General features: G+C 71.0%; 54 protein-coding genes and 1 pseudogene (1 of these 55 cut by a window edge). 31 read left to right on the plus strand and 24 right to left on the minus strand.

Features of this window, described 5'->3' with window-relative positions; all coding sequences use genetic code 11:
- Positions 1-55 precede the first annotated feature (55 nt).
- Positions 56-337: an HPr family phosphocarrier protein gene (locus ACFVQ0_RS27840; protein WP_311302819.1), complete on the minus strand. Its 282-nt coding sequence runs from the start codon at positions 335-337 to the stop codon at positions 56-58.
- A 172-nt stretch (positions 338-509) separates the two neighbouring features.
- On the opposite strand from ACFVQ0_RS27840, the gene ACFVQ0_RS27845 reads away from it, so the two are divergent.
- The 5 genes from ACFVQ0_RS27845 (at position 510) to ACFVQ0_RS27865 (ending at position 7574) form a co-directional block, all read left to right on the plus strand.
- Positions 510-3383 carry a GNAT family N-acetyltransferase gene (locus tag ACFVQ0_RS27845; protein ID WP_390091942.1) on the plus strand — a complete coding sequence of 958 codons (2874 nt, stop codon included), beginning with the start codon at positions 510-512 and terminating at the stop codon, positions 3381-3383.
- 82 nt (positions 3384-3465) lie between these two features.
- The gene (locus tag ACFVQ0_RS27850) at positions 3466-4062 is read left to right on the plus strand and encodes a DUF5998 family protein (protein WP_123526975.1); all 597 of its coding nucleotides are present in this window, start codon (positions 3466-3468) and stop codon (positions 4060-4062) included.
- Positions 4062-5249: an alkaline phosphatase family protein gene (locus ACFVQ0_RS27855; protein WP_390091943.1), complete on the plus strand. Its 1188-nt coding sequence runs from the start codon at positions 4062-4064 to the stop codon at positions 5247-5249. The genes ACFVQ0_RS27850 and ACFVQ0_RS27855 overlap by 1 nt, the downstream gene beginning before the upstream one ends.
- A gap of 51 nt (positions 5250-5300) precedes the next feature.
- Positions 5301-5951: a thymidine kinase gene (locus ACFVQ0_RS27860; protein ID WP_390091944.1), complete on the plus strand. Its 651-nt coding sequence runs from the start codon at positions 5301-5303 to the stop codon at positions 5949-5951.
- A 177-nt stretch (positions 5952-6128) separates the two neighbouring features.
- Complete coding sequence (locus ACFVQ0_RS27865; protein ID WP_390091945.1) at positions 6129-7574, plus strand: LamG-like jellyroll fold domain-containing protein; 1446 nt, start codon at positions 6129-6131, stop codon at positions 7572-7574.
- Positions 7575-7619: 45 nt separating this feature from the next.
- Here ACFVQ0_RS27865 and ACFVQ0_RS27870 read toward each other — a convergent pair whose 3' ends face one another.
- The 13 genes from ACFVQ0_RS27870 to ACFVQ0_RS27930 are packed head-to-tail and all read right to left on the minus strand — an operon-like array spanning position 7620 to position 20729.
- Positions 7620-8336, minus strand: coding sequence for a DUF6390 family protein (locus tag ACFVQ0_RS27870; RefSeq protein WP_390091946.1), 717 nt, complete (start codon positions 8334-8336; stop codon positions 7620-7622).
- Between the two features lie 29 nt (positions 8337-8365).
- A complete protein-coding gene (gene hypE, locus ACFVQ0_RS27875) occupies positions 8366-9475 on the minus strand; it encodes a hydrogenase expression/formation protein HypE (protein WP_390091947.1) in 1110 nt (369 codons plus the stop codon).
- The gene (hypD, locus tag ACFVQ0_RS27880) at positions 9472-10575 is read right to left on the minus strand and encodes a hydrogenase formation protein HypD (RefSeq protein WP_390091948.1); all 1104 of its coding nucleotides are present in this window, start codon (positions 10573-10575) and stop codon (positions 9472-9474) included. Before hypD ends, hypE begins: the two co-directional genes overlap by 4 nt.
- Entirely contained in the window at positions 10572-10868 is a 297-nt protein-coding gene (locus tag ACFVQ0_RS27885; RefSeq protein ID WP_327339380.1) for a HypC/HybG/HupF family hydrogenase formation chaperone, read from the minus strand. Before ACFVQ0_RS27885 ends, hypD begins: the two co-directional genes overlap by 4 nt.
- A gap of 48 nt (positions 10869-10916) precedes the next feature.
- The gene (gene hypF / locus ACFVQ0_RS27890; RefSeq protein WP_390091949.1) at positions 10917-13478 is read right to left on the minus strand and encodes a carbamoyltransferase HypF; all 2562 of its coding nucleotides are present in this window, start codon (positions 13476-13478) and stop codon (positions 10917-10919) included.
- Between the two features lie 2 nt (positions 13479-13480).
- The gene (locus ACFVQ0_RS27895; protein ID WP_390091950.1) at positions 13481-14026 is read right to left on the minus strand and encodes a hydrogenase maturation protease; all 546 of its coding nucleotides are present in this window, start codon (positions 14024-14026) and stop codon (positions 13481-13483) included.
- Positions 14027-14039: 13 nt separating this feature from the next.
- A complete protein-coding gene (locus tag ACFVQ0_RS27900) occupies positions 14040-14159 on the minus strand; it encodes a DUF6893 family small protein (RefSeq protein WP_371630768.1) in 120 nt (39 codons plus the stop codon).
- Entirely contained in the window at positions 14156-15559 is a 1404-nt protein-coding gene (locus ACFVQ0_RS27905; RefSeq protein WP_390091951.1) for a hypothetical protein, read from the minus strand. Before ACFVQ0_RS27905 ends, ACFVQ0_RS27900 begins: the two co-directional genes overlap by 4 nt.
- The gene (locus ACFVQ0_RS27910) at positions 15556-16245 is read right to left on the minus strand and encodes a DUF6084 family protein (protein ID WP_390091952.1); all 690 of its coding nucleotides are present in this window, start codon (positions 16243-16245) and stop codon (positions 15556-15558) included. Before ACFVQ0_RS27910 ends, ACFVQ0_RS27905 begins: the two co-directional genes overlap by 4 nt.
- Positions 16242-16895, minus strand: a complete 654-nt coding sequence (locus tag ACFVQ0_RS27915) for a DUF5947 family protein (protein WP_390091953.1) — start codon at positions 16893-16895, stop codon at positions 16242-16244. The genes ACFVQ0_RS27910 and ACFVQ0_RS27915 overlap by 4 nt, the downstream gene beginning before the upstream one ends.
- Positions 16892-17833 (minus strand): NifU family protein, encoded by a 942-nt coding sequence (locus ACFVQ0_RS27920; RefSeq protein ID WP_390091954.1) that lies wholly within the window; start codon positions 17831-17833, stop codon positions 16892-16894. The genes ACFVQ0_RS27915 and ACFVQ0_RS27920 overlap by 4 nt, the downstream gene beginning before the upstream one ends.
- Positions 17833-19626: a nickel-dependent hydrogenase large subunit gene (locus ACFVQ0_RS27925; RefSeq protein ID WP_390091955.1), complete on the minus strand. Its 1794-nt coding sequence runs from the start codon at positions 19624-19626 to the stop codon at positions 17833-17835. Before ACFVQ0_RS27925 ends, ACFVQ0_RS27920 begins: the two co-directional genes overlap by 1 nt.
- 47 nt (positions 19627-19673) lie before the next feature.
- Positions 19674-20729 carry a hydrogenase expression protein HypE gene (locus ACFVQ0_RS27930; RefSeq protein WP_390091956.1) on the minus strand — a complete coding sequence of 352 codons (1056 nt, stop codon included), beginning with the start codon at positions 20727-20729 and terminating at the stop codon, positions 19674-19676.
- Between the two features lie 258 nt (positions 20730-20987).
- Here ACFVQ0_RS27930 and ACFVQ0_RS27935 point away from each other — a divergent pair, with 258 nt between their 5' ends.
- Both ACFVQ0_RS27935 and hypB read left to right on the plus strand, forming a co-directional pair.
- Positions 20988-21317, plus strand: a complete 330-nt coding sequence (locus ACFVQ0_RS27935; protein WP_390091957.1) for a hydrogenase maturation nickel metallochaperone HypA — start codon at positions 20988-20990, stop codon at positions 21315-21317.
- A gap of 3 nt (positions 21318-21320) precedes the next feature.
- Positions 21321-22112 carry a hydrogenase nickel incorporation protein HypB gene (gene hypB, locus ACFVQ0_RS27940; RefSeq protein WP_390091958.1) on the plus strand — a complete coding sequence of 264 codons (792 nt, stop codon included), beginning with the start codon at positions 21321-21323 and terminating at the stop codon, positions 22110-22112.
- 58 nt (positions 22113-22170) lie between these two features.
- On the opposite strand, the gene ACFVQ0_RS27945 is transcribed toward hypB, so the two are convergent.
- Entirely contained in the window at positions 22171-22947 is a 777-nt protein-coding gene (locus tag ACFVQ0_RS27945) for a VOC family protein (protein ID WP_390091959.1), read from the minus strand.
- Between the two features lie 233 nt (positions 22948-23180).
- On the opposite strand from ACFVQ0_RS27945, the gene ACFVQ0_RS27950 reads away from it, so the two are divergent.
- On the plus strand, positions 23181-24011 hold the full coding sequence (locus tag ACFVQ0_RS27950) for a sulfurtransferase (RefSeq protein ID WP_390091960.1): 831 nt from the start codon (positions 23181-23183) through the stop codon (positions 24009-24011).
- Between the two features lie 103 nt (positions 24012-24114).
- Here ACFVQ0_RS27950 and sepH read toward each other — a convergent pair whose 3' ends face one another.
- A complete protein-coding gene (sepH, locus tag ACFVQ0_RS27955) occupies positions 24115-25173 on the minus strand; it encodes a septation protein SepH (RefSeq protein ID WP_311302804.1) in 1059 nt (352 codons plus the stop codon).
- Between the two features lie 496 nt (positions 25174-25669).
- Here sepH and ACFVQ0_RS27960 point away from each other — a divergent pair, with 496 nt between their 5' ends.
- Positions 25670-26767 (plus strand): hypothetical protein, encoded by a 1098-nt coding sequence (locus ACFVQ0_RS27960; protein ID WP_390091961.1) that lies wholly within the window; start codon positions 25670-25672, stop codon positions 26765-26767.
- 192 nt (positions 26768-26959) lie between these two features.
- On the opposite strand, the gene ACFVQ0_RS27965 is transcribed toward ACFVQ0_RS27960, so the two are convergent.
- Positions 26960-28282, minus strand: coding sequence for a D-arabinono-1,4-lactone oxidase (locus tag ACFVQ0_RS27965; protein WP_390091962.1), 1323 nt, complete (start codon positions 28280-28282; stop codon positions 26960-26962).
- The gene (locus ACFVQ0_RS27970; RefSeq protein ID WP_390091963.1) at positions 28239-29486 is read right to left on the minus strand and encodes an MFS transporter; all 1248 of its coding nucleotides are present in this window, start codon (positions 29484-29486) and stop codon (positions 28239-28241) included. Before ACFVQ0_RS27970 ends, ACFVQ0_RS27965 begins: the two co-directional genes overlap by 44 nt.
- A 173-nt stretch (positions 29487-29659) precedes the next feature.
- On the opposite strand from ACFVQ0_RS27970, the gene ACFVQ0_RS27975 reads away from it, so the two are divergent.
- Positions 29660-30787, plus strand: coding sequence for a ferrochelatase (locus ACFVQ0_RS27975; RefSeq protein WP_390091964.1), 1128 nt, complete (start codon positions 29660-29662; stop codon positions 30785-30787).
- A 39-nt stretch (positions 30788-30826) separates the two neighbouring features.
- Positions 30827-31645 (plus strand): inositol monophosphatase family protein, encoded by an 819-nt coding sequence (locus ACFVQ0_RS27980; RefSeq protein WP_390091965.1) that lies wholly within the window; start codon positions 30827-30829, stop codon positions 31643-31645.
- A gap of 106 nt (positions 31646-31751) precedes the next feature.
- On the opposite strand, the gene ACFVQ0_RS27985 is transcribed toward ACFVQ0_RS27980, so the two are convergent.
- Positions 31752-31925, minus strand: coding sequence for a hypothetical protein (locus tag ACFVQ0_RS27985; RefSeq protein WP_185092415.1), 174 nt, complete (start codon positions 31923-31925; stop codon positions 31752-31754).
- Between the two features lie 394 nt (positions 31926-32319).
- Between ACFVQ0_RS27985 and ACFVQ0_RS27990 the strand changes: the two genes are divergently transcribed.
- From ACFVQ0_RS27990 to ACFVQ0_RS28005, 4 genes are all read left to right on the plus strand, one after another.
- A complete protein-coding gene (locus tag ACFVQ0_RS27990) occupies positions 32320-32973 on the plus strand; it encodes a response regulator transcription factor (protein WP_024490544.1) in 654 nt (217 codons plus the stop codon).
- A 5-nt stretch (positions 32974-32978) separates the two neighbouring features.
- Positions 32979-34214, plus strand: a complete 1236-nt coding sequence (locus ACFVQ0_RS27995; protein ID WP_390091966.1) for a sensor histidine kinase — start codon at positions 32979-32981, stop codon at positions 34212-34214.
- A gap of 404 nt (positions 34215-34618) precedes the next feature.
- Positions 34619-34915, plus strand: a complete 297-nt coding sequence (locus ACFVQ0_RS28000; protein WP_003965732.1) for a DUF4193 domain-containing protein — start codon at positions 34619-34621, stop codon at positions 34913-34915.
- A gap of 13 nt (positions 34916-34928) precedes the next feature.
- A complete protein-coding gene (locus ACFVQ0_RS28005) occupies positions 34929-35888 on the plus strand; it encodes a hypothetical protein (protein ID WP_390091967.1) in 960 nt (319 codons plus the stop codon).
- Positions 35889-35897: 9 nt separating this feature from the next.
- On the opposite strand, the gene ACFVQ0_RS28010 is transcribed toward ACFVQ0_RS28005, so the two are convergent.
- The gene (locus ACFVQ0_RS28010) at positions 35898-36356 is read right to left on the minus strand and encodes a DUF3093 domain-containing protein (protein ID WP_390091968.1); all 459 of its coding nucleotides are present in this window, start codon (positions 36354-36356) and stop codon (positions 35898-35900) included.
- A gap of 58 nt (positions 36357-36414) precedes the next feature.
- Here ACFVQ0_RS28010 and ACFVQ0_RS28015 point away from each other — a divergent pair, with 58 nt between their 5' ends.
- The 12 genes from ACFVQ0_RS28015 (at position 36415) to ACFVQ0_RS28070 (ending at position 48849) form a co-directional block, all read left to right on the plus strand.
- Complete coding sequence (locus tag ACFVQ0_RS28015; RefSeq protein ID WP_390091969.1) at positions 36415-36999, plus strand: PaaI family thioesterase; 585 nt, start codon at positions 36415-36417, stop codon at positions 36997-36999.
- Entirely contained in the window at positions 36999-37532 is a 534-nt protein-coding gene (gene dut, locus ACFVQ0_RS28020) for a dUTP diphosphatase (RefSeq protein ID WP_390091970.1), read from the plus strand. The genes ACFVQ0_RS28015 and dut overlap by 1 nt, the downstream gene beginning before the upstream one ends.
- A 1-nt stretch (position 37533) precedes the next feature.
- Positions 37534-38307 carry a DUF3710 domain-containing protein gene (locus ACFVQ0_RS28025; RefSeq protein WP_328865179.1) on the plus strand — a complete coding sequence of 258 codons (774 nt, stop codon included), beginning with the start codon at positions 37534-37536 and terminating at the stop codon, positions 38305-38307.
- Between the two features lie 340 nt (positions 38308-38647).
- The gene (kdpF, locus tag ACFVQ0_RS28030; RefSeq protein WP_037777601.1) at positions 38648-38737 is read left to right on the plus strand and encodes a K(+)-transporting ATPase subunit F; all 90 of its coding nucleotides are present in this window, start codon (positions 38648-38650) and stop codon (positions 38735-38737) included.
- Positions 38738-38744: 7 nt separating this feature from the next.
- A complete protein-coding gene (kdpA, locus tag ACFVQ0_RS28035) occupies positions 38745-40409 on the plus strand; it encodes a potassium-transporting ATPase subunit KdpA (RefSeq protein WP_390091971.1) in 1665 nt (554 codons plus the stop codon).
- A complete protein-coding gene (kdpB, locus tag ACFVQ0_RS28040; RefSeq protein ID WP_390091972.1) occupies positions 40406-42517 on the plus strand; it encodes a potassium-transporting ATPase subunit KdpB in 2112 nt (703 codons plus the stop codon). Before kdpA ends, kdpB begins: the two co-directional genes overlap by 4 nt.
- Positions 42518-42523: 6 nt before the next feature.
- Positions 42524-43201 (plus strand): potassium-transporting ATPase subunit C, encoded by a 678-nt coding sequence (locus ACFVQ0_RS28045; protein WP_390091973.1) that lies wholly within the window; start codon positions 42524-42526, stop codon positions 43199-43201.
- 172 nt (positions 43202-43373) lie between these two features.
- Entirely contained in the window at positions 43374-44111 is a 738-nt protein-coding gene (locus ACFVQ0_RS28050) for an ABC transporter ATP-binding protein (RefSeq protein ID WP_390091974.1), read from the plus strand.
- A gap of 160 nt (positions 44112-44271) precedes the next feature.
- On the plus strand, positions 44272-46815 hold the full coding sequence (locus ACFVQ0_RS28055) for an ATP-binding protein (RefSeq protein WP_390091975.1): 2544 nt from the start codon (positions 44272-44274) through the stop codon (positions 46813-46815).
- 55 nt (positions 46816-46870) lie between these two features.
- Positions 46871-47563 (plus strand): response regulator, encoded by a 693-nt coding sequence (locus ACFVQ0_RS28060; RefSeq protein ID WP_390091976.1) that lies wholly within the window; start codon positions 46871-46873, stop codon positions 47561-47563.
- Positions 47564-47649: 86 nt separating this feature from the next.
- Positions 47650-48066: an OB-fold nucleic acid binding domain-containing protein gene (locus ACFVQ0_RS28065; protein ID WP_363072544.1), complete on the plus strand. Its 417-nt coding sequence runs from the start codon at positions 47650-47652 to the stop codon at positions 48064-48066.
- 3 nt (positions 48067-48069) lie between these two features.
- Positions 48070-48849: a DUF3159 domain-containing protein gene (locus ACFVQ0_RS28070; protein WP_390091977.1), complete on the plus strand. Its 780-nt coding sequence runs from the start codon at positions 48070-48072 to the stop codon at positions 48847-48849.
- 78 nt (positions 48850-48927) lie between these two features.
- Here the strand turns inward: ACFVQ0_RS28070 and ACFVQ0_RS28075 are convergent, their stop codons facing one another.
- Both ACFVQ0_RS28075 and ACFVQ0_RS28080 read right to left on the minus strand, forming a co-directional pair.
- A complete protein-coding gene (locus ACFVQ0_RS28075; RefSeq protein ID WP_390091978.1) occupies positions 48928-49608 on the minus strand; it encodes a potassium channel family protein in 681 nt (226 codons plus the stop codon).
- Positions 49608-50276: a TrkA family potassium uptake protein gene (locus ACFVQ0_RS28080; RefSeq protein ID WP_024490560.1), complete on the minus strand. Its 669-nt coding sequence runs from the start codon at positions 50274-50276 to the stop codon at positions 49608-49610. The genes ACFVQ0_RS28075 and ACFVQ0_RS28080 overlap by 1 nt, the downstream gene beginning before the upstream one ends.
- 350 nt (positions 50277-50626) lie before the next feature.
- Between ACFVQ0_RS28080 and ACFVQ0_RS28085 the strand changes: the two genes are divergently transcribed.
- Entirely contained in the window at positions 50627-52675 is a 2049-nt protein-coding gene (locus ACFVQ0_RS28085; RefSeq protein ID WP_390091979.1) for an APC family permease, read from the plus strand.
- A gap of 110 nt (positions 52676-52785) precedes the next feature.
- Positions 52786-54144: a class I SAM-dependent RNA methyltransferase gene (locus tag ACFVQ0_RS28090; RefSeq protein ID WP_390091980.1), complete on the plus strand. Its 1359-nt coding sequence runs from the start codon at positions 52786-52788 to the stop codon at positions 54142-54144.
- 679 nt (positions 54145-54823) lie between these two features.
- Here the strand turns inward: ACFVQ0_RS28090 and ACFVQ0_RS28095 are convergent.
- Positions 54824-54988 carry a hypothetical protein gene (locus ACFVQ0_RS28095; RefSeq protein ID WP_390091981.1) on the minus strand — a complete coding sequence of 55 codons (165 nt, stop codon included), beginning with the start codon at positions 54986-54988 and terminating at the stop codon, positions 54824-54826.
- An 88-nt stretch (positions 54989-55076) separates the two neighbouring features.
- Between ACFVQ0_RS28095 and ACFVQ0_RS28100 the strand changes: the two are divergent.
- Together ACFVQ0_RS28100 and ACFVQ0_RS28105 are read left to right on the plus strand one after the other, a co-directional pair.
- Positions 55077-55934 (plus strand): annotated as a pseudogene (locus ACFVQ0_RS28100) (IS5 family transposase).
- 53 nt (positions 55935-55987) lie between these two features.
- On the plus strand, positions 55988-56512 hold the full coding sequence (locus tag ACFVQ0_RS28105) for an AAA family ATPase (protein ID WP_390091982.1): 525 nt from the start codon (positions 55988-55990) through the stop codon (positions 56510-56512).
- Between the two features lie 308 nt (positions 56513-56820).
- Here the strand turns inward: ACFVQ0_RS28105 and ACFVQ0_RS28110 are convergent, their stop codons facing one another.
- Positions 56821-56895, minus strand: partial view of a hypothetical protein gene (locus ACFVQ0_RS28110; protein WP_390091983.1) — the final stretch only. Its footprint extends 1008 nt past the window's final position; the window shows 75 of its 1083 coding nt (coding positions 1009-1083); its start codon lies off the right edge, out of view; it ends in the stop codon at positions 56821-56823.

The raw sequence follows: 56895 nt of genomic DNA on the forward strand, positions 1-56895 counted from the left end.
GGTCGGGGGTGCCGCGGCTCTTGCGCAGGAATTCCGGGCGGTCGTGACCGCTGGATCAGACGGTCTCCGGGAGCTCGTCGAGCCCCTCGGCGACCAGCTTGGACAGACGGTCCAGAGCGGCATCGGCGTTGTCGGCCTCGGACGCGAGAATGATCTCCTCGCCGCCCTGGGCGCCGAGCCCGAGCACCGCGAGCATGGACGCGGCGTTCACCGGGTTGCCGTCGGCCTTGGCGATGGTCACGGGGACGCCGGAGGCCGTGGCGGCACGGACGAAGATGGATGCGGGGCGGGCGTGCAGGCCCTCGGCCCAACCGACGTTGACGCGGCGCTCAGCCATGGTTCTGCCCTTCACGAATCAATGGTTGTCTAGACCAGTCTCTCATGCAGTGCGCGATGCTCCGGCCGACCCGCGGCCCGTCCGCGGACCGCTTCCGCCGTCGGCCGGCCACCCCCAGACTGCCCCGGCCCCGACCCCCACGCGACCGCTGGCAGAGCCGTACGCTTTGCCCATGGAGCCCTCTGTGGAGCAGAGTCCGCATCACGCCTACCCCGGCCACTGGGAGGCGGACGTGGTGCTCCGCGACGGCGGCACCGCCCGGATCAGGCCGATCACCACGGACGACGCCGAACGGCTGGTCAGCTTCTACGAGCAGGTCTCCGACGAGTCGAAGTACTACCGCTTCTTCGCCCCCTACCCCCGGCTCTCCGCCAAGGACGTCCACCGCTTCACCCATCACGACTACGTCGACCGGGTGGGACTCGCCGTCACGGTGGGCGGCGAGTTCATCGCCACCGTCCGCTACGACCGGATCGACGCCACGGGCAGGCCCGCCTCCGCCCCGGCGGACGAGGCCGAGGTCGCCTTCCTCGTCCAGGACGCGCACCAGGGCCGAGGCGTCGCCTCCACGCTGCTCGAACACATCGCGGCCGTCGCCCGCGAGCGCGGCATCCGGCGCTTCGCCGCCGAGGTGCTCCCCGCCAACAACAAGATGATCAAGGTGTTCCGGGACGCCGGATACACCCAGCAGCGCAGCTTCGAGGACGGCTCCGTCCACCTCACCCTGGACCTCGAACCGACCGCCGAGTCGCTCGCCGTCCAGCGCGCCCGTGAGCAGCGGGCGGAGGCGCGGTCCGTGCAGCGGCTGCTCGCCCCCGGCTCCGTCGCCGTCATCGGTGCGGGGCGCAACCCGGGCGGGGTCGGCCGCACCGTCCTGCGCAACCTCCTGGGCGCGGGCTTCACCGGCCGCGCCTACGCGGTGAACAGCGCCCTGGCCGCGGACCAGGACACCATCGACGGGGTGCCCGCCCACCGCTCCCTCGGCGAGATCGGTGAACCGGTCGACCTCGCCGTCGTCGCCGTCCCCGCCGAGCGGGTGCCGGAGGCCGTCGCCGACTGCGGGGAACACGGCGTCCAGGGCCTCGTCGTCCTCTCCGCCGGATACGCCGAGTGGGGCGCGGAGGGCCGCGAACGGCAGCGCGAACTGGTGCGCCAGGCCCGCGCGTACGGCATGCGCGTCATCGGCCCGAACGCCTTCGGCATCATCAACAACGCCGAAGCGGTCCGGCTGAACGCCTCTCTCGCCCCCGAACGGCCCGCCTCCGGGCGCATCGGCCTGTTCACCCAGTCCGGCGCGATCGGCATCGCCCTGCTCTCCGGGCTCTACCGGCGCGGCGCGGGGCTCTCCACCTTCATCTCGGCCGGAAACCGCGCCGACATCTCCGGCAACGACTTCCTCCAGTACTGGTACGAGGACCCGGACACCGACGTCGCCCTGCTGTACCTCGAATCGCTCGGCAACCCCCGCAAGTTCACCCGTCTCGCCCGGCGCACCGCCGCGGTGAAGCCGGTGGTCGTGGTCAAGGGCGCCCGGCACAGCGGCTCCACCCCGCCCGGCCACGCCGTTCCCATCAGCCGGATCCCGGACGCCACCGTCTCGGCGCTGATGCGGCAGGCGGGCGTGATCCGCGTCGACACGGTGACCGAGATGATCGACGCGGGCCTGCTCCTCGCGGACCAGCCGCTGCCGGCGGGCGGCCGCGTCGCGATCCTCGGCAACTCCGAATCCCTCGGGCTGCTCACGTACGACGCCTGCCTGGCCGAGGGGCTGCGCCCGCGTCCGCCGCGCGACCTCACCACCGCCGCCACCCCGCAGGACTTCCGGGACGCGCTGGCGGAGGCGCTGGCCGACGCGGGCTGCGACGCGGTGATCGTGACAGCCATTCCCTGGGTGGGGGAGGACGGCGAGGCGGAGCAGGGTGACGGCGAGGTGCTGGCCACCGCCCTGCACACGGCGGCCGCCGCGGGCCCGGCCAAGCCGGTGGCCGTCGTCCACGTGGAGATCGGCGGCCTCGCGGAGGCCCTGGCCGCGGCAACCAGCACGGTGGCCCAGCAGCGCCCGGCCCCGGCGCGGCCCTCGGGCCCGACGGCCGCCACGCCCACGCCCGCGCCCTCCGGCGGTGCGGACGCCGCGCCCGAGGCGGCCGAATCCGGCGGAGCCCGCGCCACCGGCCGGATCCCCGCCTACCCGGCCGCCGAACGCGCCGTCCGCGCGCTCTCCGAAGCCGTGAAGTACGCCCAGTGGCGGCGCCAGGCGGCGGTCCCCGGCAAGGTGCCCGAGTTCCTCGACGACACCATCGACGAGCCGGGCGCGGCGGCCCGTATCGACGCGGCTCTCGGCAAGGACCCCGATCCGCGCGGCAGGCCCCTGTCGCCCGACGAGGCCCGCGAGCTGCTGGCCTGCTACGGCATCACCGTCCGGCCGACGCTGCCGGCGCCCGACGCGGAGGCGGCCGTCGCCGCCGCCGGACGGCTCGGCTACCCGGTCGCGCTGAAGACCACCGCACCCCATCTGCGCCACCGCGCCGACCTCGGCGGTGTCCGGCTGGACCTCGCCACCGAGTCCGCGGTGCGCCGCGCCTACGGCGAACTGACGGAGCTGCTGGGCAAGCCCGCCGAGCTGCGGCCCGTGGTGCAGGCCATGGCCCCGCGCGGTGTCGACACCGTCGTACGGGCCACGATCGACCCGGCCGCGGGCGCCGTCCTCTCCTTCGGCCTGGCGGGCGCGCCCTCCGAGCTGCTCGGTGACACCGCCCACCGGCTGGTTCCGGCCACCGACCGGGACGCCGCGGAGCTGATCCGCTCGATCCGGGCCGCCCCGGTCCTCTTCGGCTGGCGCGGCTCGGCGCCCGTGGACACCGCGGCGCTGGAAGAACTGCTGCTCAGGGTCTCGCTGCTGGTCGACGACCACCCCGAGGTGGTCGCCGTGGCCCTGGAGCCCGTGGTGGTCGCCACCCAGGGGCTGACGGTCCTCGGAGCGAGCGTCCGGCTCTCGCCGCCCCCGGCCCGTACCGACCTCGGCCCCCGACGGCTCTCCAACTACTGACCGGTCGGGCCCGCGCGCGCTGTCCGGGACGGGGCGGGCAGGACGTCCCCGGCAGCCACTGGCCCCCCGTAGGATGGTCCGTATGGCTAAGACCGGTACGACGACCCAGGGGCTGCGCGCGGCGATCGAGCGCAGTGGCTACTACCCGGCCCTCGTGGCCGAGGCGGTGGAGGCCGCTGTGGGCGGTGAGCCGGTCGCTTCGTACCTGGTGCACCAGGAGACCACCTTCGACTCCAACGAGGTGCGCCGGCACGTCACCGTCCTGGTGCTGACGGACAACCGTTTCGTCGTCAGCCACACCGACGAGCAGAACGCCGACACCAGCTCCCCGACGCCCTACGCCACCACCTCCACCGAGTCGGTCAAGCTCGACCGGATCTCCTCGGTCGTGGTGAGCCGCGTGGTGGCCAACCCGGAGAAGTACGTGCCCGGCACGCTGCCCCGCGAGGTCGTCCTGACCATCGGCTGGGGCGCCGTCTCCCGGATCGACCTGGAGCCCGCCGCCTGCGGTGACCCCAACTGCGAGGCGGACCACGGCTACACCGGCAGCTCCACCGCCGACGACCTGAGCCTGCGGGTCAGCGAGGCCGGCGACGGCCCCGACACCGTGCGCCAGACCCTCGCCTTCGCCCAGGCGCTCTCCGAGGCCACCGCCGCGACCGCCTCGGCAGACCGCTGATGGCCCAGCCGGCCTGGCAGGACCCCGTACCACTGGCCATCGACACCGCCCCCGTGCCCGAGTACGGCAGCGGCTCGCTCGCCGATCTGCTGCCCACGCTCGTCGCGGGTCAGGAGGTCGCGGGTTTCACGCCCACGATCGCGGAGCTCACGCCCGCCGACCGCAACTGCGTCTTCCTGATCGACGGCCTCGGCTGGGAGCAGATCCGGTCCCATCCCGACGAGGCGCCCTTCCTGCACTCGCTGCTGCCCACCTCGCGCGGCGGCACGGGCCGCCCGATCACGGCAGGCTTCCCGGCGACCACCGCGACCTCGCTGGCCTCGGTCGGTACCGGGCTGCCCCCGGGCGAGCACGGCCTCACCGGGTACACCGTGCGCAACCCGGAGACCGGCGCGCTGATGAACCAGCTCCGCTGGCGCCCCTGGTCGGAGCCGAAGGTCTGGCAGCCGCACCCCACCGTCTTCACCCTCGCCGACGCCGCCGGAGTGCGTACCGCCCAGGTCTCCGCGCCCGCCTTCGAGCAGACCCCGCTCACCAAGGTCGCGCTCAGCGGCGGCTCCTTCCTCGGGCGGCTGACCGGCGAGGACCGGATGGACGTCGCGGCCGAACGGCTGGCCGCCGGTGACCGCTCGCTCGTCTACACCTACTACAGCGAGGTCGACGGCATGGGGCACCGCTTCGGCGTCGACTCCGACGCCTGGCGCGGCCAGCTGATGCACGTCGACGGACTGGCCAGGCGGCTGGCGGAGCAGCTCCCGCCCCGCTCGGCGCTGTACATCACCGCCGACCACGGCATGATCGACATCCCGTTCGACGAGCAGTCCAGGATCGACTTCGACGCGGACTGGGAGCTGCGCGCGGGCGTCGCGCTGCTCGGCGGCGAGGGCCGCGCCCGCCATGTGTACGCCGTCCCCGGCGCGGCCGCCGATGTGCTGGCCGTCTGGCGCGAGGTGCTCGGCGAGCAGTTCTGGGTGGCGGGCCGGGACGAGGCGGTCGCGGCGGGCTGGTTCGGCCCCCGGGTCGACGAGCGGGTCCTCGGCCGGATCGGTGACGTGGTCGCGGCGGCCCACGACGACGTGGTGATCACCGCTACGGACAACGAGCCCCACGAGTCCGCGATGGTGGGCATGCACGGCTCGATGACCCCCGTCGAGCAGCTCGTCCCGCTCCTCGAAGTACGCTCGTAACCCTGGTCCCCGTACCCCTCCCCGCCCGTCCCGAAAGGTGCTCGACCCCTCATGCCCGAGCTGGTTTTCTTCTCCGGAACCATGGACTGCGGGAAGAGCACACTCGCACTCCAGATCGGGCACAACCGTTCGGCGCGGGGCCTCCAGGGCGTGATCTTCACCCGGGACGACCGGGCGGGGGAGGGCAAACTCTCCTCCCGGCTGGGTCTGGTGACGGACGCGGTCGAGGCGGACGAGGGGATGGACCTGTACGCGTACGTGGTGGCCAGGCTCTCGAAGGGCGCCAGGGTCGACTACGCGATCGTGGACGAGGCGCAGTTCCTGGCCCCGGAGCAGATCGACCAACTGGCCCGGGTCGTGGACGACCTGGAGATGGACGTCTTCGCGTTCGGGATCACCACGGACTTCCGTACGAAGCTGTTCCCCGGTTCGCAGCGGCTGATCGAGCTGGCCGACCGGGTCGAGCAGCTCCAGGTCGAGGCCCTGTGCTGGTGCGGGGCCCGTGCGACGCACAATGCCCGGACGATAGAGGGCGAGATGGTCGTCGAGGGCGCTCAGGTCGTGGTCGGTGATGTGAACCGCCAGGCGGGCGAGGTCGGTTACGAGGTCCTCTGCCGCCGCCACCACTCGCGCCGGGTGACCGCCGCGTCCGCTCGGGCGGGTGCGCTCTCGCCCGATGTCCTGCCGGTGTCGTCCGCCTGACACCGCGTCCGCCTTCGATGGAGGCGATTGGCCGAAAACCGGCCGCTCACATCTCCCGTCACACCGAACTCCTGTTCTAGGGTCGGGGATTGTACGGGGGTGGCCGGGCCGGTGCCGGGACGGCTGAAGTGTGTCGGGGAGAGCTCTGCCCACCCTCATCACACACTGGGAGGGACCTTGCACGTCGGACTCGCGGTTCGCACCGCTCTGGTCGCCGCACTGCTGTCGGCGGCCGTCACCGCGACACCCTCGGCGTCGGCCGCCGACAACCACCTGACGCCCCGGCCATCGGCCGGCGGGCAGTCCTCGGTCGCGACGGAGACCCCGCCGGTGGCCGCCTGGAGGCTCGACGACCGCAACGGCTCCCAGCGGGCCGCCGCCTGGGCGGGATCGATCCGGGGTCTGCCCGGCCCCGGCGTCCGGTTCGGGGACCAGGGGCCCGACGGCGGTATGCCGGGCGCCGCGTACTTCGACGGTGGTGACTACAGCTACCTGAACACGGACCGCATCGTCGTGGACACGACACGTGCCTTCACCGCCGGGGTATGGGTGCGCCCGGAGGAGACCGGCCGCGACATGACGGCCATCACCCAGTCCGGCATCAGCGGCACGGCCAACTTCTCCCTCGGCACGACCACCGACGCCGCCGGAAATCCCGTCTGGAGCTTCGAGCTGCCCTCGGCCGACGGCGAGAGTCGGGCGGTCACCGGCGGCACCCCGCAGGCGGGCGAGTGGGCCTACCTCGCCGGGGTCTACGACCCGGCCACCGGCACCGCGCGGCTCTACGTGGACGGGGTCCCGGTGTCCACCGGGGAGGTGACCGTGCCCGAGGACACCGCCCTCTGGAACTTCGTGATGGGGCGGGACGGCAACGACTACTCCAAGAAGAGATGGCAAGGAGACCTGGCGGACGTCAGGCTGTGGGACTCCGTCATCGACCCGGTCGAGCTCGCCGAACTCGGCCGCCGCAAGCCGTGGCTCAGGGCCTACTGGCCGCTGGAGAGCGCCGAGGACTGGGGCGACGGGCAGCTGGGCTTCCCCGAAGTGAACCACCGCGCGGACTTCCTGGCCGGCGGCGACGCCCATGTCATCACTGATGACGCGCTGGCGGGAGGCGGCAGCGTCTCACTGGACGGCGACGGTGACTTCCTCGGAAGCGACATCCCGCCGCTCGACACCTCCAGGAGCTGGGCCGTCTCCACGAAGGTCCGGCTGCACGGCACACCCGACCGGGACATGGCCGTGCTCTCGCAGTACGGCTGGCAGGCGGACGCCTTCACCCTCCGCTACCGCGCGGCCGACCGTACCTGGCAGGCCGTCCTCGCCCACGCCGACGAGCCGGACGCCCCCACGACGCGGATCGGCGCGCCCGCCCAGGACGGCACCCAGACTCTGCTGCTGCAGTACGACGAGAGGGCAGGCAACATCCAGCTCTGGATCGACGGCACCCTCGCCGCCAGCGCGCCGTACGCGGCGGCCGACGCCTGGGAGGCCGCGAGGTACCTCCAGGCAGGCCGGGACTCGGCGGCCGACGGGGTCGGGGCCCACTACCTCGACGGCGACCTCGACGACGTACGCACCTGGGCCGGGGTGCTCTCCGAGAGGGAGATCAACTCACTCTGACTGAAGCCGAAGCCGAAGCCGAAGCCGAAGGCAGGGGGACTGGGCCTACGGAACGAGCAGGCCCAGTCCGCCCCGCGTGCGCGCCTCGAAGGACTCGATGCGCAGGGCCTGTTCATCGGTGAGCACATCGCACACCCAGTCCCAGTGCAGCGCCACCCGGTCACCGGGGCGGACGCCGTCGATCAGCGTCCGCCCGCCCGCCGCGAGGCGCACCGTCTCCACCTGCTGGTCGCCGGCCACGGTCCCGGTCCCGTCCCAGACCAGCGGACGGGACCTGACCGTCGCCACCTCCGTGCCGCCCGTGAGCACCACGCCCGTCCGGATGCGGCACCGGTCCAGGACGGACAACGCGGTCGGGTTCCCGTCCGGCCGCAGCATCCGCGCCCATGGGTACACCTCGAACACCTGGAAGCTGTGGTGGGCCAGGGCCCGCCCCGCCGCCTCCCGCCAGGTGCCGCCCAGCTGGCCGCGGAACCGGTCGGTCAGCCGCTCCACCAGAGCGGCCGGATCGGCCAGCTCCAGCAGCTCGTTGCCGATCCAGTAGGCCTCGACCACCCGCACGTCGAGCGGGTCGGCGAGTCCGGCCGTCTCCGCGAGGAACTGCAGATAGCACCAGGCCCCCTCGAACTGCCGGGCCCGCCGCTCGATACCGGCGGTCTCCTCCCGGCGCAGCAGCGCCGCCGCGTCGGCGGGGCCGCAGTAACCGAGCTCGTTGGGCGGGTAGGCGTATCGCGCGAACAACAGCGCGCCCTCAGCACTCACTCAGCAGATCCTCGCCGGTCGCCGCGCACTCAGCAGATCCTCGGCAGCTGTTCACCGATCGGCAGCCCGATCACCCGGGTCCCGCCCAGCCCCGTCCGCGCGACCACCATCCCCGCGTGATCCGGTACGCAGCTGCCGATCGCACACGCGGACCGGCCCAGCGGGTGGGCCCGCATCGCGGCCAGCACCCGGTCCGCGTCCTTGGCCGGGACGATGGCGATCAGCTTGCCCTCGTTGGCCACCTGGAGCGGGTCGAGCCCGAGCAGACTGCACGCGTCCCGCACCGTGGGCGGCACCGGCAGCAGCCGCTCGACCAGCTCGATGCCCACCTCTGAGGCGCGGGCGATCTCGTTCAGCGAAGCGGAGACGCCCCCGCGCGTCGGGTCCCGGAGCACATGGACGTCGCTGCCGGTGGCGAGCATGGCGGCGACCAGCCCGTGCAGCGAGGCGGTGTCGCTCTCGACCGTCGTACCGAACTCCAGGCCCTCGCGGCAGCTCATCACCGCCACCCCGTGCACCCCGATATCGCCGCTGACGAGCACGGCGTCGCCGGGCCTGGCCCGGCGCGGGTTGATGTCGACACCGGCCGGCACCACACCGATGCCCGAGGTGTTGAGGTAGACGCCGTCACCGCTGGCGCGCTCCACGACCTTGGTGTCACCGGTGACCAGACGTACGCCGGCCTCCTCCGCCGCCCGGCCCACGGCCTGCGCGATCCGGCCGAGGACGCTGAGCTCCGTGCCCTCCGCGAGGATGAAGGCGGTCGACAGGAACAGCGGTGTCGCACCCGACATCGCCAGGTCGTTCACCGTCCCGTTCACCGCCAGGTCACCGATCGACCCGCCGGGGAAGAACATCGGCTTCACCACGAAGGAGTCCGTCGAGAAGGCGAGCCGGGTGCCGCCGCCGACCGTCAGGACGGCCGAGTCACCGAGATCGGCGGCGGCCGCCGCTCCGTACGCGGGCAGGAACAGATGCTCGATCAGCTCGCCGGACATCGCACCGCCACCACCGTGGCCCATCACGACGTTCGGGACGTCCCGCAGCGGTACGGGGCAGGACCACCCCTCGAAGTCGAGATCGGGCACGTCGTCGGTAGGCACCGTCACTTCGCGCACCGCGTCAGTCACATCAGTCACTTCGCATCGACCAGTTCCAGGCGGCGGTGGGTGTAGTACGCGGCGCAGGCGCCCTCGGAGGACACCATGGTCGCGCCGAGCGGGTTGCGCGGCGTGCACTCCTTGCCGAACGCCTCGCACAGGTGCGGCTTGATGAGGCCCTGGAGGACCTCGCCGGAACGGCAGAGCGACGACTCGGCGGTCCGGATGCCCGTCACGTCGAACCGCTGTTCCGCGTCGAACTCGCGGTACTTCTCGGCGAGCCGCCAGCCGCTGCGGGGGATCGCCCCGATGCCGCGCCAGGTCCGGTCCGTCACCTCGAAGACGTCCGCGAGCATCTTCATGGCGGGCGCGTTACCCTCGGCGCGCACGGCCCTCGGGTAGGCGTTCTCCACCTCGTGGCGGCCCGATTCGAGCTGGAGGACGGTCCGGCGGACGCCTTCCAGGATGTCCAGGGGCTCGAAGCCGGTGACCACGATCGGCACCTTGTACTTCTGCGCCAGCGGCGGGTATTCGGACGTGCCCATCACACTGCACACATGACCGGCGGCGAGGAAGGCCTGCACCCGGCAGGTCTGGGACTCCATGATCGCGGCGATCGCGGGCGGCACCAGGACGTGGGACACCAGCAGCGAGAAGTTCCGCACCCCGAGCTGCTTGGCCTGGTACACCGTCATGGCGTTGGCGGGGGCGGTGGTCTCGAACCCGATCCCGAAGAAGACGACCTCACGGTCCGGGTTCTCGCGAGCCAGCTTCAGCGCGTCGAGGGGGGAGTACACCACGCGTACGTCGCCGCCCGCGCTCTTGACGGAGAACAGGTCCTGGCTGCTGCCGGGCACCCGCAGCATGTCGCCGAACGAGCAGAAGATGACGCCGGGGCGGGCGGCGATGGCCAGCGCGCGGTCGATGGTCTCCAGCGGGGTGACGCAGACGGGGCACCCAGGGCCGTGGATCATCTCCACGCCCTCGGGCAGGAGCTGGTCGATCCCGTGCCGGATGATCGAGTGGGTCTGGCCGCCGCAGACCTCCATCATCGCCCACTTACGGGTGGTGGCCGCGTGGATCTCGTCGACCAGCCTCTTCGCGAGATCGGGGTCGCTGAACTCTTCGAGGTACTTCACCGGCCGGCTCCTTCGGGTGATGTGCGCTGCTGCGCGGCGAGTTCGAAGCCGTCCCCGAACTCCTCGGCGAGGATGCCCAGCCGTTCGAAGTTGGCCAGGGTGTCCTGGGCGGAGGCCTCGTCGAGGCGCTGGATGGCGAATCCGACGTGCACGATGACGTATTCACCGACGGTCACATCGGGGATGTACTGGAGGCACACCTCCTTGCGCACCCCGCCGAAGTCGACCTCCGCCATCACGGTGCCGTCGACTTCCGCGGTACTGAGGACACGCCCCGGAACAGCCAGACACATGGTTCCTCTTCTCTGTGGATCCCTTGGGGTACGGGAGGTGCGGGGCGGTCAGCCCGCCGCGGCGATCATCAGCTGGCCCAGCGCGATCCCGCCGTCGTTCGGCGGCAGCAGCCTCGGCCGCAGGACGGTGAAACCCCGTTCCGTCAGGCCCTGTTGTGCCGCTTCGAGCAGTACGGCGTTCTGGAAGACACCGCCGCCCAGGGCCACCGTGCCGAGACCGGTGTGCGTACGGCAGAGCTCCGCGAGCTCGGTGATCAGCGCGGCTACCGACGCGTGGAAGCGCGCGGCGATCAGCCCGGTGGGGACGCCCGCCCGTACGTCGGACACCACGGCCCGCACGACCGGGCCCGGATCCGCGACGGCGGGCTCCTCGCCCGTCCCGGGCCGGATCGCGAACTGGTAGCCGCCCTCGGTCGCCGAGGGGAGTCCGGGTACGCGGCGCGCCGCCCCCTCCAGTTCCATGGCGGCCTCCGCCTCGTACGCCACCTCGTGCCGGAGGCCGGCCAGCGAGGCGACGGCGTCGAAGAGCCGGCCCATGCCCGACGTCGGCACACAGCCGAAGCCGGTGGCGAACTGGTGCGCCAGCACCTCGCGTTCGGCGGCCGGGCACGCGGCGACCGAGGGCAGGTCCGCGTCCCACGGCACACCGGCCGCGTGCAGGTGGGCGAGGGCCATCCGGTACGGGCGCAGCACACTCGCGTCGCCCCCGGCCAGCGGTACGTATCCCAGGTGGGCGGCCCTGCGGAAGGACGCGTAGTCCGCCACCAGGACCTCGCCGCCCCAGGCCGCTCCGTCGTCGCCGTGGCCGGTGCCGTCGAAGGCGATGCCGATCACGCGCTCGCCCGCGCCCAGACCGTGCTCGGCCATCACGGAGGCGATGTGCGCGTGGTGGTGCTGGACCGTGCGCACCGGCCGCCCGGCCGCGTGCGCGCGGGCCCATCCGGCGGAGTGGTAGCCGGGGTGACGGTCGGCCACCAGCCGGACGGGCGCCACCCCGGTGAGGTTCTCCAGGTGCTTCTCGGTCCTGGTCAGCGCCTCCACGGTGGACAGGTCGTCCATGTCGCCGATGTGCTGGCTCAGCCAGGCGTAGCGGCCCTCGCCCAGCGCGCAGGTGTTCTTGAGGTCGGCGCCCAAGGCGAGCGTCGGCTCCACGTCGAAGGGCAGCGCGAGCGGCAGCGGGGCGTATCCGCGCGACCGGCGGATCGGCAGCTCTGCACCGGCCACCCAGCGGCTGACCGAGTCGTCGCACGGCACCTGGATGCGCCGGTCGTGCCGCAGCCACCCGTCGACCAGCGGGGCCAGCGAGGTCAGCGCATCCGCGTCGTCCGTGACGATCGGCTCGCCCGACAGGTTGGCCGACGTCATCACCAGCGCGTCCGGGCCCGGCCGGTCGTCACCGATGCCGAGGAGCAGCACGTGCAGCGGGGTGTACGGAAGCAGCAGCCCGAGGTCGGGGCTCCCGGGCGCCACGGCGTCCGACACACCGGACCCGGCTCCGTCCCGGTGGGGAAGCCGGGGCAGCAGAACGATGGGCCGGCGGCCACCGGTCAGGAGCTCCTCGTCCCCGGGCGTCACGGTCACCAGCTCCCGCGCCACGTCGAGTCCGGCCACCATGACCGCGAACGGCTTGCCGCCGCGCCGCTTGCGCCGGCGCAGCTCGGTCACGGCCGCGTCGTCCCGCGCGTCGCACACCAGGTGGTAGCCGCCGAGCCCCTTGACCGCGATGATCCCGCCGTCGGCGAGCAGCTCCCGCGCGGCCCGCAGCGCGTCCTCGTCGCGGCAGCGGGACACCCCGTCGCCGCCGACCAGTTCGAGCCGGGGCCCGCAGTCGGGGCACGCGATGGGCTGGGCGTGGAAGCGCCGGTCACCCGGGTCCTCGTACTCCGCCCTGCAGGCCCCGCACATCTCGAAGTCCGCCATCGTGGTGGCTGCCCGGTCGTACGGGAGGCCGGTGACGATCGTGAACCGGGGACCGCAGTGCGTACAGGTGATGAAGGGGTGGCGGTAGCGCCTGTTCGCCGGGTCGGCCAGCTCGTCCAGGCAGTCCCGGCAGGTCGCGGTGTCCGGCGAGACGAGCGTCCGGGACCGGCCGCCGCCCCCGCCGGACTCCTCGATGGTGAACCCCGTACCGCCGCGGACCGGCCGGTCGCTGGTGCGCACGTCCACGACGACCGCGAGCGGCGGGGCATCGCTGCGGAGCCGGCGGCCGAACTCCGCCACCGCGTCCGCGTCGCCCTCGACCTCGGCGAGCACCCCGTCGCCGGTGTTCGTCACCGTGCCCGTGAGCATCAGCTCGGACGCGGTGACGTAGACGAAGGGCCGGAAGCCGACCCCCTGCACGACCCCGCACACCTCGAACCTGCGCCGGACCCGCTCCGCCCGGCCCCGGCCCATCATCTCCAGGCCCGACAGGGCCTCGCGGGCCTTCTCCCGGTCGATCAGCTCGACGGCGAAGCCCATGTGGAGAAGCACCCAGTCGTCGCAACCGGGTGCCTCGTCCAGCATGCCGATGTTGACGCGGCGCCTGGCGCCCTCCACATCGACCAGAGCCAGTTGGCCCGCATACCCGTCGACGATCTCCACGACGCGACCAGGAATGCCCAGGCACATGATCAGGATCTCCGGGGTTCGGCGCCTTTCACGGACGCGGTCGGTACGGGCGGCCGGTCCGGCACGAGCTGCCGGACCAGGGTGTGCACGCTCTGGACTGCCTCGGGCAGCGCGTTCTCGACGGCTTCGCTGAGCCCGATGCCCTCCTCGACTCCGGCGGGTGTGCAGCCGACGAGGTAGGTGAGCGGAAGAGTACCGCCCAATTGATCCAGGTTTGCAAGGACAGCGACCGGATTCATCCCATGGGCGTCGAATTCACCCGTACCGAGGTCTTCCGCGCCGATACGCAGCACGGTCAGTTCCCCGGGCGCGCCGCCACCCGGGTACGCGTCGACCAGCACCAGCGCGTCGTACCCGTCCAGCAGGTCGTACGCGAGGTGCATGCCTCGGATGCCGTAGTCCACCACCCGTACCTCCGGCGGCAGTCCGCCGTCACGGGACAGCCGGCGGACCGCCTCGGGGCCGAAGCCGTCGTCACCGAGGAACAGATTGCCGATGCCGGCCACCAGTACCCGCGTGGCCGTGCCCGGTTCGCTCGTCGTCGTCATCGGTGCCGGCGGCTCACATCGACCGGATGCGCAGATAGCGGCGGACGTCGGGGATCGACTTGATGCCGACGCCCACGGCGACCAGTGCCACGGCGGCCGCCAGGCCCGCGGTGATGATGCCCAGGGTCTTCATGCTCGGTTCTCCTCTCGGTGCCGCGCCGTCTCCTCGACGGTCAGCGGTGTCAGCTCGTCGGGTGCGAAGTAGAAGTAGCGGCCGTACCAGTCGTGCAGGTCGGCGGCCGGGTCGTCGACGAGGACCAGGGCGACGTGCGTGCCGCCGTCCACGTCGGAGAGCACCGCGGTCACCCGGGCCACCTGGCCGGCGAAGAACAGGTCCTGCGCGTCGGCCCGCCGGGACGGATGGACGCGGACCAGGCTGTCCTTGGCCACCCGGACCCCGTCGATCACCACCGCGTCGCTCCCCGGCCGTACCGAGGCGTCGGCCGCCGGATCCCACCAGGGGGCGCCGGACGTGTCGAAGGCGGAAGGCTCCACGTCCCGCCCGCCGACGGCGGGCCCGGGGTGCGCGGCGGGCCGCGGCAGGTGCGGGTCGCGCAGCAGACCGTGCAGCTCCTGGAGTCCGGCGGGCGACATGCCGTCGCACCGGTCGATGATCTCCCGGGCCCGCGGGTCGGTGGCCCGCGCCTCGGCCTTCTCCGCCTCCGTCATGGTCATCACCCGGAGGGTCAGGATCTCGTCGATCTCCGTCGAGTCGAACAGGGCGCCGGGGCTCTGCTCGGCGACCTCCGGGTAGTCGTACAGGATGATCGGCGCGCCGAGCAGGACGTCCGTCGTTCCCTTCGGCCCGGCGAGCACCGGCCAGCATCTGTTCTGCCGGCAGCGTCCCGCCACGGCCGCCGCCCCGGCGGGCGGTTCGAGCAGCGAGACGAACTCCGCGTCGTGCGCCCGCAGCAGCAGATGCGCGCCGATCAGCGAGGCCCGGATCGCGGCGTCCTTGGTGGCCGCGGCCGCCGGGTGCTCGTTGCGCACCGCCACCGAGAGGCGGGTGTACCCGTCGTCCACGACGCTGTCCGTACGGATACCCACCGTCAGCGGCAGCCGCCGCCGCACGATCCGGCCCACCACCGCGCCCGCCGCGTCGGTAAGCGGCTCGCTGTCCTCACCGCCGGGGATCTCGTGGACGGTGTCCACCGCCTCGCCCAGCGGCAGCGCGGCCAGCACGACCTCCCGCTCGACCGCCTCGTCCCAGGACAGCACCTCGGCCCCGTCGACGGTCAGCCGGTCGACGGGTCGCTCCGTCCCGTCCGCGTCCGGGGCCCACACCTCGCGGACCTGGAGCTGGAGGAAGCGCAGGTGCACGGTGACCGCGGCCGGACCGTCGTGCGGTGCCAGCAGGACCTGCGTCTCCATCCCCGGCTGCTCACCGAAGCTCGCCGCCTCCGCGTTCGGCGGGCCGAGGACCCCGAACTGCCAGCGCGAGCGGTTCTTGTTCGAGCTCGCCCGGTACGGGTAGAGCAGATATCCCTCGTACAGGACGGCGTCCGCGATCGAACGGACCTGGTCGAGACTCATCGCGGGACCACCTCGTCGAGACGTGCCGGTTCCGCGCCCACCGGACCCACCTCTTCCTCTTCGTGCCCGGCCAGCAGGGCCTGGACCGTCTCGTCCCAGCTGATCAGCCCGCGCCTGGCCCGGAAGTCCGCGAAGCGCGCCAGCACCTCGTGATCCAGCCTGATCCACCCGGTGTTGGGGAAGTGCGCCGCCACCATGCGGCGCCACACCTCGACCGGCATGGCGTACCGGGCCTCGCAGTCCCACGGCACCTGCTCGACCCCGAAGCCCTTGCTGCCCCGCGTGAAGACCGTGCCGGAGAACATCAGGGCGAGCGGGACCGAACCCTCACCGAGGGCGTGCAGATAGCGGGAACCGATCACGTCGAAGTCGTAGGTGCAGGGCAGCGCGAGATCGACCTCCGTCGCCCCGCTGAACCCCTGCACCGTGGTGTCGCAGCTCATCCACTGGAACGGCTTCAGGGTGTCCGTCCAGCGCTCCCGGCCGCCGAACAGGGCGTGCAGACCGCTCTGTTCGGCGTCGTCGTAGTGGCGCCGCTGCGGCTCGATCCGGACCTGGCAGTGCAGCGCGACGGCGTGGATGCGCCGGCCCGTGCGCTCCTCGATCCGGAGCCTCGCCGTCAGCTGCGGCGAAGCCGCGTACGGCTCGGCGAAGATGTCGAGTACGGAGAACGCGAAGTCGTTCACGGTGCCACCACCCCCTCTGCGGGACGGCTGCGGTCCGCCACCCGGGCGAAGAAGGCGTCCATCGCGGTGCGCGCCTCCGAACCGCCGTCGAAGCCGCGCCACAGCGTGCGCAACTGCCCCACCAGCTCGTAACAGGCGTCGATCGGCACCAGATGGCACGAGCCGCCGCCGCCCGCCGTACGTCTGATCAGCAGCGCCTCCACGTCGGGCCGCAGACCGGCCAGCACCGGACTCGCCGCGACGACGGCCTCCCAGGCGTCCAGCGGCAGTTCCGACTCGGTGGCCCCGGCCGGGCCCGGATAGAACGCGACCATCCGGTCCTGCACGGAGTTGCGGAACAGGAAGGCGAGCCCGACCGGGATCTGCAACTCGTCCCAGGCCCGCCCGTCCACGGTCAGCCCGGCGAAGTGCAGATAGCGCTCGGGCACCGCCCGGTAGCGCAACCGCGCCCCCTCGTCGGTGAACAGCAGGTAGCAGGCCCGGCAGCCGCACATCAGGGCGCGGCTGTCGAGGTTCACCACATGGGGATGCTCCTCCCCGATCGGCTCCGCGCACATCTCGCAGCGCTCCCCGGCGGCCGGCTGGGGCCGGTCGCGGCGCAGCCGCAGCAGCGTGGACGCCGGGGACGCGGAACGGCCGGCCGCGATCACGGCGCCACCGTCACGGGCACCGAGACGGAGACCTCGCCGCCCTCCGCGAGCAGCGGCAACGGGGCCAGATGGGCGCCGTCCTCGTCGAGGCAGACACCCGCCCGCCGTACGTCGTAGTGGGCCCGGCAGCCGGCGCAGCGCAGGATCGCGTCGCCCGAGTCACCGCCCAGCCGCCGCGCCAGCGCCGCCCCCTCGAACGGCCGCTCGCAGCGCGCGCACCGGTCCTCGAAGGCGAAGAGGTCACTGCCCACCCGGCAGGCCACCACCGGCATCCGGCCGACCTCGACCCGCGCCACGGCGCCGGACTCCAGCGCGGACAGCTCCGGGACGACCTCCCAGGACGCACCGTCCCCGGTGGCCACTGCCGCATCGGTGTGCAGCCGGGCGAACAGCGAGTCCACCGGCACCAGTGGCCCCGCAGCCTCGGACTCCTCCGTGGCGGTCTCCACCTCGATCGAGGTGATCTCCGGAGCCGCCGCCTCCACCGCGCCCTGCACGGCCAGCTTCAGCGTGACGGAGGAAGACGGGCAGCCGTCGCAACTGCCCAGCAGCCGCAGCCGGACGGCGCCTTCCTCGGTGACGGAGAGCAGTTCGACATCGCCGCCGTGCGAACCCAGATACGGCCGCACGCTCTCCAGCGCCTGCTCGACCCGGGTCTCCACGCCGTACGGGTGCAGCCCGTGCACCAGCAGGACACTGGCCACCAGATCGTCACCGGCCAGCGCGGCCAGCACATCGTCGTCCAGCCGCCCCTGCTCGTGCACCAGGTCGAGCAGCCGCTCAAGCCCCGCGCCGTAGAAGTCGGCGACCAGCCGGACCAGTTCCTCGCTGCGCTCGCGGGCGATCGCGCCGCCCGAGCCGCTGGCGGCGATGAGGGTGTCGATGCGGTCGCCGGTGGCCCGCCAGTCGGGCTCCGGCGGGAGGTCCTCCCGCGCCATCACTCGCTGCCCGCGGACTGGGTGGGGGAGTGCAGGAGTTCCAGCTTCTTGCCCTCGCCGAGATACATGTGGACGCCGCACGGCAGACAGGGGTCGAAGCTGCGCACCGTGCGCATGATGTCGATGCCCTTGAAGTTCTCCCGGTCGTTCTCCTCGAAGATCGGCTGGCCCTGCACGGCGTCCTCGTACGGGCCCGGCGTGCCGTACGTGTCGCGAGGGCTCGCGTTCCACGGGGTCGGCGGGTACGGGTGGTAGTTGGCGATCTTGCCGTCCCGGATCACCATGTGGTGGGAGAGCACGCCGCGCACCGCCTCGGTGAACCCGCAGCCCACACCCTCCTCGGGGACCTCGAACTTCTCCCAGGTCTTGGTGTTCCCCGACCTGATCTCCGCGAGTGCCTTCTCCGCGAAGTGCAGTGCGCAGGCGGCGGCGTACGCCTGGAAGTAGCTGCGTGCCCGGTTGCGCTCGATGGTGTTGCTCCACTTCGGGACGTGCCACTCCAGCTCCACCGGGCCCTTGAGCGCGGTCTTGGGGAGGTTGATCTTGACGCTGTGGCCGGTGGCCTGGATGTAGCCGATGTCGACCAGCCCGGCCAGCGCGGTCGTCCAGAGCCGCGCGAGCGGCCCGCCGCCTGTGTCGAGCGCCAGGTAGTCCTTACCGTCGAACCAGCGCGGCGACATCACCCAGCTGTACTTGTCGTCCAGATCCCGCTTCTGGGGCTGCGGGTTGGTGTGCTGGTTCCACGGGTGGCGCCGGTCGACCGGATTGCCGAGCGGGTCGTGGGAGACGAACGTCTCCTGCTCGTCCCAGTCGTTGTAGTACGAGGAACCGAGCAGGATCCGGATGCCGAGGTTGATCTTCACCAGGTCGGTGGTCACCAGCTTGCCGTCCACGACGACACCGGGGGTGACGTACATCTTCCGGCCCCAGTCGGTCATGTCCTTGTACTCGAAGTTGCAGTGCTCCGGGTCCTGGAACGAGCCCCAGCAGCCCAGCAGGATGCGCCGGTTGCCGACCTGCTCGTACCCCGGCAGGGCCTCGTAGAAGAAGTCGAAGAGGTCGTCGTGCATCGGCACGACCTTCTTCATGAACTCGACGTAGCGCTGGAGCCGGGTGATGTAGTCCGTCATCAGCTGGATGGTCGCCACCGTGCCGACGCCGCCCGGATACAGCGTGGAGGGGTGGACGTGCCGCCCCTCCATCAGGCAGAACATCTCCCTGGTCATCCGGCTGACCTGGAGCGCCTCGCGGTAGAACTCGCCGGTGAACGGGTTCAGCGACCGCATGATGTCGCCGATGGTCCGGTACCCGTGGGCCTCGGCGTGCGGCGACTCGGTGCGGTTGGCCTGCTCCAGCACCCCGGGGTTGGTCTCCGCGACCATCTTCTCGCAGTAGTCGACCCCGACCAGGTTCTCCTGGAAGATGTTGTGGTCGAACATGTACTCCGCGGCCTCGCCGAGATTCACGATCCATTCACCGAGGTGCGGCGGCTTCACCCCGTACGCCATGTTCTGCGCGTAACACGAACACGTGGCGTGGTTGTCACCGCAGATTCCGCAGATGCGACTCGTGATGAAGTGCGCGTCCCGCGGGTCCTTTCCCTTCATGAAGACCGAATAGCCGCGGAAGATGGAGCTGGTGCTGTGGCACTCGGCGACCACCTTCTGCTTGAAGTCGATCTTCGTGTAGATGCCCAGGCTGCCGACGATCCGGGTGATGGGATCCCACGCCATTTCGACCAGGTCGTTCTTTCCCTGGCCTCCCCGGGCACCCTTGGCTTGCGTCGCGGTCATGTGCGCCGCCTCATCTTTCTGTTTGTCGCGGTGATTTACGCGGTCACTTACCAGGTGCGTGTGGCGCCGGTCGTGAGTTCCCTGCCGGGCTTACGCCACTTCGGTTCGCGGTCCAGAGTGTGGGTGGTGATGTGGCGCAGCCGCCGCATCGTGGAGCCGTACAGCCCGACCGCGTTGGTCGAGAGCTTTCCGCCCGGGGGCTCGTCCATGAACGGCATGAACTTGTCCGGAAACCCCGGCATGGTGCAGCCGATGCAGATGCCTCCGACGTTGGGGCAGCCGCCGATGCCGTTCATCCAGCCGCGCTTGGGCACGTTGCACTTGACCGTGGGGCCCCAGCAGCCCAGCTTGACGATGCACTTGGGCGAGCCGTACTCCGTCGCGAAGTCGGCCTGCTCGTAGTACCCGGCCCGGTCACAGCCCTCGTGCACCGTCGAACCGAACAGCCACGTCGGCCGCAGCGCGTCGTCCAACGGGATCATCGGCGCCTGGTCCGTCGCCATGTAGAGCAGGTAGGTGAGCGTCTCCGACAGGTTGTCCGGCTGGATCGGGCACCCGGGGACGCACACGATCGGGATGCCGGCCTTGGACTTCCAGTCCCAGCCCAGGTAGTCGGGCACCCCCATCGCGCCGGTCGGGTTGCCCGCCATGGCGTGGATGCCGCCGTACGTCGCACAGGTGCCGACCGCGACGACCGCGGTCGCCTTCGGGGCCAGCCGGTCGAGCCACTCGCTGGTGGTCATCGGCTGACCGGTGGCGGGGTCGTTGCCGAATCCGCACCAATATCCCTCGTCGTGCAACTGCTCGTTCGGAATGGACCCCTCGACAACCAGGACGAACGGTTCGAGTTCCCCTCGGTCGGCCTTGAAGAACCATTCGAGGAAGTCATCGGCGCCGCCGTTGGGACCGCACTCGAAATCGATGAGCGGCCAGTGGACGGCGATCTTCGGAAGTCCGGGCAGGGCACCGAGAGCGATCTCCTCGATGCTCGGCTGAGTGGCCGCTGTCAGTGAAACGGAATCGCCGTCACAACTCAGCCCGGCATTGATCCACAGAACGTGGATCAGGGTGTCCTCCGCTTTTACCGCTTCCTCTGTCGGCATGGAAGTGCCGCCTTTCAGGATGATGGCCCATCGGGCCATCGGCCCCCACGGATGGGTACGCGCACATTGCTACCATCACGCCCCGATTCGGGTGGACCGGCAACACGGGGAATTCCCGGGCCGCCCCATTCGCGGGGCCGAATGACCGCAGGGCCGTGGACCGGTCGGGTGATCCGCCCATGGACCGGTCCGGTCGGACCCGGGCGGGGCCCGCCGCCGCCCTACGGTCGGAGCCACCCCAGGAAGGACGAGGCACCGGTGCACGAGCTGGCCATCACACAGAGCGTCGTCGACTCGGTGTGCGAGCGCGCCGAGGGGCGTCCGGTCCGCACGGTCCGCGTCCGGGTCGGTGTCCTCACCGCCGTGGTGCCGGACTCGATGCGCTTCTGCTTCGGCCTGGTCACCGAGGGAACGGCCGCGGCGGGCGCCGAGCTGGAGATCGAGCAGCCGCCCGGAGCCGGCCGCTGCCGTACCTGCGCTGCCGAATTCACCCTGACCGACCTGATTCTGCTGTGTCCCTGCGGCAGCGCGGATGTGGAAATCACATCGGGACAGGAACTGCAGATCGTTTCCATGAGAGTGGGCTGAACCATGTGTGGCACCTGCGGTTGCTCCGAGGAGTCCGGCGGGACCCGGATCACGATGCTGCGCGAGGACGACGAAGCGGATCACGGCCATCCGCACCCGCACCCGCACGGACATCCGCACCCGCACACGGGCGTTCAGCCGGACGTCGCCGTCGAGACCGTCACCATCGAGCAGAGGGTGCTCGCCAAGAACGACCTCCTCGCCGAGCGCAACCGGACGTGGATGACGGAGCGCGGCGTCGTGGCCGTCAACATGATGAGCTCACCCGGCGCGGGCAAGACCACCCTGCTCGAACGCACCATCACCGATCTCGCCGGCCGCCGCCCGGTGGCCGTCGTCGAGGGTGATCAGGAGACCCGGCTCGACGCCGACCGGATCGGCCGCACCGGCTGCGCCGTGGTGCAGGTGAACACCGGGGCGGGCTGCCACCTGGACGCGGAGATGATGCGGGACGCGCTGACCGCGCTGTCCCCGGCCCAGGGCTCGCTGCTCATGGTGGAGAACGTCGGGAACCTGGTCTGCCCCGCCCTGTTCGACCTGGGCGAGCGCGCCAAGGCCGTGATCATCTCGGTCACAGAGGGCACGGACAAGCCGCTGAAGTACCCGTACATGTTCGCCGCCGCCGACCTGATCCTGATCAACAAGGCCGATCTGCTGCCCTACGTCGACTTCGACGTCGAGCAGTGCACGCGGCACGCGCGCTCGGTCAACCCGGACGTGCGTGTGCTGACGGTCTCCGCGACCACCGGCGAGGGCCTGACCCACTGGTACGACTGGCTCGCGGCGCAGCGGTAGCGCGCGCACGTGCGGGAACGAGGGGCCGCGAGCCGTCGCGGGCCCCTCCGTCTCCGTCTCAGCGCTTCGCGGACCGCACGATCGTGAACGCCGCACCCTCGGGATCGGCGACCAGCGCCACCCTGCCGGAAGAGCCCTCCCTGGGTGCCTGGAGGATGTGCCCGCCGAGCTCCACCACGTGCTGCGCGGCCTCGTCGGTGTCCGCGACCTCGAAGTACGTCATCCAGTGCGGGCCGCGGTCCCTCGGCAGGCCGTGGCCGACGCCGTGCAGCGACGCCACCGGGCGGCCGTTCAGGTGCAGGGTCTGGTAGTCGAAGTCGGCGGAGACCACGGCCTCCGTCTCGTAGCCGAAGACCGCCTGGTAGAACTTGGCGACCGTCGCCGTCTCCCGGGTCACCAGCTCGTTCCAGACCGGCATCCCGGGCGCTCCGGCCAGCGAGGTGCCGATGTGCCGGGCGGCCTGCCAGATCCCGAAGACGGCCCCGCCCGGATCGGAGGCGATGGCCATCCGGCCGGCTTCGCCCGCGTCCAGCGGCCCGACACCGACCGTGCCGCCGCAGGCACGGATCGCCTCCGCCGTGAGATCGGCGTCGTCGGTGGCCAGGTACGTCGTCCAGGCGATCGGCAGGTGCCGGTCGGGGGAGAGCTGCCCGATGCCGGCCACCTCCTCGCCGTCGATCAGCGCCCGGACGTAAGGGCCCAGCTGCTCCGGGCCCGGTCCGAACTCCCAGCCGAACAGTTCGGCGTAGAAGTTCTGGGTCGTGTCCAGGCCGTGCACGATCAGGCTCACCCAGCAAGGTGTTCCGGGTGTACGCCGAGCGGCAGCCTCGGTCATCGTCACTATCTCCTCGGACCATCGTGGTGGCCGTACGGGGGAACGGGGCCTGCGCGCCGTCGTGCGGTACGGGATGTGTACGCCCCGTGCAGATGCTTGCACCACCCGGCGCTCGATGCGGCCCGGCCGCGCCGCACTTTCCGTGATCTCGACGGACGAGGTTCCGCTTTGTGTCGGTACGACCATTTCGTCGTTGTTACGAGCGGGCAGGCCACTGCGCGAGGATGGCTCCCATGAAGCCCATCATCTCCGCATCCGAATGTGCGAGCGAGTCGGCGGGGCCTCGGCCGCCGGTGCTCCTGGACGTACGTTGGCAACTGGGCGGTCCGCCCGGCCGGCCCGACTACGAGGCCGGGCACATCCCCGGGGCGGTCTACGTCGACCTGGACACCGAACTCGCCGGCCCGGCGGGCGGCGGTGGCCGCCACCCGCTCCCGGACCCGGCGGAGTTCGGCGCCGTGATGCGCCGCGCCGGGGTCGGCCGGGACAGCTCGGTGATCGTGTACGACGGCGGCCAGGGCTGGGCGGCGGCCCGCGCCTGGTGGCTGCTGCGCTGGACGGGGCACCGGGACGTCCGGGTGCTGGACGGCGGTCTCGCGGCCTGGACGGGGGAGCTGTCCAAGGAGACCCCGGTCCCCGCGGAGGGCGACTTCGTTCCCGAGCCGGGGGCGCTGCCGCTGCTGGACGCGGACGGCGCGGCGGCTCTGGCGCGCTCGGGCCTGCTGCTCGACGCACGGGCCGCCGAGCGCTACCGGGGCGATGTCGAGCCGATCGACCGGGTGGGCGGGCACATCCCCGGCGCGGTCTCGGCCCCCACGGTGGAGAACGTCGGGGCGGACGGGCGCTTCCTGCCCGCGGCGGCGCTGGCCGCACGCTTCACCGGACTGGGCGCCGACGGGGACGCCGTGGATGTCGGCGTCTACTGCGGTTCGGGCGTCTCGGGCGCGCACGAGGTGCTGGCCCTGGAGGTCGCGGGGTTCACCGGCGCTCTCTACGCGGGCTCCTGGTCGCAGTGGTCGGCCGACGAGACCCGGCCGGTCGCCACGGGCCCCGAGCCCCGGTAACGGGACGGCGGGCCGTAACCGGCAGGCGGGGTTGCGTCCACACAGCGTGAAGGGGCCCGTACGCAAGCGCGTACGGGCCCCCGTCATGCCGCGGTCACCCCGGTCAGTCCTGCTTCTTGCGGCGCGTGCCGAAGACGATCTCGTCCCAGCTCGGCACCGCGGCCCGGCGGCCCGGCCGGACGCCGTCCGCCTCGGCCTGCCGGTCGGTCGTGCCGGTCAGCCGGTCGCGGTGACCGGCCACCGCGCGGGGCATCAGCACATCCGCGTAGGCGGAACCGGCGCCCGCGGAGGCGGCCGGCGGCTCCTCTGCCTCCGGCTCCTGCGCGGCCGGTTCGATCGCCGGCGGCTCGGGCGGTGCGGGGCGCTCCGGTACGACCATGTCGCCCCGGAAGCTGGGCACGGCCTCCAGGAGGCTGGTCAGCGAATCGCGTTCGCTCGCGGTGACCCCGCCGACGCGCTCCTCGGGCTCCGGCGGCGGAGGCGGCGCGGGACGCTCGATCTGGCGGTCCAGGGCACGGTCCAGCGGCCGGTCGCGCGGCAGCCGGGCGATCCGCGGGACGAACGGGAAGCTCGGTTCGGGCGCGGCGACGTCGTCCGTCTCACCGATCAGCGAGCGCGCCTCGTCGTCCACCGCCTGAACGAGCCGGCGCGGGGCGTCGTACGTCCAGCTCGCGGAGTGCGGCTCACCGGCGACCCGGTACACCAGGAGGACCTCCCAGGTGCCGTCGTCGCGGCGCCAGGAGTCCCACTGGACGGTCTCCTTGTCCGCGCCGCGCAGCAGGAGTCGCTCCTGCACCGCCTCGCCGAGCTGGGGTCCGGTGTTCTCGCCGGGGCGGCGCACCGGCGTCTTCCGGGCGCGCTCGGCCATGAAGGCGCGCTCCGCGAGCACGGGGCCCTCGAAGCGGCGGACGCGGTCGACCGGGATGCCGGCGAACTGGGCGACTTCCTCCGCCGACGCGCCGGCCCTTATCCGGGCCTGGATGTCGCGGGGCCGGAGGTGGCTCTCCACCTCGATCTCGATCTGGCCGAGCCGTGCGCGGTCGTTGCGCACGGCGGCTCGCAGCCGCTCGTCGATCGGGAGGGTGTACTCCGTGCTGTCTGCAGCCTTGAGCACCAGTCGTGTGCCGTCGTTGGAGACGGCCACGACACGCAGTTCGGGCATGGGGACCTCCCGGGTGGTGCCTGCCGACGTCACGTGCGTCGCTGCTTCCGCTAGTCGAGTGTGACCTGCCCGGGTGCAGCCTGCCACAACATTGCCGTGTTGCCCGGCGTGTCGGGCGTGAGCCCTTGATCGCCGGTATGGCACGGTGACCTCTTGCGCAACACAAAGTAACAGTAGGTCACTCTGTGCAGCCGGCCCCCGTGCGATGCCGCGGCGCCGCCGGATCGAGTGCCTCCTTCGGCCCCCTCCCGAAGGTTCCGGACTTCCACGCGGGAGTCCGGCCCCAGGGCTCGCCACAGTACTCCATTCGGGCCATGTGGGTGGACCGCCGCGCCGCTGAAGTTCTCGCGAGGTACGGGAGTTGAGCTGCCCCGCTGGAGGCGGGATGACCCTCTCGCGTGTCCTGCTTCACAGAATCACCGTAAACGGAACTATCGGCTTCGCTCAAATGTCCCTTCTGTTGCATGGTGGGAGCGATGTCAATCAAGGGCTGGAAATGGTGCAGAAGCCGGAAAGTGACATAGAACCCAGAGAAAGGCGGATCGATCTCAGCCTGCCCCAGGTCGCGGGCAGTGCGGTCGCGGCGGTCGCGGCGGCGGTGGCGGCCTCACAACTGGGCGTGTACGGAACGATTCTCGGCGCCGGGGTGATGAGCGTCGTGGCCACCTGCGGGGGGTCGGTCTTCCAGCACTTCTTCCGTCGTACGGGTGAGCAGATCCGCGAGGTCACCGTCCAGGTGAAGCATCCGGACCGCGAGGTGACCGTGCACACGCGCCAGACGCGCGACGCCGGTGACCCGGACGGGACGTGGGGGACCCCCGAGACGCGTGTCGCCCTGCGGGAGGCGGCCGGATCCGCCGACGCCGCAGCGGTGCCGCCCGCGATGGACGCCACGACGCTCCTGCGCCGGCCGGACGCGGCGGCCGCGCCCCAGGACGCGGACGCCACCACCGTGCTGCGCGCCGTGGACGCGACCACCGTCCTGCGCAAGGTGCCGCAGGACCCCGACCGCACCCAGCTGATCCGAGCGGTCGACGGAACCCGGCCGCTCGCGACGGCGACCGGGGCCGGGGACGAGGAGTTCACGCAGGCGACCACGCACGGCACCCGGATCCGCGGCTGGAAGCGCTCGGCGCTCGGGGCCGCCGTGGTGTTCGTCGTCTCGATGGCGGGGATCACCACGTTCGAGCTGGTCTCGGGCAACGACCTGAGCGGCGGTCAGGGCACCACCGTGGGCTCCGTCGTACGCGGCGAGCGCGGACCGGCGCCCTCGGACCCGGCGCCGTCGCACAGCACGGACCCCGGCCAGGACGACCGGCCCACCCCGGAGGACCGGGGCGGCAGCTCCACTCCCGGCACCGGCCAGGAGCCGGGCGGACAGAGCCGGAGCCCGGAGACGGACGGGGGCGAGAGCCCGGCGACGGACCCGGCCCCCACGCCCACCCCTTCGGACTCCGCGGCCGACCCGGCGCCGTCGCCCACGCCCACCCCGTCCCAGACCGGCGACGGCAGCAGCACCGCCCCCGACCCGGCGGCCACGGGCAGCGCCCCGGCGCAGCAGAACCCGCCGGCGGGCACGGACACCGGGCAGTGAGCGGGACGGGCGCGATCCGGGCGGGAGGCCCCAGGCCCTGTCGTTTGGATCAGGTTGGGCTCGCGTGCCCTGGTGCCGCACCTCGCGGCGTTGTCGTCAATCAACAACGCTCCGCGTTGCCTCAATCCTCCGCCTTGCGATGCACGGCACCAGACCCCGCTCCCTGATCCAGCCTGATCCAAACGAAAGGCCCTATTCGCCCAGGACCCGGCGCAGGTAGTCGTTGGCGAACAGGCGGTCCGGGTCCAGCCGGTCCCGGACCGCGGTGAACTCCCCGAAGCGCGGATACACCCCGGCGAGGTAGCCGGCGTCACGGGTGTTGACCTTGCCCCAGTGCGGGCGGCCCTCATGGGCGGTCATGATCCGCTCCACCGCCGTGAAGTACGCCTGGTAGGGCGTGCCCCGGTAGAGGTGGACGGCGATGTACGCGCTCTCCCGGCCCGAGGCCGTGGAGAGCGCTATGTCGTCCGCGGGGGCGGTACGCACCTCCACCGGGAAACTGATCCGCAGCGGCGAACGCTCCACCATCGCCTTGACCTCGCGCAGCGCCTCCACGGCCGCCTCGCGCGGCAGGGCGTACTCCATCTCCACGAACCGCACCCGGCGCGGGCTGGTGAAGACCTTGTACGGGATGTCGGTGTAGGTGCGGGCGGACAGGGCGCGGCTGGAGAGCTTGGCGATCGAGGGGATCGTGCCGGGTACCGCCCGGCCGAGTGAGCAGGCCGCCTGGAAGATCCCGTTGGAGAGGAGCTCGTCCTCGATCCAGCCGCTGACCCTTCCGGGCGGGGCGGCGGGGCCCGCGCTGCGGTTGTTGCGCTTGGTGTTGCAGTTGCCGGTGTGCGGGAACCAGTAGAACTCGAAGTGCTCGTTCTCGGCCACCAGCTGATCGAAGTCGGACGTGACCCGGTCGAAGGCCATCGGCTCCTCGCGGGCGGTCAGCAGGAAGACCGGCTCCACGGCGAAGGTGATCGCCGTGATGACGCCCAGGGCGCCGAGCCCGATCCGGGCGACGGCGAAGATGTCCGGGTTCTCGGTCGCCGAGCAGGTCAGCACCGAGCCGTCCGCCGTGACCAGCTCCAGGGCGCGGATCTGCGCGGATATCGACGCCGAGTCCCGCCCGGTGCCGTGCGTGCCGGTGGAGGTGGCCCCGGCGACCGTCTGGTCCATGATGTCGCCCATGTTGGTGAGCGAGAGGCCCTCGCGGGCCAGCGCGGTGTTGAGGCGCTTCAGCGGGGTGCCGGCCTCGACCGTCACCGTCATCGCCGCACGGTCGATCTCCCGGATGCCGGTGAGCAGCTCGGGGCGTATCAGCAGCCCGTCGGTGGCCGCGGTCGCGGTGAAGGAGTGGCCGGTGCCCACCGGCTTCACCTTCAGACCGTCCTCGGAGGCCCGGCGCAGCTCCTCGGCCAGTTCGTCCACGGAGGCGGGCGACACGGTCCGTACCGGACGGGCGCTGACGTTCCCCGCCCAGTTACGCCACGCGCTCGTCGCCGTCCGTGCGTAGGTGTCGGTCATCTTCCCCGCGCCCTTCCGTAGGAACCGGCCCACTGAGCCGGCGGTACCCCAGGAACGCCACCGCGGCCGCGACCGCCCCCGCCACCGCGGGCACCGCGTACCCCGCCTTCGCCCCGGACGCGTCGACCACCCAGCCGGCGGCCGAGGAGCCGAGCGCCACACCTACGGCGAGCCCGGTGCTGGTCCAGGTCATGCCCTCGGTCAGTCTCGTGCGCGGTACGTGCTGTTCGACGAGAGCCATGGTGGTGACCATCGTCGGTGCGATGGCGAGGCCCGCGACAAAGAGCGCCACGGCCAGGAACGGCAGGTTCCCGGCCAGTTGGAGGGGGATCATACTCACGGCCATCGCGCACACTCCCACCAGCCACCGGCCGGACGGCCTGCCCTTCAGGTGCAGCAGGCCGAACACCGCCCCGGCGAGGCAGGAGCCCAGCGCGTACACGGCCAGCACGAGGCTCGCCGCGGCCTTGTGGCCGCGCTCCTCCGCGAAGGCCACCGTCACCACGTCGATCGACCCGAAGATCGCCCCGGTCGCCACGAACGTGACCACGAGGACCTGGAGGCCGCGGGAGGACAGCGCGGAACCCCTGGTGTGGCGCGCGTGCGGATGCGGCACCGGCTCCGTGGCCCGCTGCGCGGTCAGCCAGAGGACGCCGACCAGCAGGAACCCGGCGGCCAGCAGGGGACCCGCCTCCGGGAACCAGGCGGTGGACAGGCCGATCGAGATGATCGGCCCGAAGATGAAGCACACCTCGTCGACGATCGACTCCCACGAGTACGCGGTGTGCAGCTGCCGGGCCGAGCCCCGGTAGATCTCCGCCCAGCGGGCCCGGACCATCGAGCCGACGCTGGGGACGCACCCGGCGCCGGCCGCGAACACGAACAGGGTCCAGTCCGCCAGCCCCTGCTGCGCGCAGACCAGCAGCCCGGCCACGGACGCCAGCGCGACCAGCGTCACCGGGCGCAGGACCCGGCGCTGCCCGTACCGGTCGACCAGCCTGGATATCTGCGGCCCCACCACGGCCGCGGCCATCGCCAGCGTCGCGGAGAGCGCCCCCGCCAGCCCGTAACGGCCGGTCAGCTGGGACACCATGGTCACCACGCCGATGCCCATCATGGACAACGGCATCCGGCCGAGGAAGCCGGCGGCGGAGAACCCCTTGGAACCGGGGGCGGCGAAGATCGCGCGGTAGGGACTGGGCACGGGGTAACTCCGGTACGCGTGGTGCGGTCACACGCGGTGTCAGGGGTGAATACGGCCTTCACAGCTTACGGCCTCATCCGTGACGGTCGGCGGGGCCGGTGGCCTGGGCCGACGGACGTGCGGTGCGGATGTCGGTGGGAGCGGCGCGGGGGGCGGGTGGCAGGATCGACGCCATGTCCGATCTGCGTGAGCCCGCTCCCTACGACGCCCTGCTGCTGCTCTCCTTCGGGGGCCCCGAAGGCCCCGACGACGTGGTTCCGTTCCTGGCGAACGTGACCCGCGGCCGGGGTATCCCGGAGGAGCGGCTGAAGGAGGTCGGCAAGCACTACTTCCTGTTCGGCGGCGTCAGCCCGATCAACGGCCAGAACAGGGCGCTCCTCGACGCCCTGCGCAAGGACTTCGCGGATCACGGACTCGACCTGCCGGTCTACTGGGGGAACCGCAACTGGGCGCCCTACCTGACCGACACCCTGCGCGAGATGGTCCGGGACGGACGCCGCCGCATCGCCGTCCTGGCGACCAGCGCCTACGCCTCCTACTCCGGCTGCCGGCAGTACCGCGAGAACCTCGCCGAGTCGCTGGCCGCCCTGGAGGCCGAGGGGCTGCCGGTGCCGCGCGTCGACAAGCTGCGGCACTACTTCAACCACCCCGGCTTCGTCGAGCCGATGGTGGACGGCGTGCTCGCCTCCCTGGCAGACCTGCCGGAGGACGTACGGGCCGGGGCGCACCTCGCCTTCACTACGCACTCCATCCCCACCTCCGCCGCCGACTCCTCCGGACCGGCGGAGGCGCACGGCGACGGCGGCGCGTACGTCGCGGAGCACCTCGACGTGGCCCGGGTGATCGTCGAGGCCGTCCGGGAGCGGACCGGCGTCGAGTACCCCTGGCAGCTCGTCTACCAGTCGCGCAGCGGCGCCCCGCACATCCCGTGGCTCGAACCCGATGTCTGCGATCACCTGGAGCTGCTGCACAGCGACGGCGTTCCCGCCGTGGTGATGGCGCCCATCGGCTTCGTCTCCGACCACATGGAGGTCCTGTACGACCTCGACACCGAGGCCACGGAGAAGGCCGCCGAGCTCGGCCTGCCGGTCCGCAGGTCCGCGACCGTCGGCGCCGACCCGAGGTTCGCGGCCGCCGTGCGCGACCTCGTGCTGGAGCGCGCCGCCATCGAACAAGGCCGGGAACCGCAGCGGTGTGCCCTCGGGGCGCTCGGGCCGAGCCACGACCTCTGCCCGGCCGGCTGCTGCCCGGCCCGTGCGCTCAAACCGGCCGCAGCGGGCGCCGACAGCCCCTACGCGTAGAGCGATCCGATCCCTACCCCTCACACCTACGGGAGCGCCGTGACCGACCCCCTGCTGTCCGAACTGCTCGACCTCGCCCTGGACGCCGCCCGGCGGGCGGGCGCGCTGCTGCGCGACGGACGCCCCGCCGACCTGGGGGTGGCCGCCACCAAGTCCAGCCCGGTGGACGTCGTCACCGAGATGGACATCGCCGCCGAGAAACTGATCACCGGCTTCCTGTCAGACCGCCGCCCCCAGGACGGCTTCCTCGGTGAGGAGGGCGCCAGCTCCGAGGGCAGCAGCGGTGTGCGCTGGGTGATCGACCCGCTCGACGGCACCGTGAACTACCTGTACGGGCTGCCCACCTGGGCCGTCTCCATCGCCGCCGAACGGGACGGCGAGCGGGTCGTGGGCGTGGTGGAGGCCCCGATGCGCGGGGAGACCTACCACGCGGTCCTCGGCGGCGGCGCGTACGCCAAGGGCGGCGCGTACGGGGACGGTGCCGCCCTGCGCTGCCGGCCCGCCCCGCCGCTCGACCAGGCGCTCGTGTCGACCGGCTTCAACTACGTGGCCGACGTCCGCGCGCACCAGGCCGACGTGGTCCGGGTGCTGGTCCCGCGCCTCCGGGACATCCGGCGCGGCGGATCCGCCGCGATCGACCTCTGCGACGTCGCCGCGGGCCGCCTCGACGGCTACTACGAGCGGGGCCTCCACCCGTGGGACCTGGCGGCGGGTGACCTCATCGCGAGGGAGGCGGGCGCGCTGACCGGCGGGCGGCCGGGGACGGCCGCCGACGGCGGTCTGACGGTGGCCGCCTCACCCGGTGTCTTCGAACCGCTGCAGTCCCTGCTGGAGGAGCTCGGCGCCTGGCACGACTGAGCGCGCCCGGACCACCCGGAAGCCGCTGTGCGGCCCGTGGGCGGCACCGGAACGGAGAAGGCCCCGCAGGTGCCGGGACGGCACCGCGGGGCCTTCTCGTAACGGCTCAGACGCTTGTGGCGCCGATGTGGACTCCGTGCTCCGCGGCGAGGCGGTGCAGATCCTCCAGCTCGCTCTGCTCGACGTCCGCGAGGAAGTCGTCGCCCGTCTCGCGGGCTTTCGTGAGGTCGGACTCGGTGGTCTGGATGCGTTGCAGCAGACCTGCGGTGAAAGCGTCCATGAGGCGCCCCCTCATCGTGGGTCGGTGGCACGGGGGTGTGCCCGGGTTTCCCTCCGCCGAAGCGGTAGGGCGGGTGATCACGCAGCCTCCGGAGGAACGGAGGGGCCAGTGGCACGCCACATACGAGACGTGATCGCGGGTGTGAAATCGTCCTCCCCAGCCCGACCCTCAGAGAAACCTCAACTGGCCCGGAAAACCACCGCCTTCCGGGAAGCCGCAGGTGGGACCGCGCCGTCTTACCGCCGGTTTATACGCGTTACGGGCAGGATGGAGGCGCACAGACCGGGCCCGGGTACGGCCCGGATCACCGGCCTGCGGTCCGATTGAGACGTTCCGCCGGTCGCTTTCGGTCACTGTGCGGCTCTGTTGTGGAAGTTCTAAGGAAGGAAGCGCCGTGCGCGTACTCGTCGTGGAGGACGAGCAGCTGCTCGCCGATGCGGTGGCCACCGGATTGCGCCGGGAGGCCATGGCCGTCGATGTCGTGTACGACGGTGCGGCGGCACTGGAGCGCATCGAGGTCAACGACTACGACGTCGTGGTGCTGGACCGGGACCTCCCCCTGGTGCACGGCGACGACGTGTGCCGCCGGATCGTCGAGCTGGGCATGCCGACCCGGGTGCTCATGCTCACCGCCTCCGGGGACGTCAGCGACCGGGTGGAGGGCCTGGAGCTCGGCGCCGACGACTACCTGCCCAAACCCTTCGCCTTCAGCGAGCTCACCGCACGGGTCCGCGCCCTCGGCCGTCGTACGACCGTCGCGCTGCCCCCCGTCCTGGAACGCGCCGGGATCAAGCTCGACCCGAACCGCCGCGAGGTCTTCCGGGGCGAGCAGGAGGTCCAGCTCGCGCCCAAGGAGTTCGCGGTGCTGGAGGTCCTCATGCGCAGCGAGGGCGCCGTGGTCTCGGCCGAGCAGCTCCTGGAGAAGGCCTGGGACGAGAACACCGACCCGTTCACCAACGTCGTCCGGGTGACCGTCATGACCCTGCGGCGCAAACTCGGTGAGCCGCCCGTGATCGTCACGGTGCCCGGCTCCGGCTACCGGATCTGACGCCGGTGCCCACGGTCCAGCCGCCACCGACGGCGCCCCCCAAGCCCACCTGGGAGCCCAAGCAGCAGGAGCCCCCGTACCCCTGGCTGCGCCCGACCATCCGGATACGCCTCACCCTGCTGTACGGCGGCATGTTCCTGATCGCCGGCATCCTGCTGCTCTCGATCATCTACATGCTGGCCGCGCAGGCCCTGCACGTGGGCAGCGAGCTGCCGTTCAAGATCGTCGACGGTCACGTGTCCAGCAACGTCTGCAACCTCCTGGGGGAGGGGACGTCGCCGAACTCCGTCAACGCGGCGATGAACTCCTGCGTCAACCACCAGCGCCAGCAGGCGCTCGACACGCTGCTCAACCGTTCCCTGCTGGCCCTCGTGGGCCTGAGCATCATCGCCTTCGCCTTCGGTTACGCGATGGCCGGACGGGTGCTCTCGCCGCTGGGCCGGATCACCCGCATCGCGCGCCGGGTGGCCGGTACGGACCTCTCCAGGCGCATCGAGCTGGACGGTCCGGACGACGAGCTCAAGGAGCTCGCGGACACCTTCGACGACATGCTGGAGCGGCTGGAGCGGGCCTTCACCGCGCAGCAGCGGTTCGTCGGGAACGCGTCGCACGAGCTGCGCACGCCCCTGGCGATCAACCGCACGCTGCTGGAGGTCCACCTCTCCGATCCGCAGGCGCCCCCGGAGCTCAAACAGCTCGGCAAGACGCTGCTGGCCACCAACGAGCGCAGCGAGCAGCTGGTCGAGGGCCTGCTGCTGCTCGCCCGCAGCGACAACCAGATCGTCGAGCGCAAACCCGTCGACCTCGCGGAGGTCGCCTCGCGCGCCCTCGACCAGACCCGGGCGGAGGCCGAGGCCAAGGGCGTGGAGATGCGCGGTGAGCTGGCCCCGGCCGTGGTCCAGGGCAACGGCGTGCTGCTGGAGCGGATCGCGCTGAACCTGGTGCAGAACGCGGTGCGCTACAACGTCCCGGACAGCGGCTGGGTCGAGGTCACCACCGAGCTCCTGCCGGGCCAGGCCATGCTCGTCGTCTCGAACACCGGGCCCGTGGTGCCCGCGTACGAGATCGACAACCTCTTCGAGCCCTTCAGACGGCTGCGTACCGAGCGGACGGGCAGCGACAAGGGGGTCGGGCTCGGCCTGTCGATCGCGCGGTCCGTCGCGCGCGCTCACGGAGGCCGTATCATCGCGGAGCCCCGCGAGGGTGGTGGTCTTGTGATGCGCGTCTCACTGCCTGTCTGACAGGCTGGACGGAGCGATTCGCACGAGGATTATTTTGTTCGCTTTGAGCGGAATTTTCGGGACCCGATCCCGGACTGACCGTGTGTGATCGATCACAAGAGCGAATTTCCGGCCGTCCACGCTCCGTGATCAGGGCCCCCACCGGAAATCCGCCAAAAGTCGGGGTTTTCGGGGGTCATTATCACGGGAAGTACACGGGGTGGTACCGGTCAACGGCACCGCCGGGACCGTGTACGGTCCCCATCGCCACCCAAGCCGATCGCCATAAGGCGGTCCTTTTGGGTGTCGATTGAGTAACAGACCTTGATGTGAGGCAAAATCTCCGCCTCGGGTCGGGCACAAGTCCGGCCTCTCACGCGTTACGTGCGCTGAGACACCGCAGACACCCAGAGGGGGAGAGCGACATGGCAACGGATTACGACACCCCACGAAAGACCGACGACGACGTCGATCAGGACAGCCTTGAAGAGCTCAAGGCTCGTCGGAGCGACAAGACGGCCTCGGCCGTCGATGTCGACGAGTTCGACGCGGCAGAAGGACTGGAGCTGCCCGGCGCAGACCTGTCCAACGAAGAGCTGGCCGTAAGGGTCCTGCCCAAGCAGGCCGACGAGTTCACCTGCATGAGCTGCTTCCTCGTGCACCACCGCAGTCAGCTGGCCCGTGAGAAGAACGGCCAGCCGATCTGCCGCGACTGCGACTGAGGTCCGGTCGGCCGTGGCAGGGGACACACCGTTCCGGAAGCGGCGTCACCGGCGCAGAGACAAGCCGGAGGCGCATGAGGGCGGTACCGGCCCGGCAGAAGGCCTAGCAGCGCCTGCCGAGCCGTCCGCCCTGCCACCCTCGCCGGGCGGACAGGAAGAGGAGCGGGGCCGGCCGGCCTCGCTCGGAGCAGCCGAAGCGGCTGCGGAAGTCGACACGGCCGACAGGGCCGAACAGGTCGACAGGACGGAGCCCGTGACCGGGGCAGGCCGTCTGAATTCAGTGAAACGGGGCGTACGCAAGGGCGGGGAGAGCGCCAGGGCGGCGATCGGTCATATCGCGGACCTGATCATCGATATCGCTCCCCGCGTCCCTGTGCGCGATCTCGCCACCCTGCGCAAGCAGTTTCCGGGCCTCGGGCCCGAGGAGCTGGCCGACCGGCTCATCGCGGGCGCGGGCAAGGCCACCGCCACCGTCGGCGCCGGAATCGGCGCGGCGGCCATGATGCCCGTACCGCCCGCCATGCTCGCCGAGCTGGCCACGGAGATCACCGGTGTGGCCGCGATCGAGATGAAGCTCGTCGCCGAGCTCCACGAGGTGTACGGACTCCGCCCGCCGGGCGGCCTCACCCAGCGCTCCACCGCCTACCTGACTTCCTGGACCGAGGAACGCGGTATCGACGTCACCCGTCCGGTGACCGTCAACGCGGCACTCGGCGGCCAGATGAAGCGCGAACTGCGCCAGCAGATCATGAAGCGCACCGCGCGCGATCTGCCGAACCTGATCCCGTTCATGATCGGCGCCACGGTCGGCGCGATGATGAACCGCCGCGAGACCAGAAGACTCGCGGAGCGGGTCAGGAAGGATCTGCGCGAGCGGCAGATCCCCTGGGACCGGCTCCCCGAGCTGCCGCCGCTGGAACGGCCCGCGCTCCCGTACGAGCCCCTTTCCGAGGACCCGCCGGACACGCCCTAGCCGCGGCCCTCAGGCCCGTACGGCCGCCTTCAGTGCCGCCACCAGTGCCTTCGGTTCGCGCGTCGACAGATAGACGTACGGGGTGGGGTCCTGCGGGTCGGTGATCTTCACCCGCACCGCCGTCGGGATGTAGCTGCGCAGCAGCATGAAGGCCCGGGTGTCCGCCTTGTACGAGCGCCAGGCGCGCGCCTCCTCGGCGTCCAGCACCTCGGCCTCACCGAGCGCCGAGACCGGGATCCGCGCGTCCCCGGCCACCAGGGCGTCGCCCACCACCCGGATCCGGATGGAGCCGTAGGAGCTCACCACCACCGCGGAGGCGACCGTGCCGCCCACCAGTCCGGCGAGCAGCGGCAGGGTGCCCAGGGGCAGCAGCATCAGGGCGCACGCGACGCCGAAGAGGAAGCAGATCACCCACCAGGAACGGGGTGCGGTGAGGCGTTCGTCGAAGGGCGGGGCGGAAGGCTGCATGAGCCCAAGCTTGGCACGGCGCGACCTGCGGGTAGCCGCGCGGGTAAGGTCTGCGGCTGTGAGTGGAACATCTGCGGCTCTGAAGCCCCCGGCCGACGCGGTGAAACCGGTCCGGCATCCCGACGCGCCGGCCCCCGGCGAGCTCCTCGGCGCGCACTACGAACACTGTTTCGGATGCGGCGGGGGACAGCCGCACGGGCTGCACCTCCAGGCGAGGGCCGGCGAGGCCGTCGGAGTCACCGCCGAGTTCACCGTCCAGGCGGCCCACCAGGGCGCCCCCGGCCTTGCGCACGGCGGGGTACTGGCCACCGCGCTCGACGAGACGCTCGGCTCGCTGAACTGGCTGCTGCGGGTGATCGCGGTGACCGGGCGGCTGGAGACCGACTTCGTCCGCCCCGTCCCCGTCGACACCGTGCTGTTCCTCGACGCCGAGATCACCGCCGTGCACGGCCGCAAGATCTACTCCCGGGCCACCGGCCGGATCGGCGGCCCGGACGGGCCCGTGGCGGTCCGCGCAGAGGCCCTCTTCATCGAGGTCAAGGTCGACCACTTCATCGACAACGGCCGCCCGGCCGAGATCCGGGCGGCGATGGCCGACCCGGACCAGGTCAAGCGCGCCCGCGCCTTCGAGGTGAACCCCTGATGCGCCATCCCGTGGACGTGCTGATCCGCCGGACGGACCCGGACGTGCCGATTCCGTCCTACGGCCACCCCGGCGACGCCGGAGCCGATCTGGTGACCACGGAGGCCGCCGAGCTGGCGCCCGGCGAGCGGGCCGTGCTGCCCACCGGGGTTTCGATCGCACTGCCCGACGGGTACGCCGCGTTCGTGCACCCCCGGTCCGGTATCGCCGCGCGCTGTGGAGTCGCACTGGTGAATGCCCCGGGGACGGTTGATGCCGGGTACCGTGGAGAGATCAAGGTGATCGTCATCAATCTCGACCCGCGCGAGTCCGTGCGGTTCGAGCGGTTCGACCGGATTGCCCAACTGGTCGTGCAGCAGGTCGAGAAGGTGCGCTTCCACGAGGTGTCGGAGCTTCCCGGTTCGGCGCGGGCCGAAGGGGGCTTCGGGTCCACCGGCGGTCATGCCGCCGTTGATGTTGATGGCGTCCGGGGCGAGCTTCCCCAGGACGGGAACAGCTACGCTTCGGTCGATTCCGACCGGGAAGGACAGTGACGTGTTCGGACGTCGCAAGGACAGTGGTTCCGCCGAGGACAAGGCGGACGAAGCGCGCGAGGCCGAGCAGGTCGTCGACGGGCTCGATGACGCCGATGCCGCCGAGGGCGGGTCGCGCCGGATGAACCTTCCGCCGGCGCCGCGGCCGGACGGGCCGTGGGACATCGAAGAGGTCTCCCAGCCCGGCGAGGGCCGGGTGGACCTGGGCGGCATCTTCGTGCCCGGTGTCGAGGGCATGGAGCTGCGCGTGGAGGTGGCCGGTGACGCGATCGTGGCCGCCACCGTGGTGCTCCGTGACAGCGCGATCCAGCTGCAGGCCTTCGCCGCCCCCAAGAAGGAGGGCATCTGGGGCGAGGTCCGCGACGAGATCGCCTCCGGCATCACCCAGCAGGGCGGGATCATCGACGAGGTCGAGGGCCCGCTGGGCTGGGAGCTGCGCGCGCAGGTCCCCGTACAGCTTCCCGACGGGGCGAACGGCGTGCAGCTGGTCCGCTTCGTCGGCATCGACGGCCCGCGCTGGTTCCTGCGCGGTGTGATCTCCGGCCAGGGTGCCGTGCAGCCGGAGGCGGCCGGTCTGCTGGAGACGGTCTTCCGGGACACCGTGGTGGTCCGCGGTGACGGCCCGATGGCCCCGCGCGACCCGATCGTCCTGAAGCTTCCCAACGACGCCCAGATGGTGCCCGAGGGCGTCCAGCAGGAGGAGCAGGAGAGCTCGAAGTTCTCCGGCGGCATGGCGGGCCTCCAGCGCGGCCCCGAGATCACCGAGGTGCGCTGACCCCGCACCCGTAAGCACCGGCCGGTGGGCCGTATCCCCGCACAGGGATACGGCCCACCGGCTTTCGCGTTCCCGGCCGCCGTCCGGTCCGGGCGGCAGACGTCGTAAGGGGCGCGTATCGGGCGCGTATCGGGCACGTACAGGCGCCGTCAAGGACCGGCCCCTCGCCGTATGGAAGGCATCAACGCAGGTCAAAGCGGTGTCTGCGGCGGGTTTGCTCATGAGGTCCGAGAAATCCGCACCTCATCCAGGAGCACCCGATGGCCGATCTGGCCTTCGTCGTCACCACGATCGCGGTCTTCGCGCTGGTGGCACTCATCGCCAAGGGGGTGACGAAGCTGTGACCGCGGAAAACGTGGTGGGCCTCGTCGTGGCCGTCGCCCTGCTGGGCTATCTCGTCCTCGCCCTCCTGTACCCGGAGAGGTTCTGAGCCCGTTATGAGCCCCGTCCTCGCAGGTGTGCTCCAGCTGCTCGCGCTCGTCGTGGCGCTGGGTCTGGCGTACCGCCCGCTCGGTGACCACATGGCCCGCGTCTACACCTCGCCCCGCCATCTGCGGGCCGAGAAGTGGATATACAAGGCCATCGGCGCCGACCCGAACACACAGATGCGCTGGCCCGCCTATCTCCGCGGTGTCCTGGCCTTCTCCGTCGTGAGCGTTCTCTTCCTTTACCTGCTGCAGCGGCTCCAGGGCTCGCTGCCCGGATCGCTCGGCTTCGTCTCGATCGACCCCGACCAGGCGTTCAACACGGCGGCGTCCTTCGTCGCCAACACCAACTGGCAGTCGTACTCCGGCGAACAGGCCATGGGCCACGTCGTGCAGACCGGCGGCCTCGCGGTGCAGAACTTCGTCTCGGCCGCCGTCGGCATCGCCGTCGCGGTGGCGCTCGTACGGGGCCTCGCCGCCACCCGTACCGGTGAACTCGGCAATTTCTGGTCCGACCTGGTGCGCGGCACCGTACGGATCCTGCTGCCGGTCTCGGTGATCGGCGCGCTCGTGCTGGTCGCCTGCGGGGCGATCCAGAACTTCTCCGGCATCCACGAGGTCGGGCAGTTCATGGGCGGTTCCCAGCAGTGGAACGGCGGCGCGGTCGCCTCCCAGGAGGTCATCAAGGAGCTGGGCACCAACGGCGGCGGCTACTTCAACGCCAACTCGGCCCACCCCTTCGAGAATCCGAACGGGCTCTCCAACCTCTTCGAGATCTTCCTGATCCTCCTCATCCCGTTCGCGCTGACCCGCACGTTCGGCCGGATGACCGGCTCGCTCAAGCAGGGCTACGCGATCCTCGCCACCATGGGCGTCATCTGGCTCGGCTTCACCGCGCTGATGATGTGGACCGAATTCGCCCACCACGGGCCCGCGTTCGAGATCGCGGGCGGCGCCATGGAGGGCAAGGAGAACCGTTTCGGCGTCGGCGGCTCCTCGCTCTTCGCGGTGGCTACCACCCTCACCTCGACCGGCGCGGTGAACTCCTTCCACTCCTCGTTCACCGGCTTCGGCGGCGGCATCACGATGCTCGGCATGCAGCTCGGCGAGATCGCCCCCGGCGGCACCGGCTCCGGGCTCTACGGAATGCTGATCATGGCGGTCATCGCGGTGTTCATCGCCGGACTGATGGTCGGCCGCACCCCCGAGTACCTCGGCAAGAAGATCGGCACCCGCGAGATCAAGCTCGCGGCCTGCTACATCCTCGTCACCCCGGCCCTGGTGCTCTGCTTCACCGCCGCCGCGATGGCCCTGCCCACCCCGGGCGACTCGATGACCAACACGGGCGCGCACGGCTTCTCCGAGATCCTGTACGCCTACACCTCCGGCGCCAACAACAACGGTTCGGCGTTCGCCGGACTGGCCGCCGACACCCCGTGGTTCAACACCACGATCGGGCTGGCGATGCTGCTGGGCCGGTTCCTGCCCATGGTGTTCGTCCTCGCGCTCGCGGGCTCGTTCGCCGAGCAGCGGCCCGTCCCGGCGACCGCCGGCACCCTCGGCACGCACCGGCCGCTCTTCAGCGGGCTGCTGGTCGCCACCGTCATGATCGTCGCCGGTCTGACCTACTTCCCGGCGCTGGCTCTGGGGCCCCTGGCCGAGGGGCTGGCGTCATGACCATCCGTACGAAACAAGAGGACGCGATGTCCACCGTCACACCGGCCCGCGCACCGCACCACGACAACCCGTCAGGGCGCGTCGGCGCAGGCCTGTTCGACCCGGGGATGCTGATCGCCGCGTTCCCCGAAGCGGTACGCAAACTCGACCCCCGGGTGATGATCAAGTCGCCGGTGATGTTCGTGGTGCTGACCGGCTCTGTGCTCACCACCGTGCTGGCGGCCCTGGACCCGGCCGACTGGTTCGGCTGGGCGATCACCGCCTGGCTCTGGCTGACCACGGTCTTCGCCAACCTGGCGGAGGCGGTCGCGGAGGGCCGGGGCAAGGCCCAGGCGGACACCCTGCGCCGGGCCAGGACGGGCACCGTCGCCCGCCGTCTGACGGGCGGCGGCGAGGAGCGGACAGCCGGCACCGAACTGCGCGTCGGTGACCTGGTGGTCTGCGAGGCCGGCGACATCATCCCGGGCGACGGGGACGTCGTCGAGGGCGTGGCCAGCGTCGACGAATCCGCGATCACCGGCGAATCGGCACCGGTCATCCGGGAGTCGGGCGGCGACCGCAGCGCGGTGACCGGCGGTACGAAGGTGCTCTCCGACCGCGTCGTCATCAAGATCACCACCAGGCCCGGCGAGACCTTCATCGACCGGATGATCGCCCTCGTCGAGGGCGCCGCCAGGCAGAAGACGCCCAACGAGATCGCGCTGAACATCCTGCTCGCCTCGCTGACCATCGTGTTCCTGCTGGCCGTGGTCACCCTCCAGCCGTTCGCCGGCTACGCGGGCAGCGAGCAGTCCATGACGGTGCTCGCCGCACTGCTGGTCTGCCTGATCCCGACCACCATCGGCGCGCTGCTCTCCGCGATCGGCATCGCGGGCATGGACCGGCTGGTGCAGCGCAACGTGCTCGCCATGTCGGGCCGCGCCGTCGAGGCGGCGGGCGACGTGTCGACCCTGCTGCTCGACAAGACCGGCACGATCACCCTCGGCAACCGGCAGGCCGCCGCGTTCCTCCCGGTCGCGGGCGTGACGGAGGCCGAGCTCGCGGACGCCGCCCAGCTCTCCTCACTGGCCGACGAGACGCCGGAGGGCCGCTCCGTCGTCGTCCTGGCCAAGGAGGCGTACGGGCTCCGCGAGCGCCATCAGGGGCAGCTGTCCCGCGCGGAGTGGGTGGGCTTCACCGCCCGGACCCGGATGTCAGGGGTGGACCTCGACGGACGCCGGATCCGCAAGGGGGCCACCGGCTCGGTCACCGCGTGGGTCCGGGAGCGGGGCGGCACGGTCCACCCCGACGTCGCCGCGCTGACAGAGCGGATCTCCCGCGAGGGCGGCACGCCGTTGCCGGTCGCGGTCGACGACGGGGAGGGCGCCCGGGTCCTGGGCGTCATCCACCTCAAGGACGTCGTCAAGGAGGGCATGCGCGAACGGTTCGGTGAACTGCGCCGGATGGGCATCCGCACCGTCATGATCACCGGCGACAACCCGCTGACCGCGAAGGCCATCGCGGAGGAGGCCGGCGTCGACGACTTCCTCGCCGAGGCCACCCCCGAGGACAAGATGGCCCTCATCAAGCGGGAACAGGCCGGCGGCAGGCTCGTCGCGATGACCGGCGACGGGACGAACGACGCCCCGGCGCTCGCCCAGGCCGACGTCGGCGTCGCCATGAACACCGGAACCTCGGCCGCCAAGGAGGCCGGGAACATGGTGGACCTGGACTCCGACCCGACCAAGCTGATCGAGATCGTCGAGATCGGCAAACAGCTGCTGATCACCCGTGGCGCGCTGACCACGTTCTCCATCGCCAACGACGTCGCGAAGTACTTCGCGATCATCCCCGCGATGTTCGCCGCGGTCTATCCGGGCCTGGACAGGCTCAACATCATGGATCTGTCCTCGCCCCGGTCCGCGATCCTGTCCGCCGTGATCTTCAACGCGCTGATCATCGTCGCGCTGGTGCCGCTCGCGCTGAAGGGCGTGCGCTACCGGCCGGCCGGCGCCGACTCGATGCTCCGGCGCAACCTCGGGATCTACGGACTCGGCGGACTGGTCGCCCCGTTCATCGGCATCAAGATCATCGACCTGATCATCTCCCTCATCCCCGGAATCGGCTGACCTGCCATGAACAACTCATTCGCGAACTCCGTCCGGCCGCTCGGGCCCGCCCTGCGCGCCCTGCTCGTCCTCACCCTGGTCTGCGGCGTCCTCTACCCGCTCGCCGTCACCGGGGTCGCCCAGGGACTCATGCCGGGCCGGGCGGGCGGCTCCGAGATCACCGCGAACGGCGAGACCGTCGGCTCCGCACTCATCGGACAGCGCTACGACCTGCCGCTCAAGAAGGGCCAGGAGACCCCGGCCCCGGACCTCAGGTGGTTCCAGCCGCGCCCCTCCAACGGTCTCGGCACCAACAGCGTCAACACGCGGTACTCGCTGCTGGTATCCGGCGCGACCAACCGCTCCGGTGACAACAAGGAGCTGATCGACCAGGTCACCGCCGCCAAGGCCGCGGCCGTGAAGGACAACTCCGTCCCCGGCCACCCCGTCAGCCCCGCGCAGGTGCCGCCCGACGCCGTCACCTCCTCCGGATCGGGTCTCGACCCGGACATCTCCCCGGCGTACGCCCGGCTCCAGGTCCGCCGGGTCGCCGAGCGCAACCACCTGGACCCGGCGCGGGTGGCGAAGCTGGTCGAGCGGCACACCGACGGCCGGATCCTGGGCTTCGCGGGTGAACCGAGGGTCAACGTGCTCCGGCTGAACATCGCCCTGAAGCAGCTCGTGAACGCCTCGGCCGGGCGCTGACCGGCCACGACGCCCGGGTCGGGCCTAGGGCGTGTTTTGAAAGTCTCGTCTGCCCGGCGGGCGGACGACGCCACTTTCAAGACACGCCCTAGGCCCGACCCGGGCATTGCCCGTCACCGGGCCTCCCGCACATACTGGCGGCCGACAGGACCGAGTACGTACGGGGAGCGACATGACCGAGAGCACCGACGCGGCGGGCACCGGCGGGAAGGGCGGCACGGCCGTCACGGAGCGGCCCATGGTCCGGGTCGACGACCTGCACCGCTCGTACGGCTCCGGGGCCGCTGCCACGCACGCGCTGCGCGGGGTGTCCTTCGAGGTGCCGCGCGGCGAGCTCGTCGCGCTCAAGGGGCGGTCCGGCTCCGGAAAGACCACCCTGCTGAACCTCGTCGGAGGGCTCGACAGCCCCGACAGCGGCCGGATCACCGTGGACGGCACCGACCTCTCCACGCTCGGCGAGAACGGGCTGCTGGAACTGCGCCGCGACCGGATCGGTTTCATCTTCCAGTCCTTCGGCCTGATCCCCATCCTGACGGCGGCGGAGAACGTCGGCGTACCCATGCGGCTGCGCAAGGCGGAGCCGCGCGAGCGCGAGGAGCGGGTGTCGCTGCTGCTCTCCCTGGTCGGCCTCGCGGACCACGCCGCCCAGCGCCCCGGCGAGCTCTCCGGCGGCCAGCAGCAGCGGGTGGCGATCGCCAGAGCCCTCGCCAACCGGCCCGCCCTGCTGATCGCGGACGAGCCCACCGGACAGCTCGACGCGGAGACCGGCCTCGCGGTGATGGAGCTGCTGCGCGCGGTCGTGCACAGCGAGGGCGTCACCGCGCTCGTCGCCACCCACGACGCCCAGCTGCTCGGCCTCGCGGACCGGGTCCTGGAGCTCAGCGACGGGCACATCGTCGAACACGCCTGAGGGCTCTCCAGGACCGCGGGAGCCGGCCCGGCCGGGCATCAGAATTACGTCAATACGGTCGGCTCCAGCACCCCCCGTCCGATATGCCGGAAATTCACGAGGTAGCTTCGACAGTGGCTGCCGCATCGGCCGCAGCCGGTTTCGGAAAGACGATGGGGCCATGGCGCGCGGCAAACTTCGGATCTACCTCGGTGCGGCACCGGGCGTCGGCAAGACGTACGCCATGCTCTCCGAGGCGCACCGCCGGGTGGAGCGGGGCACGGACTGCGTCATCGGCTTCGTCGAGCACCACGACCGCCCGCGCACCGAGGTCATGCTGCACGGCCTCGAACAGACCGGGCGCCGCGAGATCGAGTACCGCTCCGCGGTCTTCACCGAGATGGACGTCGACGCGATCCTGGAGCGCGCGCCCGCCGTCGCCCTGGTGGACGAACTGGCGCACACCAATGTGCCCGGCTCCCGCAACGCCAAGCGCTGGCAGGACGTCGAGGAACTCCTCCAGGCCGGCATCGACGTGGTCTCCACCGTCAACATCCAGCACCTGGAGTCCCTCGGCGACGTCGTCGAGTCGATAACCGGCGTACGCCAGCGCGAGACCGTGCCCGACGAGGTCGTCCGCCGAGCCGACCAGCTCGAACTGGTCGATATGTCGCCCCAGGCGCTGCGCAGGCGGATGGCCCACGGCAACATCTACAAGCCGGACCGGATCGACGCCTCGCTCTCCAACTACTTCCGCCCCGGCAACCTCACCGCCCTGCGCGAGCTGGCCCTCCTCTGGGTGGCCGACCGGGTCGACGAATACCTCCAGCAGTACCGGGGCGAGCACAACATCCGCACCACCTGGCAGGCCCGCGAACGCATAGTCGTCGGGCTCACCGGCGGCCCCGAGGGCCGCACCCTCATCCGCCGCGCCTCCCGGATGGCGGCCAAGGGTTCCGGCAGCGAGATCCTCGCCGTCTACATCGCCCGCAGCGACGGACTCACCTCGGCCTCGCCCAAGGAGCTCACCGTCCAGCGCACGCTCGTCGAGGACCTCGGCGGCACCTTCCACCACGTCATCGGCGACGACATACCCTCGGCCCTGCTCGAATTCGCCCGGGGTGTCAACGCCACCCAGATCGTCCTCGGCTCCAGCCGCCGCAAGGCCTGGCAGTACATCTACGGTCCCGGCGTCGGCGCCACCGTCGCCCGCGAGTCCGGCACCGACCTCGACGTCCACATCGTCACCCACGACGAGGTCGCCAAGGGCAGGGGCCTGCCCATCGCCCGGGGCGCCCGGCTCGGCCGGGCCCGGATCATCTGGGGCTGGATCGTAGGCGTGGGCGGGCCGGTCCTTCTCGCGCTGCTCCTCAAGGGACTGGAGAACGGTCCGGGGCTCGCCAACGACGTCCTGCTCTTCCTCTTCATGACCGTGGCCGCCGCCCTGCTCGGCGGGCTGCTGCCGGCCCTCGCCTCGGCCGCCGCGGGATCGCTGCTGCTGAACTACTGGTTCACCCCGCCCACCCACACCCTGACCGTCCAGGACCCCGAGAACTTCGTCGCCATCGTGATCTTCTTCGCGGTGGCCGTCGCGGTGGCCTCCGTCGTCGACCTGGCGGCCCGCCGCACCCACCAGGCCGCCAGACTGCGCGCCGAGTCCGAGATCCTGTCCTTCCTGGCCGGCAGCGTGCTGCGCGGCGAGACGACCCTGGCCGCGCTGCTCGACCGGGTCCGCGAGACCTTCGGCATGGAGTCCGTCGCCCTGCTGGAGCGGCAGAGCGACGTCGATCCCTGGACGTGTGCCGGGAGCGTCGGACCGGGGCCGGTCGCCCGGCCGGAGGAGGCCGATGTGGACATGCCCGTCGGTGACCACATGGCCCTCGCGCTGTCCGGCCGGGTGCTGCCCGCGGAGGACCGCCGGGTGCTCGGCGCCTTCGCCGCCCAGGCCGCCGTCGTCCTGGACCGCCAGCGCCTCGTCGGAGAGGCGGAGGAGGCCCGCCGGCTCGCCGAGGGCAACCGGATCAGGACCGCGCTGCTGGCCGCCGTCAGCCACGACCTGCGCACCCCGCTCGCCGCCATCAAGGCCGCCGTGAGCTCCCTGCGCTCCGACGACGTCGCCTGGTCGCAGGACGACGAGGCCGAGCTCCTGGAAGGCATCGAGGACGGCGCCGACCGCCTCGACCACTTGGTGGGCAACCTCCTCGACATGTCCCGGCTGCAGACCGGCACCGTCACCCCGCTGATCCGCGAGATCGACCTCGACGAGGTCGTGCCGATGGCCCTGGGCGGGGTGCCGGAGGACAGCGTCGAGCTCGACATCCCCGAGACGCTGCCGATGGTCGCCGTCGACCCCGGGCTGCTGGAGCGGGCCGTAGCCAACATCGTCGAGAACGCCGTCAAGTACAGCCCGGATGGCGACCGCGTCACGGTGGCCGCCAGCGCGCTCGGCGCCCGCGTCGAGCTACGGGTGGCCGACCGGGGCCGGGGCGTCCCCGACGACGGCAAGGAACGCATCTTCGAACCCTTCCAGCGCTACGGCGACGCCCCGCGCGGCGCCGGCGTCGGCCTGGGCCTCGCCGTGGCCCGCGGCTTCGTGGAGTCCATGGGCGGCACGCTGGACGCGGAGGACACCCCCGGCGGCGGCCTCACCATGGTCCTGACCCTCGGCGCGGCCTCGGGACACCTCCCGGTCGCCCCCGACCTGCCCGCGCGGGTCACCTCATGACCCACGTACCGCAGACCGCCGCACAACCCCCGTACAGCAGAGAGGCAGGACCGAGATGACCCGGGTGCTTGTGGTCGACGACGAGCCGCAGATCGTACGCGCCCTCGTGATCAACCTGAAGGCGCGCAAGTACGAGGTGGACGCCGCGCCCGACGGAGCGACCGCCCTCCAGCTCGCCGCCGCCCGCCACCCCGACGTCGTCGTGCTGGACCTCGGGCTGCCCGACATGGACGGGGTCGAGGTCATCAGGGGGCTGCGAGGCTGGACCCGGGTGCCGATCCTGGTGCTCTCGGCCCGGCACACCTCCGACGAGAAGGTCGAGGCGCTGGACGCGGGGGCCGACGACTACGTCACCAAGCCGTTCGGCATGGACGAGCTGCTGGCCCGGCTGCGCGCCTCCGTACGCCGCGCCGAGCCCGTCGGACCGGACGGCGGCGACCAGGCCGTGATCGTCGAGACCACGGGGTTCACCGTCGACCTGGCCGCCAAGAAGGTCCAGCGCGAGGGCCGGGACGTACGGCTCACCCCCACCGAGTGGCACCTGCTGGAGGTGCTGGTCCGCAACAGCGGCCGGCTGGTCAGCCAGAAGCAGCTGCTCCAGGAGGTCTGGGGACCGTCCTACGGGACCGAGACCAACTATCTGCGGGTCTACATGGCGCAGCTCCGGCGCAAGCTGGAGGCCGATCCCGCCCACCCCCGGCACTTCGTCACCGAACCGGGGATGGGCTATCGCTTCGAGCGGGCCTGACGTCAGCCGCCCGCTTCTTCCCGTAACCCGTTCGAGTGAGACGGTGGCCACCCGCCACGACCTCCGGGGACCGGTACGCTTCGGTTATGAGTGCTGTCCCTCGATTCGAGAAGGCCGGGAAGGCCGAGCGGCCGTCCGGGCGCTTCCGCCGGATGCTCGACCGGCTCTCCAGCTCCCAGGAGGACCTGGAGCGCGAGGAGCTGGCGGAGGACTCGCACGCCTCGGGATGCACCCGGATCTCCGAGTGCAGCGACCGCCAGATCGTCAAGGTCACTGGTACCTTGCGGACGGTCACCCTGCGACCGCGCGCCGGAGTGCCCGCCCTGGAGGCGGAGCTCTTCGACGGCACCGCTCCGCTGGACGTGGTCTGGCTCGGCCGCCGCTCCATCGTGGGCATCGAGCCGGGCCGCAAGCTCATCGCCTCCGGCCGGATCTCCATGAGCCACGGGCGCCGGGTGCTGTTCAACCCCAAATACGAACTCCGACCGCTCGGCAAGGAGTAGCCGGTGACGTCTTTTGACAAGCCGACGTCCGACACGGACCCCACCACCCGCACCGACCAGCAGGAGGCCGACGCGAAGGCGGTCACAGAGGCCGCGCTCTTCGAGGCCTTCGGTGGCATCCGGGGCATGGTGGAGACAGTCCTGCCGGGGCTGCTCTTCGTCACGATCTTCACCATCGACAAGAACCTCACCTACTCGGCCATCGCGGCCGTGGCGGTGTCGCTGGTGCTCGTGGCCGTCCGGCTCATCCGCAGGGACACCGTCAAGCACGCCTTCAGCGGCGTCTTCGGTGTGGCTTTCGGCGTCGTCTTCGCGAAGATGACCGGCAACGCCAAGGACTTCTATCTCCCGGGCATGATCTACACGCTCGGACTGGCCCTCGCCTACCTGGTCACCACGGTGGCGGGACTGCCGCTGATCGGCCTGATCCTGGGCCCGGTCTTCAAAGAGAACCTCTCCTGGCGCACCAGGAACCCCGGCCGCAAGAAGGCCTACGCCAAGGCCAGCTACGCCTGGGGACTGATCCTGCTCGCCAAGTGCGCGATCCTCTTCCCGCTGTACTGGTGGGGCGACACCACCCAGTTCGGCTGGGTCCTGGTGGCACTGAAGATCCCGCCGTTCCTGCTCGCGGTCTACCTCACCTGGGTCTTCCTCGCCAAGGCGCCGCCGCCCATCGACGTCTTCGCCGAGATGGAGGCCGAGGAGCAGGCCGAGAAGGACCGCGAGGCCGAGCAGAGCCGCGCGGCGGCCGCCGCCGAAGCGGCCCGCGGCCAGGAGTACTGAGCCGGCCGACGTACGCGAACACGTGAAGGGGCCCGGACCGCCACAGGCGGTCCGGGCCCCTTCACATTCACTTCCGGCTCAGCTCGCGGGGGTGTCCCCCTGGCGCACCGACAGCAGGTCCTCCAGCTGCTCCTCGCGCGCCTGGGCCGCGACGAACAGCAGCTCGTCACCGGCCTCCAGGGTCTCCTCCGTGCTCGGCGTCAGCACCCGCTGGCCGCGGATGATCGTGACCAGCGAGGTGTCCTCGGGCCATGCCACCTCCCCGACCTGGGTACCGGCCAGCGCCGACTCCGGGGGCAGCGTCAGCTCGACCAGGTTGGCGTCGCCGTGGCTGAAGCGCAGCAGCCGGACCAGATCACCGACGCTCACCGCCTCCTCGACCAGGGCCGACATCAGCCTCGGGGTGGAGACCGCCACATCGACGCCCCAGGACTCGTTGAAGAGCCACTCGTTCTTCGGGTTGTTCACCCGGGCGACGACCCTCGGCACGCCGTACTCCGTCTTGGCGAGCAGCGAGACGACCAGGTTCACCTTGTCGTCGCCGGTCGCGGCGATCACGACGTTGCAGCGCTGCAGAGCCGCCTCGTCCAGCGAGGTGATCTCACAGGCGTCCGCCAGCAGCCACTCGGCCATCGGCACCCGCTCCACCGAGATGGCGGTCGGCGCCTTGTCGACGAGCAGCACCTCGTGACCGTTCTCCAGCAGCTCGGCCGCGATGGAACGGCCCACCGCACCGGCCCCGGCAATCGCGACACGCATCAGTGACCGCCCTCCTCAGGGCCCTCGGCGAAGGCCGCCTCGACCTTCGCGATCTCGTCCGTACGCATCATCACGTGGACCAGATCGCCCTCCTGCAGCACCGTCTGCGACGACGGCAGTATGGCTTCGCCCAGTCGGGTGAGGAACGCCACGCGGACGCCCGTCTCCTCCTGCAGCGTGCTGATCTTGTGGCCGATCCAGGACGGCGTGGTGTGCACCTCCGCGAGCTGCACCCCGCCACTCGGGTCCCGCCACAGCGGCTCCGCGCCCGAGGGCAGCAGCCGCCGCAGCATCTGGTCCGCGGTCCAGCGCACCGTGGCGACCGTGGGGATGCCGAGCCGCTGGTAGACCTCGGCGCGCCGGGGGTCGTAGATCCTGGCCGCGACGTTCTCGATGCCGAACATCTCGCGCGCCACCCGGGCCGCGATGATGTTGGAGTTGTCGCCGCTGCTGACCGCCGCGAACGCGCCGGCCTCTTCGATCCCCGCCTCCCGGAGGGTGTCCTGGTCGAAACCGACGCCGCTGACACGACGGCCGCCGAATCCGGAGCCGAGGCGCCGGAATGCGGTGGGGTCCTGGTCGATGACGGCGACCGTGTGCCCCTGCTGCTCCAGGGTCTGCGCGAGAGCGGCTCCTACTCGCCCGCAGCCCATGATGACGATGTGCACCTTGCGCCTACCTCGCAGTCCTGATCGTCCGGCTGACCTGCGAAAACACCCTGCTCACACTCTTTCCTCGGCTGGCCGGGCAAACAATGGGGCAACGGTTCGTCCCGTTGCCCAGGATGAGCTTATGCGGCGCCGGGTGCGTTGCCTCATTCGAGTGTCCTTTCCCCGGGTCCACGATGGCAAAGGGGCGGCTCCCGAACTGATCCGGCGCGTTTCCGAGCTCTTCGGAGCGGATCGGCGCAAGGATTGCGTTAAGGATTTCGTGGCTTTTCCGTCCGAGTGCAGGAGATTCAAGTGATACGGGGGTGGTGCGTCGGCGGGCCCCATACGAAACCCTTACGATCCACAGCGTGTCCAAACTGACCGACGTGCCCAAACGGATCCTGATCGGACGGGCCCTGCGCAGCGACAAGCTGGGGGAGACGCTCCTCCCCAAACGCATCGCCCTGCCCGTCTTCGCGTCCGATCCGCTGTCCTCGGTGGCGTACGCACCCGGAGAAGTCCTCCTGGTGCTGTCCATCGCAGGCGTGTCGGCGTACCACTTCAGCCCGTGGATCGCGGTCGCCGTCGTGGTCCTGATGTTCACCGTCGTCGCCTCGTACCGGCAGAACGTGCACGCGTACCCGAGCGGGGGCGGCGACTACGAGGTCGCGACCACCAACCTCGGCCCGAAGGCCGGACTGACCGTGGCCAGCGCCCTGCTGGTCGACTACGTCCTCACCGTCGCCGTGTCGATCGCCTCCGGGGTGGAGAACCTCGGCTCCGCGATCCCGTTCGTCGTCGAGCACAAGACGGCCAGTGCCGTCGCGGCCATCGTGCTGCTCACGGTGATGAACCTGCGCGGCGTGAAGGAGTCCGGGAAGCTCTTCGCCATCCCCACGTACCTCTTCGTGGCCGGCGTCTTCATCATGATCATCTGGGGTGCCTTCCGGGGACTCGTCCTGGGCGACACGATGCACGCCCCGACCTCGCACTACACGATCAGGGCCGAGCACCAAGGCCTGGCGGGCTTCGCCCTCGTCTTCCTCCTGCTGCGGGCGTTCTCTTCCGGCTGCGCCGCCCTCACCGGCGTCGAGGCGATCAGCAACGGCGTCCCCGCGTTCCGCAAGCCCAAGAGCAAGAACGCCGCCACCACCCTCGCGGCGATGGGCCTGCTGGCCGTCACCATGTTCTGCGGCATCATCGGGCTGGCCATGGCCACCGATGTGAAGATGGCCGAGAACCCGGCGAAGGACCTGATCAGCAACGGCTCCCCGGTCGGCTCGTCCTTCGTCCAGGACCCGGTGATCTCCCAGGTCGCGGCCGCCGTGTTCGGTGACGGAACGTTCTTCTTCGTCATCCTCGCCGCGGCCACCGCGCTCGTCCTCTTCCTGGCCGCGAACACCGCGTACAACGGCTTCCCGCTGCTCGGCTCGATCCTCGCCCAGGACAGCTACCTGCCCCGCCAGCTGCACACCCGCGGCGACCGGCTCGCCTTCTCCAACGGCATCGTGCTGCTGGCCGGTGCGGCGATCCTGCTGGTCGTGATCTACGGGGCCGACTCGACCCGGCTGATCCAGCTCTACATCGTCGGCGTGTTCGTCTCCTTCACCCTGAGCCAGACCGGCATGGTCCGGCACTGGAACCGCCACCTGCGCGCCGAGAAGGACCCGCTCAAGCGCCGCCACATGATCCGCTCCCGCGCGATCAACACCTTCGGCGCCTTCTTCACCGGTCTGGTGCTCGTCGTCGTCCTCGCCACCAAGTTCACCCACGGCGCCTGGGTCGCGCTGCTCGGCATGGTGATCTTCTACGGCACGATGACGGCGATCCGTAAGCACTACGACCGGGTCGCCGCGGAGATCGCCGCCGACGAGGCCCCGTCCGACGAGAGCATCAGGCCCTCCCGGGTCCACTCGATCGTCCTGGTCTCCAAGCTCCACCGCCCCACCCTGCGCGCGCTCGCCTACGCGAAGCTGATCCGCTCTGACCACCTGGAGGCGCTCTCCATCAGCGTCGACCCGGCCGAGACGAAGGTCCTCAGGGAGGACTGGGAGCGGCGCGGCATCAACGTACCGCTGAAGATCCTGGACTCCCCGTACCGCGAAGTGACCCGCCCGGTCATCGAGTACGTCAAGGGCCTGCGCCGGGAGAGCCCGCGCGACGTCGTGAGCGTCTACATCCCCGAGTACGTCGTCGGCCACTGGTACGAGCACCTGCTGCACAACCAGAGCGCCCTGCGGCTCAAGGGCCGGCTGCTCTTCACCCCGGGTGTGATGGTCACCTCGGTCCCGTACCAGCTGGAATCCTCCGAAGCGGCCAAGAAGCGCGCCCGCAGGCGCGCCGACTGGAACGCCCCCGGCTCGGTGCGCCGGGGCCCGGTGGAGCGCAGGTCCAAGGAGCCCACGCACAAGAGCTGACGCGCCTTGCCCGATCTTCCTGGTAAGCGGCCGTACGACACCGACGTAGACTCGTAGGTTGTTGTCCGGCCGCCTGCCGTTCCCCCTTTGATCTCTGGAGCCTCCCCCTCATGCAGAACGAATCCACTTCGCCGCAGACGGGCGAAGCCCAGACCGTGGAATCGCTCGTGGGGCGGGAGTACGAGGTCGAGGTCGGCCCGGTCGCCCACGGCGGCCACTGCATCGCCCGCACGGCCGAGGGCCAGGTCCTGTTCGTCCGCCACACGCTCCCCGGCGAGAAGGTCATCGCCAAGGTCACCGACGGCACGGCCGAGTCCCGCTTCCTGCGCGCCGACGCGGTACAGATCATCGAGGCGTCCAAGGACCGGGTGAAGGCCCCGTGCCCGTTCGCCGGCCCCGGCAAGTGCGGCGGCTGCGACTGGCAGCACGCCAAGCCCGGCGCCCAGCGACGGCTCAAGGGCGAAGTGATCGCCGAACAGCTCCAGCACCTCGCGGGCCTCACCCCGGAGGAGGCCGGCTGGGACGGCACCGTCATGCCGGCCGAGGGCGACAAGCTCCCGCCGGGCGAGGTCCCGGCCTGGCGCACCCGGGTCCAGTACGCCATCGACGAGGACGGCCGGGTCGGCCTGCGCAAGCACCGCTCGCACGACATCGAGATCATCGACCAGTGCCTGATCGCCGCCCCCGGCGTCACCGAGCTCGGCATCGAGAAGCAGGACTGGCCCCAGATGGCCACGGTGGAGGCCATCGCCGCCACCGGCTCCAATGACCGCCAGGTCATCCTGACCCCCCGCACCGGCGGCCGCCTCCCGCTGGTCGAGCTCGACAAGCCCGTCTCGGTCCTGCGCGTCGACGAGCACGACGGCGGCGTCCACCGCGTCCACGGCCGGGGCTTCGTCCGCGAACGCGCCGACGACCGCACCTACCGCGTCGGCTCCGGCGGCTTCTGGCAGGTCCACCCGCAGGCCGCGTACACCCTGGTGAAGGCGGTCATGCAGGGCCTCATGCCGCGCAAGGGCGAAATGGCCCTCGACCTGTACTGCGGCGTCGGCCTCTTCGCCGGCTCCCTCGCGGAACGCCTCGGCGACAAGGGCGCGGTCCTCGGCATCGAGTCCGGCAAGCGCGCGGTGGAGGACGCCCGCCACAACCTCAAGGACCTTGAGCGGGTCCGCATCGAGCACGGCAAGGTCGACCAGATCCTGCCCCGCACCGGCATCACAGAGGCCGACCTCATCGTCCTCGACCCGCCCCGCGCGGGAGCCGGCAAGCAGGTCGTCAAGCGCCTCTCGGCCCTCGGCGCGCGCCGTATCGCCTACGTCGCGTGCGACCCGGCAGCCCTGGCGCGGGACCTGGCCTACTTCGCGGAGGGCGGTTACAAGGTACGGACGCTGCGGGCGTTCGACCTGTTCCCGATGACGCATCATGTGGAGTGCGTGGCGATCCTTGAACCCATCGCAAAGGCTGCCTGACCTGCGGGTGTGCGTTATGTGCGGTGTGGGCGTTACGGGCGATATCTTGACGCTGAAATGACGCTCTACGAGGCATCTTGACGCTCATTTGACGCTCGTTCTGATGGGTCATCAGGCGTGTTGCCCCGCTGGTCAGGCAGCCTCCTGAGCGTACGGGTGCGGCAAGGTGCTGGGAATTTTGTGGGGCTGAGCGCTCCCGCTCAGCCGGCTGCGCAGCGTGCCAGCAATTTCTTCGTCTGCTGGTGGTAGGCGGCGTCCACCGCTTCTGAAATGCAGAAACGACTGGAAGTGCTAGGCGGGCCCGGCCGCCCGGCCCACGCACGTCACGGTCGGCCTGGCGGACGGGACGGAGGCCGAGACCACGAACTCCCCGCTGCCCAGCGGCCTGCGCTGGGGCGGGCCGTCGCTGGCGTGCTGGGAGCACCCTGTCGGGCGGCCGCCGCCGCGTCGCCACCCTGGTGATCGCCGAGGTGGTGGTGGGCACCATGCAGCACCGGACCCTGCGGTTCGTGCGGCTGCGCTAGGACCTCCTCCCACTCTCGGACAGGTGGAGGGGGCGCCACGGTGAATGTGCCGCCCCCTTCTCTCCTTGCGATCGCACGGCCGTGCGCAGGGCCGCGTCTGCGAAACGAAGGCCGAGCCCCGGCTACTCGGCCGGATCCGCCTCCGGCCGCAGCTGCTACAGCTCCGTGATGGCCTTGGACCGCCGGTCGTCCGCCTTCTTGCCCGCGCGCCGCCGCCCGATCTTCCAGTACTTCTCGACCTGTTCGGTCGAGGACCGGTCGTTGGTGATCTCCTTGATCTCCCGGGCCGAGCAGCCGAGGCGGTCCAGGTCGGTGGTCACGCCGGCGCGCAGCCCGTGCGACGTAACGTCGCTAGGGCCTGTCCGGGGGATCATGTGACTGTCTCGGTCTTATCTCGTTGGCATGCTCATGGGGCGGGGAGATCTCACAGGTGAAGAATGGGCACGACTGAAGCCGCATCTGCCGAAGTCCGGCAAGCGGGGCGGTCGTTGGTGCAGCCATCGCAGGATCATCAACGGGATCCTGTACCGGAACCGGACCGGCGTGCCGTGGCGGGATCTGCCCGCACGTTTCGGCAAGTGGAAGACCGTGTACGAGCGGCATCGGCGCTGGTCAGCGGATGGCACCTGGGACAGACTCTTCGCGGCTGTTCTGGCGGACGCCGACGCGGAGGGCAGGATCGACTGGTCGATGGTCAGCGTGGACTCGACCTCCTGCCGGGCCCATCAACACGCAGCCGGAGCACGCAAGAAGGCACCCCGGCTGCCGGGAAAAGACGCACGCCCTGGCAGCACCGCCCCGACGAGGGACTCGGACGCTCCCGGGGCGGCCTGACCTGCAAAATCCACCTCGCTGGCCCTGCTCATCACCCCGGGGCAGTGGGGCGATGCCCCACAGTTCATCCCGGTCATGGACCGTGTGCGTGTCGCCCGGCTGGACGGTGGGCGTCCTCGGACCCGCCCCGACCATCTCGGCGGCGACAAGGCGTACTCGTCCCGCCGCAACCGCCGCTACCTGCGACGACGCCAGATCAAGCACACTATCCCCGAACCGAAGAACCAGCGGGCCAACCGCCAGGCCCGCGGCAGCAAGGGCGGTCGGCCTACCGGTTTCGACAAGACGATCTACAAGCGCAGGAACGAAGTCGAGCGGACGATCAATGGGTTGAAGAACTCCCGTGCCGTGGCCACGAGGTTCGACAAGCGTGCCTACGTCTTCCACGGCACGATCACCGTGGCTGCCGTCCGGTTGTGGCTCAGATCTTGATCAGCCAGACAAACCGTTGGTTGTTGATCCCGTTTCCTTGAAACGATCTGAGTGTGACCACTTTGTTTCTGATGGTCGGCCTGCCGGGGGCCGGAAAAACCACGAGAGCTCGTCAGCTTGCCGGCGAGCACGGCGCGCTGCGCCTGAGCCCCGACGACTGGTTGCTTCCCTTGTTCGGCGAGGTAGTCCCGGACGGGAAGCGTGACGTGATCGAGGGACGCATGCTCTGGCTCGCCCTGGAGGCGCTCAAGCTCGGCACTAACGTCGTCGTGGACTACGGCTGTTGGTCTCAGGACGAACGGACTGCGATCCGCTGGCTGGTGGAGACCGAAGGAGCATCCTTCCGCATGGAATACCTACCTGTGGATGCCGAGACCCAGCGGGCGCGGATCGCCCACCGCTGGGCCGCCGCCGCCCAGGAGACCTTCCCCATGACCGAGGCCGACATCCTGCATGGGCAGACACACTTCGAGGTGCCCCAGCCAGCGGAGCTGAGCGGCCACCCGGCTGACGGCCCACCCGCCGGGTGGATGAGTTGGCGTGAGTGGGCCGCCGACCGGTGGCCATCGTTCGGCTGACGGCTTCAACCCCACCGTGACGAACCCCTACCCAAGGCCCACAACCACAAGATCCGCCGGACGGGCCCTAGGCACGTCGAGTTTCACGCGCCGCGCCAGGCGCTTGACTGCCTCGTTGACGGCGTGCGGCGTCATGACCCCACCCCTTCTTGTTCACCGGCCCGAGGGTGCCCCACTTGTCTACCCGGCGCAGCAGCGTCAGGTGCGGCGCGCCCTCGCCGTTCTCTCGCAGGGCGACGATCCACCGGCGCAGCGCGGCCATCGCCTCCGGGGCGTCGAGGCGAAATAGTCCAGGGCTTCGTGTCTGCTCACTGTTCCACCCTGAACTCGAGCAGGCAGGCGGGACAGCCGAGAGAACCGTTGAGAGCCTTGTCGTGGGGTCG

Source organism: Streptomyces sp. NPDC057900 (genome assembly GCF_042887885.1).
Lineage (GTDB): Bacteria > Actinomycetota > Actinomycetes > Streptomycetales > Streptomycetaceae > Streptomyces.

Excerpts from the sequence above, each read along its gene's own strand:
- ACFVQ0_RS27925 (WP_390091955.1), bottom strand. The coding sequence starts at position 19,626 with ATGACCGCGACGCAAGCCAAGGGTGCCCGGGGAGGCCAGGGAAAGAAC.
- ACFVQ0_RS27975 (WP_390091964.1), top strand. The coding sequence starts at position 29,660 with ATGTCCGATCTGCGTGAGCCCGCTCCCTACGACGCCCTGCTGCTGCTC.
- ACFVQ0_RS27965 (WP_390091962.1), bottom strand. The coding sequence starts at position 28,282 with ATGACCGACACCTACGCACGGACGGCGACGAGCGCGTGGCGTAACTGG.
- ACFVQ0_RS27950 (WP_390091960.1), top strand. The coding sequence starts at position 23,181 with ATGAAGCCCATCATCTCCGCATCCGAATGTGCGAGCGAGTCGGCGGGG.
- hypB (WP_390091958.1), top strand. The coding sequence starts at position 21,321 with ATGTGTGGCACCTGCGGTTGCTCCGAGGAGTCCGGCGGGACCCGGATC.
- ACFVQ0_RS27920 (WP_390091954.1), bottom strand. The coding sequence starts at position 17,833 with ATGGCGCGGGAGGACCTCCCGCCGGAGCCCGACTGGCGGGCCACCGGC.
- ACFVQ0_RS27840 (WP_311302819.1), bottom strand. The coding sequence starts at position 337 with ATGGCTGAGCGCCGCGTCAACGTCGGTTGGGCCGAGGGCCTGCACGCC.
- ACFVQ0_RS28010 (WP_390091968.1), bottom strand. The coding sequence starts at position 36,356 with ATGCAGCCTTCCGCCCCGCCCTTCGACGAACGCCTCACCGCACCCCGT.
- hypF (WP_390091949.1), bottom strand. The coding sequence starts at position 13,478 with ATGTGCCTGGGCATTCCTGGTCGCGTCGTGGAGATCGTCGACGGGTAT.
- ACFVQ0_RS27885 (WP_327339380.1), bottom strand. The coding sequence starts at position 10,868 with ATGTGTCTGGCTGTTCCGGGGCGTGTCCTCAGTACCGCGGAAGTCGAC.
- ACFVQ0_RS28055 (WP_390091975.1), top strand. The coding sequence starts at position 44,272 with ATGGCGCGCGGCAAACTTCGGATCTACCTCGGTGCGGCACCGGGCGTC.
- ACFVQ0_RS27895 (WP_390091950.1), bottom strand. The coding sequence starts at position 14,026 with ATGACGACGACGAGCGAACCGGGCACGGCCACGCGGGTACTGGTGGCC.
- ACFVQ0_RS27930 (WP_390091956.1), bottom strand. The coding sequence starts at position 20,729 with ATGCCGACAGAGGAAGCGGTAAAAGCGGAGGACACCCTGATCCACGTT.
- ACFVQ0_RS28000 (WP_003965732.1), top strand. The coding sequence starts at position 34,619 with ATGGCAACGGATTACGACACCCCACGAAAGACCGACGACGACGTCGAT.
- ACFVQ0_RS28065 (WP_363072544.1), top strand. The coding sequence starts at position 47,650 with ATGAGTGCTGTCCCTCGATTCGAGAAGGCCGGGAAGGCCGAGCGGCCG.
- ACFVQ0_RS28090 (WP_390091980.1), top strand. The coding sequence starts at position 52,786 with ATGCAGAACGAATCCACTTCGCCGCAGACGGGCGAAGCCCAGACCGTG.
- ACFVQ0_RS28045 (WP_390091973.1), top strand. The coding sequence starts at position 42,524 with ATGAACAACTCATTCGCGAACTCCGTCCGGCCGCTCGGGCCCGCCCTG.
- ACFVQ0_RS27945 (WP_390091959.1), bottom strand. The coding sequence starts at position 22,947 with ATGACCGAGGCTGCCGCTCGGCGTACACCCGGAACACCTTGCTGGGTG.
- ACFVQ0_RS27860 (WP_390091944.1), top strand. The coding sequence starts at position 5,301 with ATGCCCGAGCTGGTTTTCTTCTCCGGAACCATGGACTGCGGGAAGAGC.
- ACFVQ0_RS28050 (WP_390091974.1), top strand. The coding sequence starts at position 43,374 with ATGACCGAGAGCACCGACGCGGCGGGCACCGGCGGGAAGGGCGGCACG.
- kdpB (WP_390091972.1), top strand. The coding sequence starts at position 40,406 with ATGACCATCCGTACGAAACAAGAGGACGCGATGTCCACCGTCACACCG.
- sepH (WP_311302804.1), bottom strand. The coding sequence starts at position 25,173 with ATGCCCGAACTGCGTGTCGTGGCCGTCTCCAACGACGGCACACGACTG.
- dut (WP_390091970.1), top strand. The coding sequence starts at position 36,999 with ATGCGCCATCCCGTGGACGTGCTGATCCGCCGGACGGACCCGGACGTG.
- ACFVQ0_RS27845 (WP_390091942.1), top strand. The coding sequence starts at position 510 with ATGGAGCCCTCTGTGGAGCAGAGTCCGCATCACGCCTACCCCGGCCAC.
- ACFVQ0_RS27850 (WP_123526975.1), top strand. The coding sequence starts at position 3,466 with ATGGCTAAGACCGGTACGACGACCCAGGGGCTGCGCGCGGCGATCGAG.
- ACFVQ0_RS28060 (WP_390091976.1), top strand. The coding sequence starts at position 46,871 with ATGACCCGGGTGCTTGTGGTCGACGACGAGCCGCAGATCGTACGCGCC.
- ACFVQ0_RS27855 (WP_390091943.1), top strand. The coding sequence starts at position 4,062 with ATGGCCCAGCCGGCCTGGCAGGACCCCGTACCACTGGCCATCGACACC.
- ACFVQ0_RS27960 (WP_390091961.1), top strand. The coding sequence starts at position 25,670 with ATGGTGCAGAAGCCGGAAAGTGACATAGAACCCAGAGAAAGGCGGATC.
- ACFVQ0_RS28075 (WP_390091978.1), bottom strand. The coding sequence starts at position 49,608 with ATGCGTGTCGCGATTGCCGGGGCCGGTGCGGTGGGCCGTTCCATCGCG.
- ACFVQ0_RS27905 (WP_390091951.1), bottom strand. The coding sequence starts at position 15,559 with ATGAGTCTCGACCAGGTCCGTTCGATCGCGGACGCCGTCCTGTACGAG.
- kdpA (WP_390091971.1), top strand. The coding sequence starts at position 38,745 with ATGAGCCCCGTCCTCGCAGGTGTGCTCCAGCTGCTCGCGCTCGTCGTG.
- ACFVQ0_RS27900 (WP_371630768.1), bottom strand. The coding sequence starts at position 14,159 with ATGAAGACCCTGGGCATCATCACCGCGGGCCTGGCGGCCGCCGTGGCA.
- ACFVQ0_RS27985 (WP_185092415.1), bottom strand. The coding sequence starts at position 31,925 with ATGGACGCTTTCACCGCAGGTCTGCTGCAACGCATCCAGACCACCGAG.